Here is a 55,945-nt window from a genome sequence, read left to right as displayed (position 1 = left end):
CGAGGGCATGGAGAAGGTGATCAAGCCGATCCTCGGCTCCTGATCGCCCGGCTCAGCTTATCCGGGAGCTAGCCATGCTCGCGGACCCCGGAAAGCTCCAAAACATCAATCTTCGCAAAGGCTTGGTTGATGCTGGCTGCGCCTTGACACGCCATGGGGGCGAAACTATGGTGCGCCGCGCTTGAAGGGGGCAAGCCTAGTTTCCGGGTCCTCTCGACACTGTGAGGTCGCGCCGTGAGCGGCAACGACAGCGAGGGCGAGGGGCGGGGAGACCGGGCGCCAACGGATAGCGAACTCTCCGCGAGGCTCAGACGTCTCGAGACGCAGATCGACCGGAAGCGGCCCGCCGCCGCTCCCGATCATTCGCCGCGTCCAGGGTCGTCCGCGCACTCCTCCCTCGGGCAGGCGATGACGCTCTCTACGGAGTTCATCGCCGCCATCATCGCGGGCGGGATCCTCGGTTGGCTGTTCGACCATTTCCTCGGGACGAAACCCTGGGGGATGATCGTCTTCGTGCTGCTGGGCTTCGTGACGGGCGTCTACAACATCATGCGCCTGTCCGGCTTCTCGGGGACGAACGGCCCCGGGGGCCCAAAAGATCGCAAAGGCCCTTGAGGGTCGACACGGATTCGGGTTAGCCGCCCGGGGCGGGCCGCTCAAGGCCGCCCGGGTGCGCGAGGGAGCAGAAGCAAGAGCATGGCGGCCAGCATCGACCCGATCCACCAGTTCGAGCTGAAGCCGCTCGTCTCCCTGGGCCATATCGGCAACCAGGAAATCGCCTTCACGCAGTCGGCGCTCTACATGTTCGCCGCCGTGGGCGTCATCGCCTTCATCACCATCGTGGCCACCGCCGGCCGCTCGGTGGTGCCGGGCCGCATGCAGGCGCTGGCCGAAGTCTTCTACGAGTTCATCGCCGACACGCTGCACCAGGCGACCGGCGACAAGGAGCAGCGCTTCCTTCCGCTCGTCTTCTCGCTGTTCATGTTCGTGCTCGTCCTGAACCTGTTCGGGATGATCCCCTACGCCTTCGCGGTCACCAGCCACCTGATCATCACCTTCGGCCTCGCCTTCCTGGTGATCTCGACGGTCGTGATCTACGGCGTGATGAAGCACGGCAGCCACTTCCTCGGCCTGTTCATTCCGGCGGGCGTGCCCAAGCCGCTCCTGCTGATCATGGTGCCGATCGAGATCGTCTCCTTCATCTCGCGCCCGATCAGCCTCTCGGTCCGTCTCTTCGCCAACATCCTGGCGGGCCACATCGCGCTGAAGATCTTCGCCTTCTTCGTGGCGCAGCTCCTGCTCGCCGGCGCCTGGAGCATCCTCTCCCCGCTCCCGCTCTTCCTCACGATCGCGCTGACGGCCCTGGAATTCCTGGTGGCGGCCCTGCAGGCCTACGTCTTCGCGACGCTGACGGCGGTCTATCTCGCCGACGCCCTTCACCCCGGCCACTGAGACTCTCGGCCGGCCTCCCTCCGCGCAACGAAAATCGTTCGAAACCTCAGGAGTTACTCATGGATCCCGTCGCTGCGAAGTACATCGGCGCCGGTCTCGCCTGCCTCGGCATGGCGGGCGCGGGCATCGGCCTCGGCAACCTGTTCGGCCAGTTCTACGCCGGCGCGCTTCGCAACCCCTCGGCCGCCGACAGCCAGCGCACCAACCTGCTCCTCGGCTTCGCGCTGACCGAGGCGCTCGGCATCTTCTCGCTGCTCGTCGCGCTGCTGCTCCTGTTCGCCGTCTGAGGCGGTCCCGTTCCGTCGCCGCGGCCCCGCCGCGGCGACGGCTCCGGTGTTCTTCGCAAAGCTCCCGATCCCGACGGATCCTCCTCCGGCCGCGGCGACGCGGCGGGAGCTTCGCGAGAGACACCGGGCGCTCGGCCGAGACAAGCCGGCGCTCGTTTGCTTTGACATCGCTTTCAGGACGGGACCATGGCGCAGCCGAACCCCCTCACCACCCCGCCGCCCGGGACCGACACCTACGCGGGCAAGGGCGAGATCCTGCACCCGGCCAACCAGCACGCCTTCCCGCCCTTCGAGACGCACACCTTCCTGGCGCAGATCGTCTGGCTCGCGCTGTCCTTCGGCCTGCTCTACTACCTGATGTCGAAGGTCGCCCTGCCGCGCATCCAGGGCATCCTGCACGACCGCGCCACCCGCCTCTCCGCCGACCTCAACGAGGCCCAGCGCATGAAGGCCGAGGCCGACACCGCGGGCGCGGCCTACGAGAAGTCGCTCCGCGACGCGCAGGGCAAGGCCCGCGAGATCGCCCAGGAGACCCGCAACGCGCTCACGGCCGAGGCTGAGACCAAGCGCAAGTCCCTGGAAGGCGAGCTGAACCAGCGGCTGGCCGCCTCCGAGGCCACCATCCGCGGCCGCACCGAGCAGGCGATGGGCAACGTCCGCACCATCGCGGGCGAGACCGCGACCGCCATCGTCGAGCGCCTCACCGGCCAGGCCCCCGATCAGGCCAGCGTCGAGCGCGCCCTCAACGCCACCGCGCACTGAGTAGGATCATCACAACCATGCTGCTCACCGCGGAATTCTGGGTCCTCGTCGCCTTCGTGGTCTTCCTGGCGCTCGCCGCCAAGGCCGGAGCGTTCGGCGCGATGACCAAGGGGCTCGACAGCCGCGCCAAGCGCGTGCGCCACGAGCTCGACGAGGCCAAGCGCCTCCGCGAGGAGGCCGCCGCCGTGCTGGCCGACTACAAGCGCCGCCGCGCCGAGGCCGAGAAGGAGGCCGAGGCGATCGTGGCGAGCGCCCGCGCCGAGGCCGAGCGCGCCGCCGCCGAGGGCCATCAGCGCCTGAACGAGTTCGTGTCCCGCCGCACCAAGGCCGCCGAGTCGAAGATCGCCCAGGCGGAGGCCCAGGCCGAGGCCCAGGTCCGCGCAGCCGCGGCGGATGCCGCCGTGAAGGTCTCCGAGACCATCCTGCGCGAGCGCATGCAGGGCGACGCCGCCCAGAACCTGATCCGCTCCAGCCTCGGCGAGGTGCGGACCCGCCTGCGGGCCTGAAGGTCCAGATAGGAAATCGATGAAGGGCCGCCCGAACAGGCGGCCCTTTTCGTTTTCGGATGCGATGCAGCGTCCGGGTCAGGGCCTCGCCGCGAAATCTCAGCGCGTCGTCGCGCCGTGGGTCTGGCCCGGCACCGAGGCGGTGCCCGTCCGGCGGCCCGGCTCCTCGCGCGCCACGTCGGTCGTCTTCGGAAGGCCGCCGGTCGCGGGCGCGCTCGGATCACCGAGGCCCCCGGACGCCGCGCCCGCGGCGCTGGCCGTGCCCAGGGCGCTGGCGCTGCTGGACGCCGTCCCGTCCGTCGCGCCACCGCCGGTCCAACCCTCGGCGCGCCAGCCCTGGGCGCGCTCGTCGAGGTCGATCGAGCCGTGCTTGTCGAGGATCGTGAGCGCCCGGTCGGCCAGCCCGTCGTCCACGCGCGCAGTCACCAACGTGCCGCCGCGCCGCACGCCCTCCGCGTAGGTCTCGGCCTCGTGCTGGCTGAGCCCGGCGCCGGTGAGGCCGCCGATCAGGCCGCCGGCCGCTGCGCCGACGCCGGCTCCCGTCACGGTGGCGACGAGCCAGCCCGCCGCCACGACCGGGCCGACGCCCGGTATGGCCAGAAGGCCCAGACCTGCGAGCAGGCCGGCGCCGCCGCCCAGCACCGTGCCGAGCGTCGCGCCCGTGCCGGCCCCGTCCGCCGCGTCCGATTCCTCGGCGGCGGGACGGGCGGCGGGCGTCCGCCCGCCGATCCGGTTCTCGGGATCGCTCGCGACGATGCTGATGTCGCCGTGTGGGATGCCCTCGGCCTCCAGCTTGTCGACGGCGCGGGCCGCCGCCTCGTAATCGTCGAATAGGGCCGTGACGGCGCGTGTGGCCATGGGATGTCTCCGGTCTCTCTGGGGCAGGCCGCCGCTACTGGGCGGCGACGTTGCCGCGGTAATCCATGCCGATCCGAACCTGCTTGCCCGCGTGGGTCGCGATGCCCTGCCAGATGCCCTGATCGGTCTTCTTGAGGTCGGTTATCTCGCCGAAGCCCATCTTGGCGAAGCGCTCGCGCACCTGGGCCTCGGTGAAGCTGTTGGCGCCGGGCTGGAGCGGCTCGCCGACCGCGCCCTGTCCGTGCGGCGGCGCCTCGGGCGCTGCCGGGCTCGTCGTCTGCGCGGACGCGCCGGTGACCGCGAGGGCCAGGAGGGCGGCGGGAAGGAGCGGGCTGCGCATCGGGTGACGGTCCTCGTGGGGCCGGCGGACCCCTCGGTCCCGCGGCGGCGGCCTGTCCCGTCTCAAGCCCAGGGCGCGCATCGGGGTTCCGGTTAACGGCCCGCTAACTATGCGCCCGGCAAAACTTGCCGGGTCCGCCCGGTGCGGACGTGGGCGTGCGAGACGACCGGCATGAGCGAGACGGCGGCGGTGCCGGCGAAGGGTGGGATGGGCGGCCTCGGCGGCGCGCTCTCCGGCTTCACGATGCCCAATCGCGGGGACTTCCAGGCGCTGTCGAAGCGCTCGGACCTGTTCTTCGCCACTGCCGTGATGGGCATCCTGGCGGTGCTGATCTTCCCGCTGCCGGCGGTGTTGCTCGACCTCCTGCTCGCCGTCTCGATCATCATGTCGGTGCTGATCATGATGACGGGCCTGTTCATCGACAACCCGCTCGAATTCACCGTCTTCCCGACGCTGCTGCTCATCGCCACCATGCTGCGGCTGGCGCTGAACCTCGCCTCGACGCGCCTCATCCTCGGCCACGGCCACGAGGGCACGGCGGCGGCCGGCCACGTCATCGAGGCCTTCGGCAACTTCGTGATGGGGGGCAACTTCGTCATCGGGATCATCGTCTTCGCGATCCTGATCATCGTGAACTTCGTCGTCATCACAAAGGGCTCGGGCCGCATCGCCGAGGTCGCGGCGCGCTTCACCCTCGACGCGATGCCCGGCAAGCAGATGGCGATCGACGCCGACCTCTCGGCGGGACTGATCGACGAGAAGGCCGCGAAGGCTCGGCGCTCGGCGCTGGAGGAGGAATCCTCGTTCTTCGGCGCCATGGACGGCGCCTCGAAGTTCGTGCGCGGCGACGCGGTGGCGGCGCTGCTCATCACCTTCATCAACGTGATCGGCGGCATCATCATCGGCGTGGCGCAGCAGGGCATGCCCTTCGGTGCGGCCGCCAAGAGCTACACCCTGCTCACCATCGGCGACGGCCTCGCCTCCCAGGTGCCGGCGCTGATCGTCTCGACCGCGGCCGGCATCCTGGTCTCGAAGGCCGGCGTGAAGGGCTCGGCCGACAAGGCGCTCGGCAAGCAGCTCGCGCACTACCCGAAGGCGCTCGGCATGTCGGCGGGCGTGATGATCCTGATCGGCTTCCTGCCCGGCATGCCGATCCTGCCCTTCCTGCTGCTCTCGGGCGGCGCCGGCTACGCGGCGTGGCGCATCGCCAAGACCGCCAAGGAGGCCCCACCCCTCGACGCCGAGGGCAAGCCCGCCGACCCCGCCGCCGCGGCCGCCGCCAAGGAGGAGACGGTCACCGACCTCCTCAAACTCGACGACCTGAAACTGGAGATGGGCTACGCGCTGCTGGCGCTCGTCAATGGCGAGGCCGGCGACAGGCTCACCGACCAGATCAAGGCGCTGCGCCGCCAGCTCGCGGCCGAGCTCGGCTTCGTGATGCCCTCGGTGCGCATCCTCGACAACGTCCAGCTTGAGGCCAACGCCTACGTGGTGCGGGTCAAGGAGATCGAGGCCGGCACCGGCAAGATCTTCCCCGGCCAGTTCATGGCGATGGACCCGATGGGCGGGCAGGTGCAGCTGCCCGGCCAGCACATGCTGGAGCCGACCTTCGGCCTGCCCGCGACCTGGATCGACGCGGGCCTTCGCGACCAGGCCCAGCTCAAGGGCTACACGGTGGTGGATGCGGCGACCGTGGTCTCGACGCACCTCACCGAGATCATCAAGGCGCACGTCTCCGAGCTTCTCAACCACGTCGAGGTGCAGAAGCTGCTGCGCGAGCTGCCCAAGGAGCACGGCGAGCTCCTGAAGGAGGTGGTGCCGGCCCAGATCTCGACCACCGGCATCCAGCGCGTGCTGCAGTTCCTGCTCTCCGAGCGGGTCTCGATCCGCGATCTCGGCGCGATCGTGGAGGGCGTCGCCGAGGTGGCGGGCGCGGTGAAGAACCCGCGCGACATCGTGGAGCACGTGCGCGCCCGCCTCGGCCGCCAGATCTGCGCGCAGTACCAGGGCCCGGACGGCATGCTGCCGATCATCACCTTGTCGCCGGCCTGGGAGCAGGCCTTCCTCGATTCCATCGTGGGCGAGCGCGAGGAGCGCTACCTCGCGATGCAGCCGTCCAAGCTCTCGGAGTTCGTCAACACGGTGCGCGACCGCTTCGAGCAGGCGGCGCGCCAGGGCGAGATGCCGGTCCTCGTCACCTCGGCGCAGTCGCGGCCCTTCGTGCGCTCGATCATCGAGCGCTTCCGCCGCGAGACCCCGGTGATGAGCCAGGCCGAGATCCACCCGCGGGCGCGCCTGCGGACGGTGGGATCGATCTGAGGACGGACAACCCCTCTCCCCGCGCGGGGGGAGAGGGCCACGTCTCCCCCTTGTCGGGGAGCGTGGCGAGCCGGCAGGCGACGGTGAGGGGGCTTCGACCGTGGAGGCCCTTCCGGATCCGCCCCCTCACCGTCGCTGCGGCTTCGCCTCCGCTTCCTGTCCGCACGACAAGGTGCGGACAGGCCTCTCCCCGCGTGCGGGGAGGAGGGGGGAGCCGCTTCCTGGGGGCGTTCAGCCGGAAGCCACTCACTCCGCCAGATCCAGAAAATGCCGCCCGGCGCGGTCGTCGATCTCGATGATCCAGAGATCGGAGTCGAAGCGCAGCTCCTTCGCCAGGCGCTCCTCGACGTCGAGCGGCGTCGCGCCCTGCAGGAGCGGGCTGAAGCGGCGATCGCCCGAACTCTCGTCGTCGAACAGGGCCTGGGGGGCGGGGCCGTAGAGGTCGGCGCTGCCGTCGAGGCGGTCCACCTTCACGAAGATCGCGCCGGCCTCAGCGGCGCCGCGGCGGCGCAGCACGGCCGGGATGTTGGCCACGTCGAGGCGGCGCAGATGGGCGGAGACGAAGAAGTCGGAGCGCAGGCGCGGCATCGGGAACTCCTCGGGACGCGCCGGGATGCGCGCCGCCGCGCGGCGATGCAACCCTGCGAACCGGGCCTGCGACCCGGCTCCAACCTCAACCCTGTCCGGCCTTCTGCGACAGCTCGCGCAATGTCCGGCCCGCCGGCTCGCCCTTCACGGGCAGCTTGGCGGCCCGCTCGAACTTCTCGATCGCCGCCCGGGTCCCCGGACCCATCAGGCCGTCCGCCTTCAGCGGGCCGTAGCCGAGCTTGTTCAGGGCCCGCTGGGCCTGGAGCACGGAGGTGTCCTTCGGGGTCACCGAGGCCGTGGTCTCGTCGGAGCGGATCAGCGCGGCGATCGGGTCGGGCTTCGGTCCCTCCCGGCGCGGCTCCGGCCTCGCCTCGGCGCGGACGGGCTCGGGCGCGCGCGCGATCTCCGCGGGGCGCTCGGGTGCGGCCCTGGCCGCCTCCCGCGCAGGCTGCGCCTTCGCGGCGGCCTCCTGTCGGGCCTCCTGTCGGGCCTCCTGTCGGGCCTCCTGTCGGAGGGCGGGCTTCGGCAGGATCGGGGCCGGGTGGCGTCCTGCCTGGGAGCCCAGCGCGTTCACGCAGACCGCGGTGACGGCGCCCAGCACCGCCAGCGAGCCCAGCACGCTGCCGGGCTGGGCCCGGCACAGGCGTACGGTCCCGCCGAGGCCCGAGAGGGCGAGCGCCCGCCAGTCGGTCGAGGCCGGCCGGCGCCGGGGCGCGGGGCGGCGCGGGCTTGCATCCCGCCGGGGCGACCGCTCGTCGCCCGCCACGCTGATCTCGCGATAGTCGCGCATCCTCACTCCTCATGGCAAGGCCCCGATCCCAAGGCTCTAAACCTTCGGGATCGGGGCCTCTCGCGGTGGTTCACCCTCAGCCGGCACGTCGCAGGGGAAGGGGGGCGTCGGTTCCGGCCGGCGCCGCCTCGAACAGGCCGAGCGGCAGGCGCACCACCGGCCCGGCCGAGACGGCGCGCACGGGCGCGAGCCGGCGGACCGAGGTCGAGACCGGGGCGGGGGCGGCGGGCGCGCCGACTGGGCGGCAGAGCCGGGGCAGCGTCACGGTCACGCTCGTGCCGATCTCCGGCGCGCTCTCGATGGTGATCGAGCCGCCGTGCAGGCCGACGAGGCCCTGCACCACCGAGAGGCCGAGGCCCGTGCCCTCGTGCGTCCGCTTGTAGTCGCTGCCGCCGCCCTGGAAGAAGGGCGTCCCGAGACGGGGCAGGTCGGCCTCGCGGATGCCCGCACCCGTGTCCGAAACGGCGATGTCGAGTCCCGCCGCGCTGCCCCGGAGGGCGACCTCGACCCGTCCACCGCGCGCGGTGAACTTCACGGCGTTCGACAGCAGGTTGATCACGATCTGCCGGCAGGCGCGCGGGTCGGCGGTGATCTCGACCGGGCCGAGCGCCGGCGGCGGCACCAGGGTGATGCCGGCCGCCTCGGCGCGCAGCCGCATCAGGTCGCAGCAGCTGCGCACGAGCTCGGCGGCGTCGACCGGCTCGGGGGCGTAGTCGAAGTTGCCGCTCTGGATCCGGCTCATGTCGAGGAGCGAGTTCACCACGTCGAGCAGGTGGCGGCCGGAGGTGGCGATGATCCCCGCATAGTCCCGCGCCTGCTCGGGACCGAGCGTTCCGGCCCCCGCGCCGCCCAGCACCTCCGAGAAGCCGATGATGGCGTTGAGCGGCGTGCGCAGCTCGTGCGTGACGTTGGCCAGGAACCGGCTCTTGATCTCGTCCGCCCGCTCGGCCTCGGCGCGGGCGCGCTCCAGCTCCTCCGCGTGGCGACGGTGCTCGGTGACGTCGCGGGTGACGGCCACCACGCCCGCATGCGCCTCGCCGGGGCGCGCGATCGGGTGGGCGCGCATCTCGGCGTGGATCAGGCGGGCGCCGTCCGCCCGGCCCGCCGCAGGCTCCACGTGGAGGCGGAACGGCACGGTCGCGGGCCGGCCGGTCGCAGCGACGTCGCTGAGTGCCTGCAGGAAGGCCGGGCGATCGGCAACGTGCACGCGCTCCAGAAGACCGTGGGCCCGCAGCGCGCCGGCCTCGACGCCGAGGAAGCGGGTCGCCGAGGCGCCGGCCTCGATCACGCGGCCGTTGGCGTCGTGCCAGGTGACGAGGTCGTCGATCGCCGAGAGCAGCATGCGATCGCGCGCCTCGTTGTCCTGCAGGCGCTGCCGGACCCGGCGCTCCTGCCGCAGGTGATCGATGAGCAGGGCCGCGACGTGGCCGATCGCCGTGATCACGAAGACCGGCATGGCGATGGCGGAGGACACGTCGAGGACCGGGACGGCCGGCATCCAGCTCCCCGCACAGGCGACCACCAGCGCGCCGAGCGCCGCGATGGCCGCCGCCGAGATCGCCGAGCGCTTCGAGCCCGAGACCGCCGCCTCCAGGGGAACCGCCACCAGCCAGACCGCGGCGGCCGAGCCCGCGCCGCCCGTGAGGCCGGCGAGGCAGACGACGAGGCCGGTGAGCCCCGCGGAGGAGACCGCGTGCGCCACCCAGAGGTGGCCGGTGCGCGCGAGGATCACGGCGGCGAGCACCGGCAGGAGCAGGCTCGCGACCGCGAGCCCCTCGATCACCGAGGGCACGCCGCGCCAGACGAGGTAGGGCGGAAGCGCCGCCATCATCACGGCGCCGGTGGCCAGCCGGGAGATCAGGAAGCGCTCGTGGCGGAAGCGCACCGCCTCGTCCTGCACGGAATCGTGCACGAGGCCCGCGAGGCGCGCGTCGATCAGCGAGGGCAGAACATCTTTGATACGCAAGACTGACACGCAAAACGCTGGACCTCTCGGCCCCGGCGTCCCCGGCTCGACTTCGAACGACGGGCCGACCGTCGCAGGGTGCGCTTAAACGAATGTTGCCCGGCTTCGCCGATCGCCCGGGATGCTTTCCGGCAGGTAACCGGGGCCGTCCCGGACCAGCGGGGACGTATTCACCATGTCGAAGGATTCGGGCGCCGCGTTGAGGCCTGTTTCAGATCCGGGGCGCCAGGGTCGCGCGATCTTGCTCAGGACCTTCACGAGGACGAGCCCATGTCCTTCCTGCTGCGCGCCCTGCTGGTGATCGGCGTGCTCTCCTATCTTGCTCTGAAGCGCGGCGAGCCCGGCACCGCCGCCCCCGCGCTGCCTTCCGCTGACGCGGTGGCGGCGGCTCTCGCCGCGGCGGCGCCGGCCGCGATCCAGGCGGGTGCCGCCGCTCTGCCGCCCGAGACCCGCGAGCGCGTCGCCCGCGAGGCGCTGGCCGGGCTGATCCGGCGCGCCGCCCAGCCGGTCCCGGAGCTGCCCGAACCCGCCTCGCGCGACACCCTCTCGGCGACCGACCGCGCCCCGGCCTGGCGCGGGATCGAGGCGCGCTGAGTGCGGCGGTGCTATAGGGCCGGCGGAGTGTCGGGGGAGCGTTGCGGATGGTCGGGGGATGCGGGGTGCGCGGGGTTGTCGGCGCGCTGCTGATCGCGCTCGCCGGCCCGGCCAGCGCCGGGGGCCTGCTGCCGGCTGCGCCCCGCTACGCCCGCAGCCCCGGCTGCCCGGCTGTGCGGATCGCGATGCCGCCGGCCACGCACGCCCTGCCGGGCGGCGTGCAGATCTCGCCGCGGCCGGCCGACATCCCGGTGGGGCAGGGGGAGAGCGCGATCTGCTTCGCCTACGCCACCGCCGACATGATCTCGCAGCGGGTCGGGCAGGCAGTCTCGCCGCTCGATGTTGCCACCAAGTTCTACTTCGCGGATCCCGAGCGGCTGGCAGCGCTCGCCGATCCGCGCATCGCCGCGCATCTGCGCTCGCATCCGCGCTACCGCGAGGACATCGCCTGGAGCCGCAACGCGGTCGATATCGACCCCACCCGCAACCCGGGCCGCGAGCCCTATTTCGACAAGCTGGAGGGCGGCGAGGAGGACGCGGCGGCGCTGCTCTACAACCTCGACGGGCTCTGCGACGAGCGCGACCTGCCCTCGCACGAGGGCTACGCGCACCACACCCGCTTCCTGCATGCGCAGCGCTACGGTGCCTATGTGCGGGCGCCGAACCAGTGCTTCCGGGCGACCGGCGCGACGGTGGATCGGCTGCGCAGCCGCCGGGCCGATGCCTTCAACGCCGCCTGGATGCGGCGCGTCGCGGCGCTGTGCCGGCGCCGGCCCTCGCCCGTGCCGCTGCTGCCCGTCTCCTACCGCGTGGCCTCGAACCAGCTCGAGTTCATGGAGATGCTCGAGACCGGCACGGTGCCGTCGCGGGGCCGGATCGAGCGGATGCTCGCGATGGTTGACTACGCCCTCGACCGGGGCCGGGCGCCCACCATCGGCTACAGCTGGTACATCCTGGAGGCGCGCGACCCGAAGGACCCGGACGTCGCCGCCGACCATTCGAGCACCGTGGTGGCCCGCCGCCGGGTCGGCGGGCGCTGCCAGTACCGGGTGCAGGACAACACGGGCGCCTACTGCGCCCACATGCGGCCCGGCATCCGCGAGCGCTGCGAGGACGGCCGGATCTGGCTCTGGGAGGAGGAGCTGCGGCGCACGCTCTACAGCGTGATCTACCTGCGCTGAGACCGCCGGCCTATCTGTGATCGGGTGCCCTCCCTGCGCGGCAGAGGGGACCCGCGCCGTTTCAGATCGCCGCGCGGGCCATCTCGCGGCGGCGCGTGGCGCCCGCGGCCTCGCGCAGGGCGGCGACCGTCTCCTGCGCGCCCGTGTCGGGCGCCTCCGCGGCGGCGATCTGGGCCAGGCGCTCCGCGGTGGGTGCGGGCATGCGCACCAGCACGATCGTGCCCTGGTTGACCTCGGAGCGGATCCTCAGGGAACCGCCGTGCAACTCGGCCATCGAGCGCGCGATGGCGAGGCCGAGGCCCGAGCCCTTGTGGCTGCGGGTCATGTTGGCCTCGACCTGCACGAAGGGCTGGCCGAGCCGCGGCAGGATGGTGCGCGGGATGCCGATGCCCGTGTCCTCCACGAAGATGTGCGTGCAGTCGCCCGCCCGGCGGGCGCGCACCATCACGCTGCCCTCCGCGGCGGTGAACTTCACGGCGTTCTGCAGGAGGTTGGTCAGGATCTGGTGCAGGGCGCGCTCGTCGGCGAGCACCGTCAGGTCCGGCGCGATATCGAGGCCGACATGCAGCGACTTCGCCCGGGCCGCCTCGGCGACGAGCTTCAGGGCGGCTCCGACCGCCTGATCGGCCGGGATCTCGCGCGGGGCGAGGCGGACGCGGTGTCCCTCGATGCGGGACATGTTGAGGATGTCGTCGATGACCGAGAGCAGGTAGTGCCCGCTCTCGCCGATGTCGCGGCAGTAATCTGTGTAGCGCGGGGAGCCGAGGGGGCCGAACACCTCGCTGGCCATCACGTCCGCGAAGCCGATGATGGCGTTGAGCGGTGTGCGCAGCTCGTGGCTCATGTTGGCGAGGAAATCGGACTTGGCCTGGCTCGCGGTTTCGGCGGTGGCCTTCTGGTCGAGATAGCGCTCGGCGAGGTCGGCGAGCTGCTGGGTCTGGACCTCGAGGGTGCGGCGGGAGCGCTTGAGGTCCTTGACCGTCTCGATCAGCTCCCGCTCGGAAGCGACGAGCTGCTCCTGGTGGCGCTTCAGGCTGGTGATGTCGGTGCCGACCGAGACGTAGCCGCCATCCTTGGTGCGGCGCTCGCTGATCTGCAGCCAGCGTCCATCCGTCAGCTCGGCCTCGAAGGTGCGGGCGGTGGCCGCGCCGGATTCGGGCATCTCGCGCCGGATCTGCGGCAGCATGCCCCGGCTCATCACATCGGCGTAGCGGCGGCCCGGCTGCGCATCCTCCGGATTGAGGGCGTGCAGGTGGCGGAATTTCGAGTTGCACAGGACCAGCTTGTTGCCGGTGTCCCAGAGCACGAAGGCCTCGGAGATCGCCTCGATCGCGTCGCGCAGGCGCATGTCGGCGGTGGCGCTGGTCTCGGCGAGCTGGTGCTGCTCGCTCACGTCGATGGCGATGCCGACGAGGTGGCTGCCGCCGTCGGCCGAGTCCGGCACCACCTCGGCCCGGGTGCGCAGCCAGACATAGGCGCCGTCCGCGCCGCGCATCCGGAAGGCGTGGTCCACCGTGGTCTGGTTGGCCGCCAACCCCCGGGCGAGGCTGTAGAGGTCGCCGTCGTCGGGGTGGACCAGGGCGTTCACGGTGCCGAAGGAGAGGAACTCGTGCTCGCGCCGGTAGCCGAGGAGCGCGTACATCGAGTTCGACCAGTAGATCCGCCCGCGCGGGATGTCCCAGTCCCAGAGGCCGCAGCCACCACGGCCGAGGGCGATGTCGAGGCGCTGGCGGATCTGCTCGCAGACCCGGTCGGCCGACTGAGCCCGGCGGCTCTGCAGTCCGTAGGCCACTGCCACGCCGAGGATCACGAGGATCGCGGCACCCATCAGGACAGTCTGGTCGCGGCTGCGCTCGCGCCACCCCGCCAGCAACGGCTTGAGCTCCTGCACGATCGCGAGACGCCTCCCGTCGGGCAGCTGTTGGATCGCGGCGAGCGCCGCCTCGCCGTTCGGGAGCGTCAGATCGAAGACACCGGTGCCTTGACCGGGGGTCATCGGTGCCGTGGCCCTGCCGATCGCCTGCTCAAGGCGGTCCGTGCCGGCGGGCAGCGGCGGGTGGGCCGCGAGGATCCGCTCGTCGGCGGCGACCAGAAGCAGGCTCCGTCCAGCACGGGCCTGGGCCGCAGCGAGCGTCCCGAGGTCGGGCGCGCGGCCCGGGAGCACCGCGAGGCGGAGCGCGGCCTCGATCTCAGTCGTCGCGGCGGCCACGATCTCCGTGCGCTCGCCGCGGACGTGGACCACGCTGAGGCCGACGAGGCAGGCCAGGAAGCACGAGAGCAGGACCGGGATGGCGTAGCGCAGGCCGGCCTCGACCCGGGCGAGACGCCCGCTCCTGGCGCGGGCCGGCCAGCGAACGCCCAGGATCGTATCCGCGCGCGCGGAGAGGGAAGCGGAAGCCGCCTCCGGCATGACCGGACCTCGTCCAGGGGGAATCGGGGCTTCGGGAGGCGCGCGGCGCCGTCCCGAATCTGGATTCAATATGCCTCGCAGGCTCCGCGATTGTCCACGGATTTTTCAGACTCCGCCTTGACACGGAGAGCCTGTGGCCGATTCGCCCCGCCGCCAGTTTCGATATGGTTTACAATTGGTTAACCGGCATAAGGCTGCGCGCCGCGATGTCCCCTACGTCCCGCGACAGGCCCGGGATCGCCTTGATCCGGTTAAGGATTTCCTCGGCCTGACAGGCGCGCGATTTTCTCAGTTTGCGCCAGGATCCGAAGGCGGTGAGCAGCTTGGCGGCGACCTGCGGATTGGTCCGGTCGAGGGCCGCCACGGTGTCGGCTACGAGGGCGAAGCCGGCCCCGTCCGCCCGGGCGAACTGGGTCGGGTTGCCGAAGGCGAAGGAGCCGACGAGGGCCCGGACGCGGTTCGGGTTCGTCATCGCGAAGGCCGGGTGCTCCTTCAGGCGCGCGATGCGCGCGAGCGTGCCGTCCTCCGGGATCATCGCCTGGATGGCGAACCACTTGTCGAGGACGAGCGGCTCGTCCGCGTAGCGCTCCGCGAAGGCGGCGAGCGCGCCCTCGCGCGCCTCGCCGGGGATCAGGGCCAGTGTGCCCAAAGCGGCCAGCCGGTCGGTCATGTTGGTGGCCGCCTCGATCTGCGCCCCGGCGCGGGCGGCGCCCGTCTCAGGGTCGCCCGCCGCCACGAGGTCAAGGGCGGCGTTGCGCAGCGCGCGCCGCCCCGCCGCCGCCGCGTCCGGGCTGTAGAGCGCGCTGGGCGCTTCCGTGAGCGCCTCCCAGAGCGCATCGAGGCGCGGGCGCAGCGCCCGTCCGAGATCGCGCCGGAGCGCCGTCCGCGCGGCGTGGATCGCGTCGGGATCGACCTCCGCGCGCATCTCGTTGGCGACCTCGCCCTCGCCGGGGATCGCGAGCGCCAGTGCGGCGAAGGCCGAGTCGCGCGCGCCCTCGCGGTCGAGCAGGAGGCCCAAGGCCTCCGCGAAGGCGGCCGGGGAGCCGCCGTCGCGCATCAGCCCGTGCGCGACGCTCTGCGCGGCCTGCCAGCGGTTGAATGGGTCGGTGTCGTGGGCCAGCAGCCGCAGGTGGTCAGCCTGGGCCAGCTCGGCCCGGAGCCGCACCGGCGCCGAGAAGCCGCGCAGGAGCGAGGGCACCGGAGGCTCGGGCACATCCGCGAAGCGGAGCGTGGCCTCCCGGGCCGTCAGCACGTAGACCCCGTCCCGCACCTCCGGACAGACCGCGCCGTCGAGGGCGCCCCCCGCGCCGACGAGGCCGAGCGCCACCGGGATCACCAGGGGCTCGCCGTCGTCGAGGCTCTGCGCCAGGGTCAGGTCGTAGCTCTGCGCCGCCGCGTCGTAGCGCCCCGTCGCCGAGAGCGTCGGCGTGCCGGGCCGGCCATACCACTGTGCGAAGCCGGCGAGATCCCGCCCGCTCTCGGCCTCGAAGGCCTTGAGAAAATCCTCGACGGTGGCGGCGCGCCCGTCGTTGTCGGCGTAGTAGCGGTCCATGCCGGCCCGGAAGGCCTCCGGCCCCAGCAGGGTCTTGAGCATGCGGACGATCTCGGCGCCCTTCTCGTAGACGGTCGCCGTGTAGAAGTTGTTGATCTCCGCATACGCCGTCGGGCGCACGGGGTGGCGCAGCGGCCCGGCATCCTCGGGGAACTGTCGGGCGCGCAGGGCCCGCACCTCCGCGATGCGGTGCACCGCCCGCGAGCGCATGTCGGAGGAGAATTCCTGGTCGCGGAAGACCGTCAGGCCCTCCTTGAGGCAGAGCTGGAACCAGTCCCGGCAGGTGACGCGGTTGCCCGACCAGTTGTGGAAATACTCGTGCGCGATGATCGCCTCGATCGCCGCGTAGTCCGCGTCGGTCGCGGTCTCGGGCGAGGCGAGAACGTACTTGTCGTTGAAGATGTTGAGGCCCTTGTTCTCCATCGCCCCCATGTTGAAGTCCGAGACGGCAACCACGTTGAACACGTCGAGGTCGTAGGCGCGGCCGAACGCCTCCTCGTCCCACCGCATCGAGCGCACCACGGCGTCGAGTGCGTAGGCTGCGCGCTCCGCCTTGCCGGGCTCGACATGGACGGCGACCCGGACGTCGCGGCCCTCCATCGTGCGGAAGGTCGTCGCGACGTTGTCCAGCCGCCCGCCGACGAGCGCGAACAGGTAGGCGGGCTTCGGGTGCGGGTCATGCCAGACGGCGTAGTGCCGGCCGGTGCCCGCGACCGTGCCGCTCTCGACCGGGTTGCCGTTGCCGAGCAGCACCGGCGCCTCGGCGGCGTCGGCCTCGATCCGGGTGGTGTAGACCGAGAGCACGTCGGGCCGGTCGAGGAAGTAGGTGATGCGCCGGAATCCGTCCGCCTCGCACTGGGTGCAGTAGACGCCGCCCGAGCGGTAGAGCCCCATCAGCTTCGTGTTGGCGGTGGGATCGATTTCGGTGACCACCGTCAGGGTGAAGGGACGCTGCGGCGGCCCGGCGATCTCCAGCCCCTGCGGGCCCGCCGTGACGGTGCCCGGCGTGGGCGCCGCGCCGTCGAGGTCGAGCGCGATGAGGCTGAGGTCGTCGCCGTCGAGGCGCAGCGGCGCGCCCGGCTCACCGCCCGGGTTCGGGCGGACCGCGAGAACCGCCGTGACCCGGGTGCGGTGCGGATCGAGCCGCACGTCGAGATCGACCCGATCGATCAGGTGATCGCTCGGCCGGTAATCCGCGAGGTGGATCAGCGGGGGCGTCTCGGTGCGCATCGTCTCGGGTCTCCGCTCGGGCCGGGTTCCTCCGATCTTCTAGGCGGCCCCGGCGCGTCTGTCGCGCGGGCCGTCCGTTCCCCTATCCCGTCCCGTCCCGGCCCCCATGCACCGCTGCCTGGCGGGCGCTTGCTTGATTTCCCGGGCCGGATCGCGGAAAGGGTCTCACGGCAACGGGTTACCCGCGCACAAGCCGGCTTATCGTCCGCTGGCACAACTCACGGATCGAAGGCACGCATGGCGAACGTCGTCGTCGTAGGCGCCCAGTGGGGCGACGAGGGGAAGGGCAAGATCGTCGACTGGCTCTCGGAGCAGGCCGACATCGTGGTGCGCTTCCAGGGCGGGCACAATGCCGGCCACACCCTCGTCATCGACGGCGTCACCTACAAGCTGGCGCTGCTGCCCTCGGGCGTGGTGCGCGGCGGCAAGCTCTCGGTCATCGGCAACGGCGTCGTGGTCGATCCCTGGCATCTCGTGGACGAGATCGCGCGGATCCAGCAGCAGGGCGTGGCGATCTCGCCCGAGACCCTGCGCATCGCCGACAACGCCACCCTGATCCTGCCGCTGCACCGCGAGCTCGACCATTTCCGCGAGACCGCGAATGCCGGCCTCAAGATCGGCACGACCAAGCGCGGCATCGGCCCGGCCTACGAGGACAAGGTCGGCCGTCGCGCCATCCGGGTCGTCGACCTCGCCGACCCCGACACGCTGCCCGCCAAGATCGAGCGCCTGCTCGCCCACCACAACGCGCTCCGGCGCGGCCTGGGCATCGACGAGGTCGATGCCGGGGCGCTGCTCGGCGAGCTGAAGGCGATCGCGCCGACCATCCTCCCCTACGTGGCGCCGGTCTGGGCGCTGCTCGACGAGGAGCGCCGCCACGGCAAGCGCATCCTGTTCGAGGGCGCGCAGGGCGCGCTCCTCGACGTCGATCACGGCACCTACCCGTTCGTGACCTCCTCCAACATCGTGGCCGCCCAGGCCGCGACCGGCTCGGGGCTGGGTCCGAGCGCGATCGGCTACGTGCTGGGCATCGCCAAGGCCTACACCACCCGCGTCGGCGAGGGCCCGTTCCCGACCGAGCTGTTCGACGAGATCGGCGAGACGATCGGCGCGAAGGGCCGCGAGTTCGGCGTCAACACGGGGCGCAAGCGCCGCTGCGGCTGGTTCGACGCGGTGCTGGTGCGCCAGACCGTGCGGACCTCAGGGATCCACGGCATCGCGCTGACCAAGCTCGACATCCTCGACGGCTTCGAGACCATCCGGATCTGCACCGGCTACCGCCTCGACGGCCAGACCATCGACCACCTGCCGGCGAGCCAGGCCGCTCAAGGACGGGTCGAGCCGATCTACGAGGAGATCCCGGGCTGGAGCGAGACGACGGCGGGCGCCCGCTCCTGGGCCGAGCTGCCGGCCCAGGCGATCAAGTACGTGCGCCGGATCGAGGAACTGATCGGGGCGCCCGTCGCCCTGCTGTCGACCTCGCCGGAGCGCGACGACACCATCCTGATGCACAACCCCTTCGAGGATTAGGCAGCGCGGGCTCCGGGCGCGCCGCGCCCTGAGCTCAGCCCGTAGGGGACCGGACCGGGGACGATGGCCGATTACTACCCGCTGCTGGCGCGCGCCCTCGACGCGCTGCCCGACCGGACGCCCGCGATGCGCCGGGCCGTCTACGACCGGGCGCGCAACGCGCTGGTCGCCCAGCTCCGCTCGATCGACCCGCCCCTGAGCGAGGACGACATCGACACCGAGCGGCGGGCGCTCGACTCGGCGATCACACGCCTGGAGGCGACCTACGACGTACCGGCCGCGGCCAACGATCCGGCGCCGAAGGCGGCGGCCGAGCCGGGACCGTCCGTCAGCGCGCCGCGGCCGCCCGAGGCGTCCCCGGTTCCGCCGCCGCAGACCGTCGCCCCCGTGCCGACTCAGCCGGTGCCGGCCCCGCCGCCTCCGCCCCCCGTACCGGAGCCCGCCGCGCCCGCCTTCGCCGAGGCCGCGCCGCCCGAGCACCCGGCCGAGCCGTTCCTGCCGCCGGCCCCGCCGCCGCACTTCGTCCCGGCGCCGCCCGAGCCGCCGCGGGAGCCCGCGATCCCGATCGCCCCGCCGCGGCCGGCCAGCGAGGCGCCGCCCCCGCCGGATGCCGAGCCGGCGCCTGAGCCGGCCGCCGCCCCCGAGCCGGCGGTGCCGCCCGACGCCCAGAACGGGCGCCAGCGCCCGCGCATCGACGTGGTGGCGCCGCGCAACCGCTCGCGCCTCCTGCGCAACGCCTTCGTGGGGGTGGTGCTCGCCTGCGTGATCGGCGCCATCGCGGTCGCGGCCTATCTGCTGCGCGACCGGCCGACAGAGTTGCAGGCGACCGCGCCAGGCCCCGCGGAGACCCAGGCCGAGGGCGGCGACGCGAAATTCGCGGACCGGCTTGGCGGCGAGCCGGCGCCGGCCGAGCGGCCGGGCGCCTCTGAGACGCGCGCGCCCGCCCAAGGGGCGACCCAAGGGACGGCCCCGGCGCCGGCCCAGCCCGATCTCGCCGTCGCTCAGCGCGCGACGCTGCTGGAGGAGGGCAGCGGCGGGCCCGACGCGCAGCCGGTGACGAACCAGGGCCGCGTCCTGTGGCGGCTGGAATCCGTGAGCGGTGAGCAGGGCCAGCCCCTGCAGACCGCGGTGGTCGCCACGATCACGGTCCCGGACGCCCTGACCCTGACGCTGACGATCCAGCGCAACCTCGACGCGACCCTGCCGGCCTCGCACACCGTGAGCCTCGCCTTCAGCCCCTCGGGGCCGGATGCGGCCAAGCGCACGGTTCAGGACATCGGCCTGCTCCAGGCCAAGGACGAGGAGAGCGCGCGCGGCTCGCCGCTCTCCGGCCTGCCGGTGCGGGTGCGCGAGAACCTGTTCCTGATCGGTCTGTCGTCCCTGCGCAACGACGTCGACCGGAACACAGACCTCCTGCTCCACCGCAACTGGTTCGATCTTGGACTACGCTACGCCAACGGGCAGCGCGCGGTGGTGACCTTCGAGAAGGGCAATACCGGCGCGCAGGTGTTGCAGCGCGCCTTCGAGCAGTGGCGCTGAGCGCCTTCGCTCGCCCGAGCCGGGTTAGCGCCGTGCCGCCCCTCGAGCCGAGGGGCGGTGCCAACGCCTTCTCCGAACAGGCGCTCGCGACGCGGCGCTAGGCTCCGACCCGCGCCTCGCGCGCGGGCGAGGCCTCGCGGGTGGCGACGTTGCGCTTGACCGCCTCCTGAACCTTCTCGAAGGCGCGCACCTCGATCTGGCGCACGCGCTCGCGGGAGACGCCGAACTCGCCGGAGAGATCCTCCAGCGTGATCGGGTCGTCGGCCAGCCGACGCGCCTCGAAGATGCGCCGCTCGCGCGGATTGAGCACGCCGAGCGCGTCGCGCAGCGCCGAGAGGCGGTTCTGCCCCTCTTCCTCGCGCACCAGCACGGTCTCCTGGCTGGGGCTGTTGTCCACGAGCCAGTCCTGCCACTCGCCCTCGCCCTCCTCGCGCAGGGGCGCGTTGAGCGAGGTGTCGCCGGACAGGCGCCGGTTCATGTCGATCACGTCCTGCTCCGGCACGCCGAGGCGGGTCGCGATCTGCTTGACCTGATCGGGCTTGAGGTCGCCCTCGTCCAGCGCCGAGATCCGGCCCTTGGCCTTGCGCAGGTTGAAGAACAGCTTCTTCTGGTTGGCGGTGGTGCCCATCTTCACGAGCGACCACGAGCGCAGGATGTATTCCTGGATCGCGGCCTTAATCCACCACATGGCGTAGGTGGCCAGACGGAAGCCCTTGTCGGGATCGAAGCGCTTGACCGCCTGCATCAGGCCGACATTGCCCTCCGAGACCACCTCGCCGATCGGCAAGCCGTAGCCGCGGTAGCCCATCGCGATCTTGGCCACGAGGCGCAGGTGCGACGTCACGAGGCGGTGCGCCGCCTCGCGGTCCCCCTGGTCGCGCCAGTTCTTGGCGAGAGTGAACTCCTCCGACGGTTCCAGCATCGGGAACTTGCGGATCTCATCGAGGTAGCGCGACAGGCCACCTTCGTTGGCGAGCACGGGCAATGCGCCGGCCATGGGCATTCTCCTTGAGGGTCCCCCTCCCGGGCGGACAACGTTGCGGACGGTCGCTCTTGAGCCGGCCGTCCGACTCACCATCTGTACTGGGTCGGTCGCCGGGCCGGTAGCGGGTCCGCGACCCGAATGTCGTGATCAACGCGCCAGAGCCCGGACGGTTGACGATCTGTGGACAGTGGCACGATTGGTCGCGGATCTCCGTGCCCTTTCGCACCTGAGCCTCGATCGCGCTTGACCGTGGCCGGAGCGCAACCGGCCCCACCACTCTTTACGTTCGCCTGAGCCGCGCGGCGGTTACAGCCCGAGCGCCGCGATCAGCCGCGCGAGGTCGGGCGGCGCCGCGCTCTCGAAGCGCAGGTGCGCGCCCGTGCGCGGATGCGCGAAGCCGAGGAGCGCGGCGTGCAGCGCCTGCCGCCGCAGCGCCGCGAGCGCGGCCTGGGCCGCCTCCGGCAGCCGCGCCGCCTTGGTCTTGAAGGCCGCTCCGTAGACCGCATCGCCGAGCAGCGGGTGCCCGATATGGGCGAGGTGCACGCGGATCTGGTGCGTGCGCCCGGTCTCGAGGCGGCAGCGAACCCGTGCCGCCTCCGCGCCGTGGCGCGCCTCGACCGTGTAGTGCGTCACCGCGTGCCGGCCCTCGCCGGGGCGCACCACCGCGATCTTCTCGCGGTTGTGCCGGGAGCGGGCGAGGTCGGCCGTGACGGTGGCGCGGGCGGGCTCGGGCACGCCCCAGGCCAGGGCGAGATAGGCCCGCTCCAGCGGCCCGCTGCGGCCGTGGTCGGCGAACTGCGCGGCGAGGCCCCGATGGGCGGCGTCGTTCTTGGCCACCACCATCAGGCCGCTCGTGTCCTTGTCGAGCCGGTGCACGATGCCGGGCCGGCGCACGCCGCCGATTCCCGAGAGGCTGTCGCCGCAATGGTCGAGCAGGGCGTTGACCAGGGTGCCGGTCTCGTTGCCGGGGGCGGGGTGCACCACGAGGCCCGCCGGCTTGTCGATCACGATCAGGTCGTCGTCCTCGTAGGGAACGACGAGAGCGAGCGCCTCGGGGCGCGGCGCGGCGGGGGCGGCCTCCGGGACCGTGACGGCGAGGCTCGCGCCGGCCGCGACCTTCAGGGCCGGGTCGCGCACCGCGGCCCCGTCCCGCCGCACGTGACCGGCCTTCACCAGATCCTGGAGGCGCGAGCGCGAGAGGTCGGGGAACAGGAAGGCCAGCGCCCGGTCCAGCCGCACCGGCGCCTCCGCGGCGACCACCCCTTGCCGCTCCGTCCCGCCCGCGATCCCCACCGGTTCACCCGTCACGCCGTTTCTCCCGTCCGCCCCGAAAAAGGTATCCCGCAGGGGTTGCTCCCGCATTCAGGCGTCGCTATAGGATCGCCACGCCGCCGCGGAAAGCTCCCATCGTCTAGCGGTCTAGGACGTCGCCCTCTCACGGCGAAAACAGGGGTTCGAGTCCCCTTGGGAGCGCCACCACTCTCTAAGAGTTTGGAGCGGCGCAAGTTTCCGAAATCATCGACACTTTTGCCGGCTGCTCGCATGACTAATGCGTGCAAATGATTTCGCGTATACGGTGATGACCCGCCGCTGCTCGCTGCGGTCTCTTCTCGCGGATGAGCGGATGGTCGGAGCCTTCCTGTACACTGCGCTTCGATGACGTGGCGCTCTGACGGCGCTGCGGGCCAGAAGATCGGACCATGTGTGCGAGGCGTGTGATCGGGTCGGAGAAGGCCGGCTGCCGACGCTCGCTGTCCAAGGGGCATTTGCGATCTCGCGGGCTTCGCGGCCAGGCAGCCAACGAGAGCTGGCAGGCGGAACCGTGTCCGACGGGCCTTGCCCGGTCCGCTGTCGGGCTGGCGGCCTTCGCGCGACGCCTCGCGCCGTCATCCTGAGGCAGCGGGGACCGAGCACAGATGCCACGCTACTTCTTCCACACGCATATCGGCGATGACGTCGTGGTGGACCCCGAAGGCAGCGAGTTGGCCGACTTGGATGCCGTCCGGGGAACGGCCGAGGTGCTGGCTCTGCAACTCCTCCAGGGCGCCGACGGCGATCCTGATTTGCTCAAGGCGGTGCTTTTCGTGGCCGATGAGACCGAGGCGGTGGTGCTGGAATTTCCGCTGACCGACGCCCTGTCAGCCCGATCCTTGCCGGAGACCGAGGGTGGGAACGGGACGCTGCACTGACGTGGCCGCGGGTGCGTCACTGTCCACGGCTCGGAGCGCTCACCCATCGCCTGAGTGCCGGCGGCTCGGAGGGCCGCCGACCCAGGATTGAGAAGAGGACCGCGCCGCTCGCGTCCCGGTATGACCCGTCGCGTGTGCGGCCCCGCGGGTCGGCCAGGAGCTTTCGCCCCAAGCCCAGCCATGCCCAGGCATCCCGAACGGACAGGCTTCGCGCAGATGTGAATCCCCGACCCGACACCGGGCTCGACGATTGCGGAACGGAGCCGAGGGCAACTGGTTGGCCTGGTTCAGAGACAGGCCCAGAGAGCTCCGATGAAGTTCGCGCCATGTGTGACCGCCGCCGCACTGATGCTCGGTGCATCGTTCGGTGCTATGGCGGCGGAGCCGGCCGACGCTGAGCAGGTGTGCCAAGCCCGAGCGACCGCGTTGAGCATCACTGACGAGATGCGCGAGACATACATGCGCGAGTGCTTGGCCGGCGAGCGGTTGGACCGCAAGGGCACGTCCTCCAGGTAGCCTCCCACGAGCAGCTTCCCGGCGATCCGGCAATACTGCGGCGGCCATCATACCAGCCTCGTATCTGCGCGAAGGATACGGGCCGGGGCATAGGAGGGATCCGATCCTTCGCGCGCGTGGGCCTTGCGGGCGCTCGGGGCTCCCTCTCGGAACGGCCAGACCGATGGCCGGTTGGCTCAGACCAGCAGACCTCGGGAGCCGTCATGCGAACCACGATCCTCGCTATCGCCGCCACACTGACGCTCGGGACGGCAGCGTTTGCCGGCGAAGGGAACTCCGCGGCCGGCTCCGGGCAGACGCGCTCGGGCACGATGAACAGCACTGGGGCCAACGATGCGGGCTCTGGATCGTCCCCGGGCGCGAGCGGCAGCGGATCGAGCACGGGTGGTGCAAGCCGGTCCGGCACGTCCAACAGCACGGGTGCCAACGATGCGGGGTCGGGCTCCACGCCCGGCGCCAAGAGCATGGGCGGCGGAGGACGCTAAGCGGGCATCAAGTCGGGCTCGGTGGTGGCAGAGCCCGACCGCGCAGTCGACCGCGCGCTTGGATCGCGTCAAATCGGTCCGTGCACCTGCGTTGGCCGTCGGATGAGCGAGCTCGACGCCGTTCTTTCCTCGGGCACGCCGTCCCCCGTCCTAAGATTGCGCTGGCGCAGGCTGCCGACAGCGCTCCGATTCCCGCGAGTCGCCTCGATCGGCCTTGGACCTGAACGGCCTCAGGTCTTCCGGAGGGGGATCGACTGCCGCTGAACCGAATCCTGCCACCGAACCCGTCACCCACATTCGAGCAACGGCTCCGCAACGCGATTCGGAGGCCCGGCCGTCGCATCCCGCACGGAGGACACCGGTCTCGTCCTGGTTTTCCGCTGCAGATCTGAGACGACGTCCCGCCCTTGTGGTGATCTGGAGCGTAGCGGCGCTGTCGAGCCTGAACTGCCGTTCGCGGTCCTCTTTAACGAAAAGTAAGTCACTGTGGCTATTTCATACTGAGGATGGAAGATTTAGTTCCTGATTTCTAGGTAAAATGCCCGTGCGCTCCCTCTCGATTCGGTCCAAGCTGACGGCAGCGTTCTCGCTATTGGTGCTGTTCGTCGTCGCGTTGTCATTCGCCGGCTATCGGAGTGCCGCGGGGATGAACGACTTGCTGCTCGACGTGCAGACGAACTGGATGCCTAGCGTGCGCACCGCGAGCCAAGTCGATGCGCTCACGGGCCGCTACACGACGAGCCTGCTTCGGCACGTCCTGACAAGCGAGCCGACAATGCTTGCGAGCATCGACAAGGACCTGGTCGAGCGCGCCGCCAAGCTGGCGGCGGCGCGGAAGGCCTACGAGCCGCTGATCAGCTCGCCCGAGGAGCGTGCGCTCTACGAGAGCTTCTCCAAGAGCTGGGACGCGTTCATGGCCGCGGTCGAGCCCGTTCTCGCCCTCTCGCGCACGGGCCGGAAGGCCGAGGCGCTCGCGGTCTACGAGAGCCGCGGCGTGGCGCCCCGGCGCGCGGCCTCCCTCACGCTCGACAAGATCGTAGCGCTGAACCAGTCCGGCAGCGCCCGGGCGGAGGCGCTCAGCGCGGAGATCTATGCCCAGACCAGCACGATCCTGATCGCGGGCGGCCTTCTCGCCTCCGGTCTCGCGGTGGCGCTCGGGATGCTGATCGTCCGCTCGATCGGTCGCGACATCGCCTCGGTGGTGGAGCCCATGAAGGTGCTCGCCGCGGGCGACGCCTCCGTCACTGTCCCGCACCAGGGCGCGCGCACGGAGATCGGCGCCATCGCGGCGGCCGTGCAGGTGTTCAAGGAGAACCTGATCCGGACGCGCCAGCTCGAGGCGGAGACCGCGCAAGCCCGGGCAGGTGCCGAAGCGCAGCGCAGGGCCGCGATGCGCGAGATGGCCGACGGGTTCGAGGCTGCCGTCGGTGGCATCGTCGGCTCGGTCTCGGCGTCCGCAACCGAGCTGCAGGCCACCGCGCAGCAGATGAGCGGAACGGCGGGCCAGACTGCCGCCCAGTCGAGCAGCGTCGCGGCCGCGGCGAAGGCAGCTGCCGACAATGTCGGCACTGTTGCCGCGGCGGCGGAGGAGCTGAGCTCGTCCGTGCAGGAGATCGGCCGCCAGGTGGACGGTTCGGCCAGCCTGGCGCAGGCGGCTGTCTCCGAGGCTGCCCAGACGGCGACGCTCGTGCAGGAACTCAGCGGTGCCGTCGCGAAGATCGGCGACGTGGTCACGATGATCTCGACGATCGCCGGGCAGACGAACCTCCTGGCGCTCAACGCGACCATTGAGGCAGCTCGTGCGGGCGAGGCGGGGCGCGGCTTCGCGGTGGTGGCCGCCGAGGTGAAGGAACTCGCCAGCCAGACCGCCCGGGCGACCGAGGAGATCTCCGGCCAGATCACGCGGATCCAGGGCGCGACGGGTCAGGCCGTGCAGGCGATTGGTGGGATCGGCGCGCGCATCCAGGAGATCAGCGGCGTGGCCACGATGATCGCGGCCGCCGTCGAGGAACAGGGCGCGGCGACCCAGGAGATCGTGCGCAACGTGGCTCGGGCCGCGAGCGGAACGACTGCTGTAACGGGCAATATCGCGGGCGTGGCGGGTGCCGCCGAGGAAACCGGTGCGGCCGCGACGCAGGTCCTGGGCGCAGCCTCCGAACTGTCGCGCCAGTCCGAACACCTCGCCGCCGAGGTGAACCGCTTCCTCGGCACCGTCCGCGCCGCGTAGAGAGACCGAAGCCGTCGCGGCGCCGGATACGTGCGGGGCGGCCGGGTTCTGTCACCGATCTGGCATACTGGATGCTTAAGGCATCCAGGCCAACCACGGCATTTCCTTCCGAGAGATCGACTTCAGCCCGCCCGGCTCGCCGCGGCGGGCTTCTTTCTGTCCCCGGCCATCCAGGCGGGGAGCGCGCGCCGGGCCGCGTTGCGCGCTTGAACGGCCGTCCGGAGGAGGACGCGGCCCGACAGCGCCACGAGCGCCGCGCCTAGGGCTGCCGCACAGAGGATCAGAATCAGCGCAAGACCCAGGATGGTGACCGGCGCCAGCAAAGCAACTTTCAAAGGCGGATGCAGCATCGTGGGGCGACCGTGGATAGTAGACTTCGCGTCCTTTGCGGGCGTCGAAGATCTGCCGAGTCGTCCAGGCGCTGCAATCGGAATCCGCCTTGCTGCGTATTCCGCGTGGTGAGAATGGTTTACGATCCCCGATGACCTGCCCCTTCGCGATCGGGGTGCGCCCGGCCCGGCCGGACGAAAAAAAGACCCGCCGGGGAGGCGGGCCTGTCAGGTGCTCTTGGGGATCGCATGGAGTGCTGGGTGAATGCGCGGGCTGCCCGCGGGGTTCCGGGCCGGCCCCCCGATTCGAGCATAAGCTTGACCGCGTGTGCTCTAGCGCACCCCGACCCTGCGGGCCTGCATCCGCGCCTGGAGGCGGGCGCGCCGTGCCGCGATGACGGTGCCGTTGATCTCGCCGCCGAACAGGAACATCGCGGCGCACCAGTACAGGAACACGAGGAACACCATCGCGGTGGCGAGACCCCCGTAGGTCGAGGCGTAGGCGGTCGAGAAGCGGTCGAGATAGAAGCCGAAGCCGAGGCCCGCGAGGAACCAGAGCAGCAGCGTCACCACGACGCCCGGCAGCACCATCAGGATCGGCCGCCGCCCGGCCGCGACGAAGCGGTGGGCGATGACCAGCACCAGCCCCAGCAGGAAGGCCGTGATCCCGATCCGGCCGATCGCCACGGTGAGGCCGAGCGGTTCAAGCCCCGGCGCGACGGTGACGATGTTGCGCCAGATCAGCGGGCCCAGCACCACGAGGAGCGCGAAGGCCAGCATCGCGAAGGCGCCGCAGACCACGTAGCCGATCGATTCGAGCCGGGTCAGCCACCAGGGCCGCATCTCGCGGATGCCGTAGGCGCGGTTGAGCCCTACCCGCAGGGACTCGACCCCGGAGGACGAGAAGTAGAGTGCCAGCAGGGCGCCGATGGTGAGCACCCCGCCGCGCTGCTCGGTGAGCACCCGGTGCACCTCGCCGACGATGGGCTTGGCCACCTCCTTCGGCCAGGCGTCCAGGATCAGCACGCCGGCCTCGTCGGCGAGCGACTTCGATCCGAACAGGCCGGCCAGCGCCGCCAGCAGGATCAGGAACGGGAACATCGAGGTCAGCGTCGAGAGCGCGATGTGGCTCGCGATCGCCCAGCCGTCATGCGCGACGAAGCGCGCCGCGGCGAGGGCGGCGATCTCGGTGAGGCGGCGCAGGCGCGGGGCGGGACGCATGTCGGGACCGGTCTCTACACCGGATCCGGCCCGAGGCGAGAGCGCGGCCGCCCGTTCCGACAGGAAAGCCCGGCCGAAGGAGCCTGGCCGGGAAAGCCTGCTGGGGAAGCTTGGCGCGACCCCCGGGTTCGTGACACACGGTCCGGCCCCGCCGCGCGCCGTACCCGATGACCCGACCCATCTCCGCTCCGGTGAACCCCGCCCTCCGGCTCGTGCCGGGCCTCTTCGTCCTGATCTGGTCGACCGGCTTCGTCGTCGCTCGGCTCGTCGCGCCCCATGCCGAGCCCCTGACCTTCCTGATGCTGCGTTACGGGCTGACCGTCTGCGTCCTCGGCACGGTGGCGCTCGCCGCCGGCGCGCGCTGGCCGGTGGGCTGGCGGGGCTGGCGGGACGCGCTGCTGGCCGGGATCCTGCTCCAGGGCATCTATCTCGATGGCGTGTTCTGGGCGGTGAGCCGGGGTCTGCCGGCGGGGCTCGCCGCGCTCGTGACGAGCCTGCCGCCGGTGCTGACGGCCCTCGTTGCGGGCCCGCTGCTCGGCGAGCGGGTCTCGGGCCGGCGCTGGCTCGGCGTCGGGATCGGCGCCCTCGGCGCGGGGCTGGTACTCCTGCCGAAGATCGGCGCGTCGAGCGGCGCGATCCCGCTCGACGCCCTCGCGGTCTGCTTCGCGGCCACGCTCGCGCTGACCGGCGGCACCCTTTGGCAGAAGCGCTCTGCGGCCACCGTCGACCTGCGCACCAACGCCGCCGTGCAGTTCCTGGGCGCCGGCCTGATGACCCTGCCGCTCGCCCTGCTGCTGGAGGAGGGACGGTTCGACGCGAGCCTTCCGGCTCTGGCCGGTCTCGCCTGGTCGGTGCTCGGTCTCTCGGTCGGCGGTGTGCTCCTGCTGCTCTGGCTGATCCAGCAGCAGGCGGTCGCTGGCGTCTCCGCCCTGTTCTACCTCGTGCCGGCGGTCTCGGCCGTGATGGCCTACCTCCTCTTCGGCGAGACCCTCGTGCCCCTGCAGGTCGCCGGCATGCTCGTCGCCGTGGTCGGCGTGGCCCTGGCGAGCCGGGGCTGAAGCGCGCCCCAGCGTCGCATCTCTGCGCTGCATCCCACTGTATTGCACCATGGTGCAATGCGGGCGGTGTTCACTTCCCTTTGCGGGCGGTGCAAATAAAAAAATATCTCCGGTTTCGCGGGACGCCCTATAACGTCCCCATCCGTGATCCCTTTCAGATCCAGGTATTGAGCATGTCCGCCTCTCCCGCCTTCCAGACCGAACCGCAGGACGTCGTCGCCCTGTCCGCCGAGGCGGGCGCGGCTGCCAAGAAGCTCGTCGCTGAGGCGACCCGCCGGGTGCGCGCCCGCGTGCTGGGCCAGGACGGCAAGATCGACGCCGCCAAGCTTGAGGCCGAGCAGCACGCCGCCCACGGCCTCGCCTGGCTCGCCGTCTACGGCGAGGCCGTGCGGGAACTGGGCACCTACGCGGCCAACCTCCAGGCGGCGGGCAAGCTCGGCGAGACCGAGACGCTGCTCGTGAAGATCGGCGCGGGCGAGTATCTCGACCAGATGTTCGGCGGCATCCCGATGAGCCAGGGCGAGATGGTGCGCGCCACGGGCTCCCTCGGGCTCTCGGCCAGGGAGCTGGCCCAGTTCCGCACCGACGCGGTCGAGGCGATGATCGCCGACGGCAACACGCCTGAGAACCGCGCCGCGCTGGTGTCCAAGATCCGCGAGGGCGGCGGCTCGGCAACGATCGGCGAGTCCGGCCTCGACGAGGACATGGAGGCGATCCGCTCCGAGATGCGCCGCTTCGGCAAGGCCGAGGTGGTCGATCAGGCCCACGAATGGCATCTGCAGAACGCCTACATCCCGATGGAGATCATCCAGAAGATGGCCGAACTCGGCGTCTTCGGGCTGACGATCCCCGAGGAGTACGGCGGCATGGGCATGCCCAAGACCGCGATGTGCGTGGTCTCGGAGGAGCTGTCGCGCGCCTATATCGGCGTCGGCTCGCTCGGCACCCGCTCGGAGATCGCGGCCGAACTCATCCTCGGCGGCGGCACCGAGGAGCAGAAACAGCGCTTCCTGCCGAAGATCGCGAGCGGGGAGATCCTGCCCACCGCCGTGTTCACCGAGCCGAACACCGGCTCCGACCTCGCCTCGCTCCGCACCAAGGCGGTGAAGGACGGCGACACCTGGAAGATCTCGGGCAACAAGACCTGGATCACGCATCCGGTGCGCGCCGACATCATGACGGTGCTGGTGCGGACCAAGCCCGAGGAGAAGGGCCATCGCGGCCTCTCCATGCTGATCGCAGAGAAGCCGCGGGGCGACGACGCGAATCCGTTCCCGGTCGATGGCCTGTCGGGCGGCGAGATCGAGGTGCTCGGCTACCGCGGCATGAAGGAGTACGAGCTCGCCTTCGAGAACTTCTCGGTTCCCGGCCACAACCTGCTCGGCGGCGTCGAGGGCAAGGGCTTCGCCCAGCTGATGCAGACCTTCGAGTCGGCCCGCATCCAGACGGCGGCCCGCGCCATCGGCGTGGCCCAGTCGGCCCTCGACATCGGCCTGCGCTACGCCGAGGAGCGGGTACAGTTCGGCAAGGCGCTGATCAACTTCCCCCGCGTCGCCGACAAGCTCGCCATGATGGCGGTGGAGATCAACATCGCCCGCCAGCTCACCTACTTCTCGGCCCGCGAGAAGGACGAGGGCAAGCGCTGCGATCTCGAGGCCGGCATGGCCAAGCTCCTCGGCGCCCGCGTCGCCTGGGCGGCCGCCGACAACGCGCTTCAGATCCACGGCGGCAACGGCTTCGCGCTGGAGTACCAGATCAGCCGCGTGCTCTGCGACGCCCGCATCCTCTCGATCTTCGAGGGCGCGGCCGAGATCCAGGCCCAGGTCATCGCCCGCCGCCTGCTGGAAGCCGCCTGAGGTCCGGGGATCCCAAAGGGCCTTAGGCCCTTTGCCGGGGGGCGGGGCGCGCAGCCCCGGAATTGGAACCACCGACCCGGCAAAGCCGGGTCGGTGGTTCCAAATGCAGGGCTCTGCCCTGCACCCGCGAAAGGCCTCGGCCTTTCGAAACCGCTACTTGTTGGCCTTCACCAAGCTACTTGGTGATCTTCACCGAGACGGGGTCGCTCGACGGGAAGGTCTCCTCCAGCGCCTCGTCCAGGCGCTCGTTCAGGGGCTCCTGCCGGTTGTCCGGGTTCGCCTTGTCGCCGGGCTTCGCGCTGCCCTGCTGGAAGCCGGGCTTCTCCGCGTTTGCCTTGTTGTCCTGATCGGCCATGGTGCTCCTCGCTGTGCCTTCACGATGCACCCGCGGGTGCGTTCGGGCGTCAACGCCGGGACCGGACAGGCGTTGCAAGCCGTTTACCGGGCTCGGGTAGAGCTGATCCCGCCCTGAGAACCCCGGCGCGGCGCGCGGGCGGCAGCCTGGAGGCGCCCGATGCACCTCGTCGTCCTGGCCGAGTTCGCCGCCCCGAGCGGCGGCGCCGAGAAAGTCGCCCTCGAATCCGCGCGCGGCTTGGCTGATCTTGGTCTCACGGTCAGCTATCTCCAGGGCGTCTCCGGGCCGGTCGATCCGCTCCTCGACCATCCGCGCATCCGTCGCGTCGATCTCGGCCTGCCCGACATCTGGAGCCGCGGCGCGGTCGCCGGCGCGGTCGCCGGGATCTGGCACCGGGCCGCGGCCGAGCGGGTCGGGGCTGCCCTGGCCTCTCTGCCGCCGCCCGACATCGTCCACCTGCACCAGTGGACCCGCAGCCTCTCGCCGAGCGTGTTCCCGGTCCTGCGCGCATCCGGCGCGCCGGTGCTGGTGACGCTGCACGACTACTTCCTGGCATGCCCGAACGGCGTTTACTACCGCTTCGACCGGGCAGAGCCCTGCGCCCTGCGCCCGATGTCGCCGGCCTGCGTCAGTGCGCCCTGCGATCCCCGCAGCCGCCTCCACAAGCTCGTGCGCGTGGCCCGCTCTGGTGCCCTGCGCCGCGCGCTCGGGCCTCATCCGCTCCACCTCGTCCACGTCTGCGACGCGAGTCGTGCCCGCATGGAGGGCCTGTTCGAGGGGGCAGCAATCCATCACCGCCTCGACAACCCGGTGCGCGTCCAGCCCGAGGCGCCGGCCGCGCCGGAGCGGGGCGACGCGGTGGTCTATCTCGGCCGCCTCACCCGCGAGAAGGGCGCCGACCTCGTGGCCGCCGCGGCGCGCGCGGCGGGCCTGCCGGCCCTGTTTATCGGCACCGGACCTCTGGAGGCGGAGCTGCGCGCGGGTGGGGCCGAACTCGTCGGCTGGCAGGCGCCGGAGGCCGCGCGCGCGCTCCTGCGCCGCCGGGCGCGGGCGCTCGCCGCACCCTCGCGCTGGTTCGAGACCGGGCCGCTCACCGTCTACGAGGCGCTCGCGGCCGGCATCCCGGTCGTGGCCTCCGAGCGCTCCGGGGCCGCCGAGAAGGTCCGCGACGGCGAGACCGGCTTCGTGGTCGTGCCCGAGACGGACAGCTTGGCGCGGACCTTCTCGGTCCTGCGGGACGATGTACGGGTGGCCCGCCTCGGGCGGGCCGCGCATGCCCGCTTCTGGGCCGCGCCGATGACGATCGCGGCCCATGCCCGCGCGGCCGCGGATCTCTACGCGCACATCCTCGCGAGCGACCCGGCTCTGTCGTCCTGTGCGCTGCAACAAAGGACGGGCGTGTGAGCGTAGGATCGGCCCTCGCCCGGCGTACGGACCCGGCGTGGAGGGCAGTGTCTCGATCGGACCAATGTAGGCTTGACCAGTCACCGCTCGATGGTCCAAGATCCCGTGAGTTCAGAGGGAATAGCCATTAGAAGATCACTCAAGTGTACGATCTGCTACGCTTGCGGTGTTCGGCCTCGCGGCTCTCCTGCGTGGAGCCGAACCTTCGCTTTGTATCATCGTGCGTGTGCGTTGTCGGCGAACATTTTGATCCATCGGGTCTGACAAGAGTTCGGCCATGAAAGGTTATGGGCCCCGCAGGCGCTTGACCTTTTTGCTGCAATGCAACATATCTCTCTCGCCAGTCGTGGCCGATCCGGCCGGGCTGCCCCGGCTTCACGAGCGGAGAGAATCATGCAGACCCAGAACTTCGAGATCCCGACCGAGCTGCGCGACTTCGCCGAGAAGAGCGTCGATCAGGCCCGCAACGCTGTCGGCGCCATGATGACGAATGCCCACAAGGCGGCCGATCAGCTCCAGAAGGGCGGCCAGACCTTCCAGGACACGGTTCAGGCGGCGGTCGCCAAGGGCTTCGACCACGCCCAGGCCAACGCCAACGCGGCCTTCGACCACGTGCAGAAGCTCGTCCGCAGCAAGGACCTGCGCGAGGCTTACGAGATTCAGACCGAGTACGTTCGCAACCAGTTCTCCGCCCTGCAGGCGCAGGCCAAGGAGTTCGGCAGCCTCGCGCAGAGCGCCGCCGCGCGCTGAAGCCGGCCGGCCCGCTGGTAGGCCGATGGTCGGGAGCCTGCGCCATCCCTGGCGCAGGCTCCCGCATCCTGGCGTACGGGGCCGCGCCGAGAGTCGGGAAGGGACCGGGCAGCTCGCCGTGCACGAGACCGAGACGGCAACACGCGCGCCGGCCCGATGAAGGATCGAGGGAGTCGACCGATGGGTAAGCAGCGCACGCCCCAGGGGCAGCGACCCGGCCGCAGGACGCCCGCGCGCCGCGGCCCCGCCGGGCTCGGCGGTCTCGCCACGGTGGCGGAGGCGCGGCCGACGACGGTGGCGGAGCCCGTGTCCGCGCCCGAGGTTCCGGAGCAGGACGCCGCGCCGGCCGACGCGTTCGCGAACGGAGGCCCGGAGGCGGTAGCGCCGGAGGTTTCCGAAAGAGCCTCTGATGAGATCGCCCAAGAGGAGGTCGTCGAGGCTGGCCCCGTCTCATCCGATGCGACCGAGACCGCCTACGATGAGCCGGCACAGGAGCCCGCAGCCGGATCCGAGCCCGAGGCCGTCGCTGCCGCCGAGGTGCCCGCCGACGAAGCGTCCGCGGATATCGTCTCGGAGGAGCCCGCTGCGGTAGCCGCGTCGGAGGAGGTGCCGGCCGCGATGCCCGTGCTGCCCGATCCGCTTCTGCCGGCTACCACGCTCGCGGCCGTTGCCGACGAGATCTTCGGTGGGCCACGTACGGAACGTCCCGCCCCGCCGCGCGCCGTATTGCATTTCGCCTTCGCGCCGGTTCGGATCGACGTCGAGGGCATCAGCGCGGTGGTGGCGAACTACCTGCACAACGAGAGCGTAGCGGCCTTCAGCTACATGCGGGCGCTCAGCGCGGCGCGCTCCCCTGCCGACATGATCCGCCTCAACGTCACCGAGATGCAGCGCGCCGCGGACGCCTCGCTGACCTGCTGGAGCAGCATCGCCCGCCACGCGGCGCGGGGTGTCCCGCTCCACTGAACCAGAGTCCGTCGTACGTTTCGAAGACCCGCGCGGAACCCCGCGCGGGTCTCCTGCGCTTCGGGAGTTGGCCTGTCGCTGCGGCGCCACAGGCCCCGCCGCATCGCGCTCCGCGACGCAAGGATCGGTTAACCCTGTCGGCCCTATGCCCTAACGGAGGCGGGGAGACAGCCCTTCAGACCGATGCCGATTCGCGCGCGCCTGATCCGTTCCGTCATCCTCGCCCTGGCTCTCGCCGGCCCGCTTCGCGCCGCCGCGCAGGACGGCGAGCGCACCGTCGCGATCGCCGCGGAACTCGCCGGCGGCCCCGGCGCCACCAAGCTCACTCTCACACTGTCACGGCCGGTCGCGGCGCGCGCCTTCGTGATGGAGCGGCCGGATCGCGCCGTGATCGACCTCCCCGAGGTGAATTTCCAGCTCGGTCCCGAGGCCGGTCGCCGCCGCGAGGGTGTGGTGCAATCCTTCCGCTACGGCCTGTTCGCGCCGGGGCGTTCGCGCATCGTGGTCGATTTGGCGGGCCCCGCCACGGTCGGCCGGATCGAAACCGCGACGCGCTCCCGCGACGGCGCCGTGTTGCTGACGATCCCGTTCCAGCGCACCGACCGCGAAGGCTTCCGCAAGGCGGCGGGCGCGGGCGATCCGAACCCCGCGGCCGCCAAGGCCATTCCGGCGGAGCCCGCCGACCAGCGCCCGCTGGTTATGATCGATGCCGGCCACGGCGGCACCGACCCCGGCGCCATCGCGGCGGGCGGGGTCTACGAGAAGGACATCGTCTTCGGCTTCGCCCAGGCGCTCGTGGCCCGGCTGGAGAGTGGCGGGCGCTACCGCGTGCGCATGACCCGCGACCGCGACGTCTTCGTGCCGCTGGCCGAGCGCGTGCGCCTCGCCCGCGAGTCCCGGGCCGATCTCTTCGTCTCGATCCACGCCGACTCGATCTCGGCCGCGCCCCAGGTGCGCGGCGCCACGATCTACACGGGTTCCGAGAAGGCGACCGACGCCGAATCGGCCAAGCTCGCCGAGCGCGAGAACCGGGCCGACGCCGCGGCCGGCGTCGAGTCGGGGGAGGGGCCCCCAGAGATCGCCGACATTCTGCAGGAGCTGACGCTGCGCGAGACGCGCGGCTTCTCCTCGGGCTTCGCCCGGACCCTGATGGGCCAGCTCAGCCCCGTGATGGAGATGAGCACCAAGCCCCACCGCGAGGCGGGCTTCCGGGTGCTGCGCTCGCCTGACGTGCCGAGCGTGCTCGTCGAACTCGGCTACCTGTCGAGCGAGCGCGACCTGAAGATGCTGCAATCGCCCGAGTGGCGCGAGGGCGTCACCGGCTCGATGGCCAAGGCCGTGGACCTGTTCTTCACCAACCGCGCCACTCTGGGGCGGCCGGTCGCGACGGCGCGGCGTGCGGCGGCAATCGCCCCAGTTTCACCATAGATCCGGTGTCGATACGGGGCACTGAATTGCCCTGCCGCACAGGACCCCGTTAAAGGTTTCGGCCAGGGCGCGAGCGACCGTCCCGGATGCCCGCGATGCGGCGTCGGCGGCCTCGATTCCCATGCCGAGATCGGTCCGTGCGCGGCCGAGCCACCGACGGGCGGAACACCGGATGCGCTTGATCCTACGCTTCTTCGGCTTCCTGTTCAGCGCCTGCGCGGTGCTGTTCGTGGTTGCCGCGGCCGTCGGCGCCTACTTCTACTGGACCTACAGCCAGGACCTGCCGGACCACGCCGCGCTCGCCAACTACGAGCCGCCGGTGATGACCCGCGTCCACGCCGCGGACGGCTCGCTCTTGGCCGAGTATGCCCGCGAGCGCCGGCTCTATCTGCCGATCCAGGCCATGCCGAAGATCGTGGTCGCGGCCTTCCTCTCGGCCGAGGACAAGAACTTCTACAAGCACGGCGGCATCGACCCCGAGGGCATCGTGCGCGCGGTGCTCACCAACGCCAAGAGCGGTAAGAAGCAGGGCGCCTCGACCATCACCCAGCAGGTGGCCAAGAACTTCCTCCTCACCAACGAGCAGACCTTCGACCGCAAGATCAAGGAGGCGCTGATCGCGCTCCGGATCGAGGCGACCTACTCGAAGGACAAGATCCTCGAACTCTACCTCAACGAGATCTTCCTCGGCACGATCGTGCCGGGCCGCAACCTGCACGGTGTGGCGGCCGCCGCGCTCGACTATTTCGGCAAGTCCGTCCACGAGTTGACCATCAACGAGGCGGCCTATCTGGCGGCGCTCCCGAAGGGCCCGAACAACTACCACCCCTACCGCAAGACCCAGGCGGCGCTCGACCGGCGCAACGAGATCATCCGCCTGATGCGGGAGAACAACTACATCACCCGCGAGGAGGAGGAAGCGGCCAAGAAGCAGGGCCTCGGCGTGAACCCGCGCGTCGCCTTCCCGAACGCGGCCAACGCCAACTACTTCACGGAAGAGGTCCGCCGCGAGATCTCCGAGCGCTACGGCGAGAAGAAGCTCTACGAGGGCGGCCTTTCGGTGCGCGCCACCCTCGATCCGAAGATGCAGGCCTGGGCCCGCAAGGCGCTCACCGACGGTCTCGTGCGCTACGACCAGTCCCACGGCTGGCGCGGCCCGGTCGCCCGGGTCGACCTGACCGGGCGCGACTGGGGCATGGCGGCGGCCGAGGTGCCGGCGCTCGGCGACGTGGCGCCCTGGCGGCTCGCCGTGGTGCTGGGCAACGGCGCGGGCGGCCTCCAGATCGGCCTGCAGCCCCGGCGCGAGGCGTCCGGCCAGGTCTCGAAGGACCGGGAGACCGGCGTGCTCGCCTCCGAGGGCATGCGCTGGGCCGGCCGTGCCAATCTCCAGGCCGGCGACATGGTCTATGTCGAGCCGATGGATGCCGGGCGCGGCACCTACCGCCTGCGCCAGAAGCCCGAGGTCTCGGGCGCGATCGTCGCGATGGACCCCTATACGGGCCGCGTGCACGCGATGGTCGGCGGCTTCTCGTACGACGAGTCCGAGTTCAACCGCGCCACCCAGGCGATGCGCCAGCCGGGCTCCTCGTTCAAGCCGATCGTCTACGCGGCGGCGCTCGACAATGGCTACACCCCGTCCTCGATCGTGCAGGATTCGCCGATCACCATCGAGGCCGGGCCCGGCCAGGAGGCCTGGACACCCTCGAACTACGACGGCAAGTCCGGCGGCCCGCACACGCTCCGCTACGGCATCGAGCACTCGAAGAACCTGATGACGGTGCGGCTCGCCAAGGATGTCGGCATGCCGCTGATCGCCGAGTATGCCCGCCGCTTCGGCGTCTACGACGACATGCTGCCCGTGCTGCCGATGTCGCTGGGCGCCGGCGAGACCACGGTGATGCGCATGGTCACCGCCTACTCGATGCTCGCCAACGGTGGGCGCCGCATCCGCCCGACGCTGATCGACCGCATCCAAGACCGCATCGGCGAGACCATCTACCGCCACGACACCCGCAAATGCGTCGGCTGCGACGCCGAGAAGTGGTCCGGCCAGGACGAGCCGAAGCTGGTGGACGATTCCGAGCAGGTGCTCGACCCGCTGACCGCCTACCAGATCACCTCGATCATGGAGGGCGTGGTCCAGCGCGGCACCGCCACCATCCTGAAGCAGGTCGGCAAGCCGCTCGCCGGCAAGACCGGCACCACGAACGACGCCAAGGACGCGTGGTTCGTGGGCTTCTCGCCGGACCTCGCGGTCGGCATCTATGTCGGCTTCGACAAGCCGCGCTCGCTCGGCGACCGGGCGACCGGCGGCGGGCTCGCGGCGCCGATCGCCCTCGATTTCCTCAAGCAGGCGCTGAAGGACAAGCCGCCGACGCCCTTCCGGGTGCCGCCGGGCATCAAGCTGATCCGCGTCGCGGCCTCCTCCGGCATGCGCGCCGGCTCGGGGGAAGGCGCCGGCACGATCCTGGAGGCGTTCAAGCCCGGCACCGCGCCGCCCGATGCCTACGTGGCCCGGCCGGACGCCCCGGCCGCCGTGCCGCCCGATGCCGACCGCGCCGCGCAGGCTGGCGGTTTGTACTGAGCCTATCCCGTCGGAGCCGCGCTTCCGAAGCCCTTCCCGCCTCCAGCGGGAGGGGCTTTTTCGTGGGCGCGTCGCTCTCCCCACCCGCAGAGAGGAGTGGGCAGGCTGCGTGGAGGGAGGCCTCAAGAAAAAAGCCGCCCCGTGAGAGGCGGCTTGGATGAGTCGTCAGGGAGGCATCAAACAGAGTGGACGGAAAATCCACTCGACATCCAGACCGTCTGGATCGCCCCAGTGATGACTCCGAAACCCTAATGCACGGTTAAGGATACGCGCGAAAAGTCAGGCCGCGAGGCTCTGGAACAACCCGCGCCCGTCGGTGCCGCCCACGAGCCCCTCCACGAAGTTCTCCGGGTGGGGCATCAGGCCGAGCACGTTGCGCTGCTCCGAGTAGATGCCGGCGATGGAGTTGATCGAGCCGTTGCGGTTGGCGTCCACGGTCAGCGCGCCGGTCGCGTCGCAGTAGCGGAAGGCGACCCGGCCGTCGCCCTCCAGGCGGGCGAGCGTCTCGGGATCGGCGAAGTAGTTGCCCTCGCCGTGCGCCACGCAGACATCGATGACCTGACCGGCCTCGTAGGCGCTGGTGAAGCGGGTATCCGCCCGCTCGACCCGCAGGGTCTGCCGGTGGCAGATGAAGCGGCGGTCGACGTTGCGCATCAGCACGCCGGGCAGGAGGCCCGATTCGCACAGGATCTGGAAGCCGTTGCAGATGCCGAGCACGAGGCCGCCGCGGGCCGCGAGCGCCCGCACCGCGTCCATGGCCGGCGCGCGGCCCGCAATGGCGCCGCAGCGCAGGTAGTCGCCGTACGAGAAGCCGCCGGGCAGCACCGCGAGGTCGGTGCCCGCGGGCAGCGCCGTGTCGGCGTGCCAGACATGCTCGACCTCGGCCCCCGCGAGGCGCAGCGCCCGCGCGACGTCGCCGTCGCGGTTGGAGCCCGGGAACGTGACGATCGCCGCGCGCATCAGGCGATCTCGATGGCGTAGTTCTCGACGACCGTGTTGGCGAGCAGCTTCTCGCAGGCCGTCTTGAGAGCGGCCTCCGCGCTCGCGCGATCGGAGGCGTTCACCTCGAGGTCGAAAACCTTGCCCTGGCGGACGCCCTCGACCGAATCGATGCCGAAAGATTTCAGAGCGGATTCGATCGCCTTACCCTGAGGATCCAGCACGCCTGTCTTCAGGGTGACGATGATGCGGGCTTTCATGATGGGGTGCTCATCCGCGGGCTGTGTCGAACGGCGGCTCAGCGTCGTCGTGGCTATGGCTGCGACGTTTTAACCGAACCGGTACGGGGCTGTCGATCGCTCGGCCAAGCATGCCCGGAATACCAGACTTCGATACCCGGAAGCGACAGGTTTAGCGATAGGTTTCCCGGCCGGAAACCTCACCGGGCCGGCCCGCGCAGGGGCTCGATGCTCGTGGCCCGGCGCCAGAGCTGCACCATCACCCAGACCGCCACGAGGCTGAACAGGCCCATCAGCACGTGCCCGACGCGGTCGCCGAGGTCGAGCAGGCCAGCCAGCGCCCAGCCCGCCGCAATGGCCACGGCGAAGACCTCCGTCCCGACCAGCACCATCATGCTGACGATCGTGATCAGGTTGCGGGTGTTCACGGGGCAGGCCCTTCTGGCGGTCTCCGGTTCCAGACAACCGGCTTCGTGCCGCGGCAGGTAGCGTGTTTCGAGGAGGCTGCGCAACCGCCTCCCGCTCACGCGGACAGGCCCGGCACCGAGGAACCGGTGCCGGGCCTGTCCGGTAGGCCGTCGCGCGGCCCTGTTCCGCCTGGCGTCAGCGCGGCGCGCGCTTGGCCAGGATCCGCTGGAGCGTGCGGCGGTGCATGTTGAGGCGCCGCGCCGTCTCGCTCACATTGCGCCCGCAGAGCTCGTAGACGCGCTGGATATGCTCCCAGCGCACCCGGTCGGCGGACATCGGGTTCTCCGGCGGGTCGGCGCGCTCGCCGGGCTGGGCCATCAGCGTGCCGTGGATCTCGTCCGCGTCCGCCGGTTTTGCGAGGTAGTCGAAGGCGCCGAGCTTCACGGCGTTCACCGCGGTCGCGATGTTGCCGTAGCCGGTGAGGATCACGCCGCGGGCCTCCGGGCGCTGCTCCTTCAAGCGGGCGATCACGTCGAGCCCGTTGCCGTCGCCGAGGCGCATGTCGATCACCGCGAAGGCCGGCGCGCGGCTCTCCACGGCCGAGACGCCCTCGGCCACGCTCTCGGCCACCTGCACCTCGTAGCCCCGGCTCTCCATCGCGCGGGCGAGGCGCGTCGAGAAGGGCTTGTCGTCGTCCACGATCAGGAGGCTACGGTCGGTGAAGGCGGCCAGTGGATCGGTCTCGGATCCTGGCGTAGCGGTTCCGCTCTGCGTCAGCATGGGACGCGTCCTTTCGAATTCGCTGTTCTGTTAGAGCTTTATATAGGTGCGGCGTCACCGGTCGGGAGGGGTGCGGGGCGCGGAAGTTCGGGCGAGTGCCGGGGCGCGGCGCCGCGCTCGAAGATGTGGCGCGCCCAGGAGATCCGCACCACCGCGCCGTGGTTGCCGGGCCCGGCGGCGTTCGACAGGGTGATCTGCGCGCCCGAGCGCTCGATCAGTGTCTTGGCGATGAACAGGCCGAGGCCGAGCCCGCCGCGGTTCCAGGCGTCGTCGTCGTCGCGCCGCTCCGGGCTGCGGGTGGTGATGTAGGGCTCGCCCGCCCGCAGCAGCACCTCGGAGGGGAAGCCCGGCCCGTCGTCGCGGATCTCCAGCGAGACCCGGTCGAGCGTCCAGCGCGCCTCCAGCGTCACGCGCGCCTCCGAGAAGTCGATCGCGTTGTCGAGGATGTTGGCGAGCCCGTACATCACGCCGGGATTGCGCCGGCAGGCGGGCTCGGGCCCCTCGCCACGGCCGCTGACGTCGAGCACGACGCCGAGCGCGCGCTGCGGGGCGGCGAGTTCCTCGACGATCTGGCCCAGCGTCACAGTCTCCAGGAAGCCGCCGCCGTCGCCGTCCGATCCCAGCGAGGTGAGCTTGCCCAGGATGCCGCGGCAGCGGTCGACCTGTTCGCGCAGGAGATCGAGATCCTCGCGCACAGCCGGCGTCGCCGCCGGTCCGAGCTGGCGCACCAGTTCCTTCGTCACCACCAGGATGGTGCCGAGCGGCGTGCCCAGCTCGTGCGCGGCGGCTGCCGCCAGACCGTCGAGCTGCGAGAGATGCTGCTCGCGGGCGAGCACCAGCTCGGTGGCCGCCAGCGCCTGGGCGAGCTGACGCGTCTCCTCCGAGACCCGCCAGGCGTAGACGCCCGTGAAGGCGGTGCCGAGCAGGATCGCGGTCCAGACCCCCGAGACGTAGAGGAACGGCAGCTCGATCCGCCCGTCAGCGAACCAGGGCAGCGGCCGGTGCACTAGGGCCAGCAGCGTGGCGAGCCCGACCGCGAGGAGCCCCAGCGCCAGCGTCCGCTCCGGCGGCAGCGCGGTCGCCGAGATCAGCACGGGGGCCAGGAACAGGAGCGAGAACGGGTTCTGCAGCCCGCCGGTGAGGAAGAGCAGCGCCGCGAGCTGGACGATGTCGAAGGCCAGCAGCAGCGCGGCGGCGTCGTCGTTGAGTCGGTAGCTCGCCGGGAAGCGGATGCGTAGGCCGAGATTCAGCCAGGACGAGGCGGCGATCGCCAGGAAGCACCAGCCGAAGGGCAGGGACAGGCCCAGCCCGAACTGCGCGCCCACCACCGCCGCGCTCTGGCCCGCGATGGCGAGCCAGCGCAGCCGCACGAAGGTGTCCAGGCGCAGGTGGCGCGCATCGCGCAGGAGGCGGGACGGATCGCTGTCGGGCATCTCAAGTCGTCGCGGCGCGAAGGGATGAGGCTGAAGGTAACGTCGGACGGCCCGTCTACCACCTCTTGGCGGGCAACCCCCGGCAGGGGAACGGGCCCGGACCGCCCGGGGTTTCGGGAGGCCGGCACAAGTCCTAAAGTCTCCGCCTGGGACCATCGTCGCGATCGGGGGGAACCGATGGATCTGGCCTATTTCTGGTACGAGGGGGCGCGAGCGCTGATGGCGCCGGCCCGGGTCGCCGCCGACCTCACCCGCTACGCCGTGCAGAACCCGGCGAACCCGGCGTCCTACTCGCCCTATGCCCGCTCGATCGCGGCCGGGTGCGAGATGTTCGAGCGCGTCACCCGCCGCTACGGCAAGCCGCGCTTCGGCCTCGACAGCACGCAGGTCGACGGCGTCGCCGTTCCGGTGACGGAGCGCGTCGTCTGGGAGCGTCCGTTCTGCCGGGTGCTCAGCTTCGACCGGGGCTTCCTGAGCCCGCCGGCCCGGCCCCAGCCGAAGCTCCTCGTGGTCGCGCCGATGTCGGGCCACTACGCGACGCTCCTGCGCGGCACCGTCGAGGCGATGCTGCCCGACCATCAGGTCTTCATCACCGACTGGGCGGATGCCCGCATGGTGCCGCTCACGGAAGGCCGCTTCGACCTCGGCACCTACATCGACTATCTGCAGGCGATCTTCCGCGACCTCGGGCCGGACCTGCACGTGATGGCGGTCTGCCAGCCCGCCGTTCCGGTGATCGCGGCGGTCGCCGTGATGGAGGGGCGCGGCGACCCGGCGGTGCCGGTCTCGATGACGCTGATGGGCGGCCCGATCGACACCCGCCGCTCGCCGACGGCCGTGAACTGCCTCGCGCAGGAGCGGGGCCAGTCCTGGTTCGAGCGCAACACCATCGCGTACGTGCCGCCGATCTTCCCCGGCGCCTGGCGGCGGGTCTATCCGGGCTTCCTGCAGCTCTCCGGCTTCATGGCGATGAACCTCGACCGGCACGTCACCGCCCACGCCGATATGTTCGACCATTTGGTGAAGGGCGACGGCGATTCCGCCGAGAAGCACCGGGAGTTCTACGACGAGTACTTGGCGGTGATGGACCTCACGGCCGAGTTCTACCTCCAGACCGTCGAGACCGTGTTCGTGGAGCACGCCCTGCCGCGGGGCACGATGCGGCACCGGGGCGCGGTCGTCGATCTCGCGGCGATCCGGACCTGCGCCATCCTCGCGGTCGAGGGGGAGAAGGACGACATCTCCGGCGTCGGCCAGACGCTCGCCGCCCTCGACCTCACGCCGAACCTCGCCCCCGAGCGCAAGGCCTATCACCTGCAGGCGGGCGTCGGCCATTACGGGGTGTTCAACGGCTCGCGCTACCGCTCCGTGATCGCGCCCCGCATCGCCGCCTTCATCCGCGAGATGGCGGCGCTGCGAGGCACGCAGACACCGCACCTGCGCCGCGTAGTGTGAGGGTCTGGCGGCGCTACTGGGTCAGACGTGCCGCCTTGATCGCGTCCTCGAACATTGCGTTGAGCGCCGTGGTGATCTGGGTGGCGTCATTCGCGGTGCGAAAGAAGCCCGTCGACGCGCAGGACTGAAGGGCCGTCGGCACGTTCGGGATGAGGCTGTTCACCCGGACGTTCTCGTAGCCGACATTGTCGTTGAACGGCTGCGCCATCGGCAGATAGGGGATGTAGAGGATCGAGATCGTGATGCCGCGATTCTTCATCTGCGTGCAGAGGCTGGGGTCGATCAGGTTGGAGTACGAGCCGGTCCATTTCGTCCAATCGTAGGCGTTGGCTTTGCCATAGTAGTACTGCGTGTTGGCCATGCCGTCCGTCACCAGGAACACGAACGGCTTGGCCTTGGCGGAGGTGGAGCCGTCGCCGACGCTCGCGATCTTGCTGTTCATGGCCGGCATCACGCGCTCGAAATGCGTGCCGCCGCTGCCGCGCGGCCGGGTCGAGTCGCCGACATCCATGTAGGCTTCGAGATTGTTGGCGTAGGGCTTGAGGTTGTCGAGCGACTGGGTCAGGTCGGCCGCCGTCTCCATGTCGTTGATGAACGGGAAGAGACCGATCCGGTACTGCTTATCGAGCGTCGCCTTGGACTTGGCGGTATCGATCAGCTGCGCGACCGCCTTGCCGACCGTCGCGATGCGCAGCTCGATATTGTAGGTCTTCGACAGGTCGTAGCCCTTGAAGCTCGGGAAGTGGCAGGCGAAGGCGCAGTTGTTCCCCTTCGAGTCCGCCATGTCGGGATTCTGCTTGGCGAAGGAGACCTGCTGCGCCGCGCTCGTCGGCAGACCCATCGAGCCGGACGTGTCGAGCAGCAGGTAGAAATCCACGTAGGTCGGCAGCGACAGGTTCGCGGTGGACGTTCCGACCACGTTGAGGCTCGAGGCGGCGACGTTGCCGAGCAGGCGCCCGAAGGGCGAGGGGAAGGTGGTCGAATACCCGGCCGACGCGGTCAGGTCCTGCCCGTTGCGCGCGAGGGTGATGGTCGGCGTCACGCTGAGGGCGCCCAGCGTCGAGGCGGCGTTGGCCCGGAACACCGCCTCCGCGCGCGCCTTGCCCCGGGCGATCGCGTCGGCCGTCGGGTCGGCCTGGTTGCTCGGGTTCGACGAGATGTAGTCGCGCGCCGTGGTGATTGCCGCCATGGCCGCCGCGTCGGCGGCGTCGTCGAGGCGGGCGCGGTAGTTCACCTTGCGCAGGTACTCGACGCCCGCCCCGACGCTGCCGATCAGCGGCAGCGCGCTGAGCGCGAAGATGACGATCACATTGCCGTGCCGGTCGCCGGCGAGGCGGCGGGCGGGCGCGGCCGCGATTCGCTCCCGAAGGCGGCCGAGGGCCCGCGTGAGGCGGCCCGGGCGGGTGCGCGGAGACAGCATCGGAACCTCAGGCAGGAACGGTGCAGACCCAGGCGTTGCCGGCACCGGCATTCGGGTCGTAGACGATGGAGGAGACGTAGCGGGGGATCGCGTAGAAGGAGCGCCGTATCGTCACGGTGCCGACCACCGAGCGCAGGAACATCGGCCGGTACTCGAACAGCAGGTCGGCCACCACGAGGAAGCCCGGGCCGAAGATGTCCGCGGGCAGCGTCGAGGGGCTGGGCTGCGCGGTCGTCGCGGCTCCGGTGAGCGGCGTGGCGCAGGGGCGGCCCTGGCCCCCGGTCCAGGCCACGTAGGGCGTATAGGTGCAGTTGCTCTGGCAGCCGGCCTGGGTCTTGAAGGTGATTCCGGACAAGGATGACTTCACGGTGTTCCAGACCCACTCGTTGCGGATCTGCGCCTCTTCCATGAGCTCCGGGAAGACGACGAGCTGGGTCCGGAACACCGAGTCGAGGTTGGCCCAGGTGATCCGGCCGGCATTGTTGCTGAGGCTCGGATCGGGATCGACGCGGGCCAGCAGGTCGGCCATCGTGGCGGCGGCCAGATGCGCCTTGCGCACGTAGATCGTGTACCGGGCGAGGTCGAAGCCCACGAGCGCCAGCACGAGCAGGATCGGCAGGATGAAGGCGATCTCCAGCCCGGCCACGCCGCGCCTGTCGCCGATCCAGGCGCGCAGGCCCGGCCGCTTTGGGCGCGTGCGGCGTGTCGAGAGGAGAGGGCGGGAGATCATGGTCAGCAACTCGTGGTGAAGCTGCTGCCGGTGTAGGGTTCGTTGCGGAACGCCGCGGCTGAGCGCACGAACACGACGGTCTGGCCGTTGACGCTCCAGCGCTGGCCGACAGTGCTGCGCCAGAGCGGGCTGAACAGCGGCATCGCGTAGAAGACCTGAAGGTACTGGTAGACCTTCGGCGCGCTCGGGCAGTAGCTCGTCTGGTTGTTGTCCATCGTGACGGCGACGAGCGCGCTCAGGTCCGGCTTGACGAAGGCGCCGTAGCCTGCCCCGGTCATGTTGGCAGTCTGGAGGTTGGTGACGACGTTGCCGCACGTCATGCCCGGCATCAGGGCCGGGCACAGGACCTTCTCGCGGAAGTTCGCGGCCGTGCCGGCCTTAGTCGAGTCGAGGCTCCCGACCTGGATGGCCCGGGCCGCCGCGACGGTCGCCCGCTCGACAGCGGCCGAGCTGTACAGGAACACCCCGCCCTGCAGGATCTCCAGCATCGCGATGAACAGGACCGGGCCGGCGACCGCAAACTCGATCGCCGTGACCCCGGACCGGCAGCGCCCGAAGGTCGCGAGCATGCTCCCGAAATGCGGGCGCCCGCGCCCGTGTGCCCGAAACCTGAGCAATAGGATCTCATGCACTCGATGTTACCCGCCGGCCGGTCGCAGATTTTTCGCCCAAACCTCCCGGGACTGACGGGAGTCTTGGCGCGGTTCAGTCATTACTGAGACCTCTTAAGATCTCCTCTCTTCGATCGTGGATGCCGGGGCGCCGAGGCGTGCCGGAACGTTATCCATACAGGACGGCGGCCGGGCTTCGGCGCACCGCGTGCCAAGCGGGCGAAGGCGGATTACAGTACGGCCATGCTTCTCGCCCTGCTGCGGCGGTCCGGGCCGGTGCCCGACCCCGACCACATCGCGATCGATCACGAAGGTGCGACCTTCCGGATCGTCCTGCGCCGCCGCGACACCGCCCGGCGGCTGACGCTGCGCGTCTCGGCGGCGACCGGCGAGGTGGTGATGACCCTGCCGCCCCGCACGAGCCTCGCCACCGCCCAGCGCTTCGCCGCGGGCCACGGCGGCTGGATCGCGGCGCGCCTCGCCCGGCTGCCCGAGCGGGTGAGCTTCGCGGAGGGGGCCGCCTTCCCGCTGCGCGGCGTCATGCACGCGATCGTCCGGCGCGGCGACCGCAGCGGCGCCACCCGCATCGAGGCCGGGCCGGACGGACCGGTCGTCTCGGTTTCCTGCGGCGAGGCGCACGTGGCCCGGCGCGTGCGCGCCTTCCTCCAGGCGGAGGCGCTGAGCGACCTCAAGGCCGCGATCGCGCACCACACCGCGCAGCTCGGCCAGGGGCCGGCCCGGATCACGCTGCGCGACACCCGCAGCCGCTGGGGCTCGTGCACGGCGCGGGGCGAGCTGAACTTCTCCTGGCGCCTGATCCTCGCGCCGCCGCTCGTGCTCGACTACCTCGTGGCGCACGAGATGGCGCATCTGCGCGAGATGAACCATTCCGACCGGTTCTGGAGGCTCGTCGGCGAGCTCTGCCCGAACGTCGAGGCGGCCGAGGCCTGGCTGAAGCGCCACGGGGCCGGCCTGCACCGCTACGGCTGAGGACCGGGCCGGCGCCCGGCCCAGCCTCAGCCGGAACTCAACCCTTGGCGCGCAGCACCGCGGCGGGGCGCTCGGCCGGCCAGGTCGGCCGCGGATCGACCTGGCCCGGCATCAGGGTGCGGGGCGCGACGCTGTCGCAGACCTCGCGCTGGCGCACGATGGTCGGGTTGCCGAACTGGTCGCGGCGGCGGACGAAGCCGCCGTCCCGGCAGAAGCCCGCAAGGGCCGCGTCACCGCCGCGCCGGCCATAGGGATTGCGCTCGACCGGCGGATGCTCGACGGTCAGCGGGCCGTCGCGGTTGAGCGAGCGCTCGATATAGGTGGTCTCCCCGACCGGCAGGCCCTGGGCCCACGCCCCGCCGGCCGGCAGGGCACCGAGCGCCAGGAGGGTGAGGAGGAGACGCGCGCGCAGCGGACGCATGGGATCGATCCCGGACGGTTTCGCGGAAGCGTTGATCTGTAGGCGTGACGGCCGGCCCGCGATAGCGCTTTGCGGCAACAATAGGACGGCGCGCGTCGCTTGACAGGGGCGGTCCCGCATGGTCCCAACGCGCGGCTTTCGCCGTTGTCCGCGTCCCCCGGGGCGCTTCCGGGTAGAGGTTGGCTGGTGCCACGACGCGTGCGGCTCGGTCCTGTCAGGCGCCTTCTCGGCGCGCTCGCTGTCGCCGCGCTGGCGGGTCTCGCCTCATCCGCCCCGGCGCGGGCGCAGGGCATGGTGCGCAAGACCTTCGACGACTGGCAACTGCGCTGCGAGACGCCCGCCGGCGCCAAGGCGGAGCAATGCGCGCTGGTGCAGTACCTCGCCGCCGAGGACCGGCCGAACCTCACCCTCGTGGTCATCGTGCTCAAGACCGCCGACAACCGCGGCTACCTGCTGCGCGTGGTGGCCCCGCTCGGCGTGCTTCTGCCCTCGGGCCTCGGCCTCAAGATTGATCAGACCGATATCGGCCGCGCCGGCTTCGTGCGCTGCCTCACCACGGGCTGCGTCGCCGAGGTGGTGATGGACGAGGGCCTGATCCGCCAGTTCAGGAACGGCGGCCAGGCGACCTTCATCGTGTTCCAGACGCCCGAGGAGGGCGTGGGCATTCCCCTGTCGATGAAGGGGTTCGGCACCGGCTTCGACAGCCTCAAATAGGCCTCAGGTAGGAACGCGGGACGGGCGGGATGAACGGAATGTCGGCGCGGCTCGGCGGGGTGCTCGCGATCCTCGTGCTCGGGATGCCCGGCGCCGGGGTGCGGACGGCCCAGGCCCAGACGGCACCCCAGGCAGCACCCCAGGGCGCGCCGCCGGCCGAGGAGGGCAACATCTTCTCGAACCTCCTGAAATACGGCGGCACCACGGTGCCCCCTTCGCGGGCTCCGGAACCCGAGGCCGCCTATTGCCCGACCGTGGACGTGCCGGAGGGGGGCGCCGCCATGCAGACGCTCGGCGGGCGCGGCGAGGGCGCGGCCGGCAGCATCCGCTCGCAGGCGACGCTCGGGCGTCTCGCCCGGGAGTGCCTGCCGCAGCCAGACGGCACGGTGCGGGTCAAGGTCGGCGCCGAGGTGCGGGTCCTGCTCGGGCCCGGCGGCGCGCCCGGGCGCTTCGACGTGCCGATCACCTTCCAGATCCGCCACGACGACAAGACCGTGATGACCCGCCAGCAGCGCCTGACCGTCACGGTCGCGCCCGGCGAGGCGCAGGGCTTCGGCTCGACGGTGGAGGACGGCCTCGTGGTGCCGGCCGCGATGGTGCGCGACTACGAGATCATGGCCGGGATCGGCAAGGCCGGCGCCCCGAAGGCCGCCACCAAGCCGAAGCCCCGCCGCAAGGCCCCCGCGGCGGCCGCCCAGGAGGGCGGCGAGAGCGGTGGCGCCCAATGAGGCGGCGGACGCCGTCGCCGGTCTGAGCGACGCCGGTCGCGCGGTTCCCTTTCGGCTCGAGACGACGGACGACGCCCTATTCGGCCGGCGCCTCGTCCTGCCCGGCGGCCTCGCCGGCTGGATCGTCCTGAGCTACCGCACCGATCCGGCGGCCGTGCCCCAGCGCCCGCTCCTGCGCGCCCTCGCAAGCGACGGCTCGGCGCAGGATTTCGTGCTGCCCGGCGGGGCGCGGGCGCACTGGCTCGGGCTGATCCCGCCGGCCACCGCCGAGATCCGGCTCGCCGCCCCGCCGGGCTTCCACCTCGACCGGGTCGGCCGGCGCGGGGACGCGAGCCTGCTGCTTCAGGCCCTTGGCCGACGCCCCTTCCGGGCGGTCGCCGCCCTCTACGAGCGCGCGCGGGGCGATGCCCGGCGCTACCGCGACACCCTGCGGGGCGCATGCGCCGTCACGCCGCTCGCCGGCTACGCGGCCTGGGCGCGGGCCCGCGCCGAGATCGCGCCGACCTCCGAGGTCTCGGCCTCCGGGGCGCCGGCCGCCATCCGCGTGCTGATCGCCGCCCGGGCCGGGCAGGAGGCGGCGCTCGCCCGCACGCTGGCGAGCCTCGCGGCCCAGACCAGCGCCGCCTGGACGGCACAGGTCCTCACCGTCGGGGCGGCCGTGATGCCGGCCCGCGCCGATCCCCGCATCGCCGCGGCGCCCTGGCGCGCCGACCGGCCGCTCCCCGACCTCCTCGGGGTGGACGCGGCCCTCTGCCTTCTCGAACCGGGCGACGTCCTCGCGCCGGACGCGCTAGCGAGCCTCGGGGCGCATCTGGGACCCGCGAGCCTCGTCTACGCGGACGAGGTCGGCGCGGACGGGCTACCCCGTCTGAAGCCCGACTGGAGTCCCGACTTCGCGCTCGCCGCCGGCTACCTCGGCCGGCCCTGGCTCGCCGCGCGCGAGCGGCTCGGTCGCGCCCTCGACGCGCCGCTCGGCAATCCCGCCGACCTCGCGCTGCGCCTCGACATCGCGGTCGCGGGCGGTGTGGGGGCCGTCCGGCACCTTCAGCGCGTCCTCGCCCGCACCGAGGCGCGACTGCCCGAGGGGACGCCGCGCCGGACGGCTCTCGTCCGCCACCTCGCGGAGGCCGGCTCGTCCGCGACGGTCGCGGCCCGCGACGGGGTGCCGGACCTGCTCTGGCCGCTGCCGGAGCCGGCGCCGCTCGCCAGCATCGTGATCCCCTCCCGCGACCGGCTCGACCTGATCGCACAGGTCTGCCGCGGCGTGCTCCACGAGACCGCCTATCCGGCGATCGAGCTGATCATCGTGGACAACGGCTCGACCGATCCGGCGGTGCTCGCCCATTACGACACTCTGCGAGCCGACCCGCGCGTGACGATCCTGAGCGATCCGGAGCCGTTCAACTTCTCCCGGCTGGTCAACCGGGGCGTCGCCGCCGCGTCCGGCCCGGTCGTGGTGCTCCTCAACAACGACATCGCGGTGCTGGAACCCGGCTGGCTCGATGCCCTGGTCCGTCAGGCGTGCCGGCCCGATGTCGGCGCGGTCGGCGCCAAGCTCGTCTACGGCGACGGACGGCTCCAGCACGCGGGCGTGGTGGTCGGGCTCGGGGGCCGGGCGGGCCACATCCTGCGCCGCCGCCCGGGCGACACGCCCGGACATCTCGGCCAGATGCGGGTTGCCCACGAGGTCTCGGCGGTGACCGCTGCCTGTCTCGCGGTCCGGCGCGACCTCTACGCGCAGGTCGGCGGCTTCGACGCGGAGACCTTCCCCGTCGATTTCAACGATGTGGATTTCTGCCTGCGCCTGCGCCGCGAGGGCCTGCGCGTCCTCTGGACCCCGGCCGCGCGGCTCGCACACCTGGAATCGGTGAGCCGCGGCCCCTCGGTCGGCGCGGCCCGCACCCGCTTCGAGGCCGAGGCTGCCCGCTTCGCCGAGCGCTGGCACGCGGTGATCCGGCACGATCCGTACTACCATCCCTGCCTGTCGCTCACGACCTTCGGGGAGGATCTGGAGTGAGGGCGCCCCCCTCCGCCGAGCCAGCCGACGTCTTCCTCCGCTTCGCCGAGCCCCGTCCCGCGCGCCGCCTGCCTGCCCTTGCGGCCCTCGCACAGCATCCGGGCCGCACGCTCGCGCTGCTCTGGGCCCGGCTCACCGGGCGGCGGCTACGCGCCCGGCAGGGGCTCGCCGCCCTCGTCGGCATCGATCATCGCCTCACCCTGCCGCCCGCGACCCTGACCGCCTTCCCCGCCGCGCCGGAGCCGTTCGCCGACCCCGACATCCTGCTGCTGAGCGCGCCCGGCCACGTCCTCAAGGCCGGCGCTGCCGGGGCGATCCGCGTAGCCTTCGCGGATCCCGGCCTGCACGCGCTCTACGGCGACACCCTCGCGCAGAGCCGCCCCGGCGGCCCGGTCGTCCCGCTGCTGCGGCCGGCCTTCGATCCCGATTTCCTGGCGGCCATCGACTACATCGGCCCGGTCGTCGCGCTCCGCCGCGCGGCGCTCGGTCCGGCCGGGATCAATCCGCGGGCGGGCGCTGCCGACGCGCTGTTCCGGGTCGCGGAGCATTTCGGTCCCTCCGCGATCGGCCACCTGCCCGGCATCCTCGCGCTCCGGCAGCCGAGGGCGGCCGCGGGGGAGGGGAGGGGGCACGCGGCGGCCGTCCGGGACCACCTCGACCAGACCGGCCGCGCCGGGGCCCGCATCGAGCCGGCCGGGGAGGGCGTGATCCGGATCGTCTATCCGCTGCCCGAGCCGCGCCCCGCCGCCAGCCTGATCGTGCCGACCCGCGACCGGCTCGATCTGCTCCGCCCCTGCATCGAGAGCCTGCTAGCGACCGACTGGCCCGATCTCGACCTCGTCGTCCTCGACAACGACAGCCGCGAGCCCGAGACGCGCGCCTATCTCGACGCTCTCGCAGCCGCCGGCCGCGCCCGCGTGCTGCCCTGGCCTGGTGCGTTCAACTTCGCCGCCATGAACAACGCCGCCGCAGGGATCGCCCGCGGGCGGCTCCTCGTCTTCGTCAACAACGACGTCGTGGCCGGCGACCCGGCCTGGCTCGCCGCCATGGCCCGCCATGCGCTGCGCCCGGAGATCGGCGCGGTCGGCGCCAAGCTCATCGACGGGGCGGGCCGGATCCAGCACGGCGGCATCGTGCTCGGCACCGGGGGCGGCCTCGTCACCCACGCCCACCGGCACTTTCCGGGCGAGGCGCCGGGCTATCTCGGGACGTTGCGGGTGCCGCACCGGGTCTCGGCGGTCACCGCCGCCTGCCTGATGGTGGAGGCGGAGGCGTTCGCCGCCGTCGGCGGCTTCGATGCGGACACCTTCGCGGTCGATTTCAACGACGTCGACCTCTGCCTGCGCCTGAACGCGGCCGGCCGCCACACTCTGATGGTGCCGGAGGCGGTACTCCACCACTACGAGGGCCTGAGCCGCCGCCGCACGCCGGAGGCCGCCGCCCGCCACGCCCGCGAGATCGCCGCGTTCAAAAAGCGATGGGGGCCGCTGCTGGCGCAGGACCCCCATTACCACCCGGGATTCGACCCGGACCTCTCGACCCATGCCCGCCTGCGACCAGGCGCCCTCCAGGGCGAGCCCGGCCCGGCGCGCCGCCCGCTCTACTGAACGAGGCGGGGGCCGCCCATCTGCACCTTCTCGTTCTCGGCCATGATGCCGAGGCGCTTGGCGACCTCGGTATAGGCCTCGATCAGGCCGCCGAGATCCTTGCGGAAGCGGTCCTTGTCGAGCTTGTCCGAGGACTTGATGTCCCAGAGCCGGCAGGAATCCGGGGAGATCTCGTCAGCCACCACGATGCGCATCATGTCGCCTTCCCAGAGGCGACCGGTCTCCATCTTGAAGTCGACGAGGCGGATGCCGACGCCGAGGAAGAGGCCCGACAGGAAGTCGTTGACGCGGATCGCCAGCGCCATGATGTCGTCGATCTCCTGCGGCGTCGCCCAGCCGAAGGCCGTGATGTGCTCCTCCGACACCATTGGGTCGTTGAGCTGGTCGTTCTTGTAGTAGAACTCGATGATCGAGCGCGGCAGCTGGGTGCCTTCCTCCAGGCCGAGGCGCGTCGCCAGCGAGCCCGCCGCGACGTTGCGCACCACCACCTCGAGCGGGATGATCTCGACCTCGCGGATCAGCTGCTCGCGCATGTTGAGCCGGCGGATGAAGTGCGTCGGCACGCCGATGTCGTTGAGGTGCTGGAAGACGAATTCCGAGATCCGGTTGTTCAGCACGCCCTTGCCGTCGATGATCTCGTGCTTCTTCGCGTTGAAGGCGGTCGCGTCGTCCTTGAAGTGCTGGATGAGCGTGCCGGGCTCCGGACCCTCGTAGAGGACCTTCGCCTTGCCCTCGTAGATGCGACGGCGGCGGTTCATAGGCGTGTACCGTGGTTTGAGGAAGTCCATGGGCCGTGACTCCTTGGGGCGATGACGGGCGGAATCCGCGGCGCGGCGACCGGACGAAGGGTCGGGCTGCGGGGGTTAATCGATGCCGATTTCCCCCCGCTACCGGGCGCCAAACTACCCGAACCGGGCTTCCGGCACAACGCGTTAGCCCGCGGGTGAGGATTGCGCGGACGCCCCTGGAGGGATCATCCCGGGCCGATCGCCGCGGCCAAGAACCGGGATCCCCACGGGCCCCTGGCCCTTGGGCGGGGTCCAGGGCGAAGGGAGCCGACAGCAGGGCTCTGCCCTGCACCCGCCAAAGGTCTCGACCTTTGGTATCCGGAACCTTTCCTCTCGCTCTCAGAGCGTCTTCGCCGGGTAGCGGCAGAGGTCGTTGATCGGGCAGACCGGGCAATCGGGCTTGCGCGCCTTGCAGATGTAGCGGCCGAACAGGATCAGCCAGTGATGGGCGTTGAGCCGGTAGGGTTCCGGCACGATCGCCTCCAGGCCGGCCTGCACCCTGTCGGTCGTCGGCGCGACCACCAGCGGGATCCGGTTGGAGACCCGGAAGATATGGGTATCGACCGCGATCCGCGGAACCCCGAAGGCGACGTTGAGCACCACGCTGGCCGTCTTGGCGCCGACGCCCGGCAGCACTTGCAGCTCTTCCTGCGATTGCGGCACCGCGCCGCCATGCACCTCGACCAGGATGCGCGAGAGCGCGATCACGTTCCTGGCCTTGGTGTTGAACAGGCCGATGGTGCGGATGAAGTCGCGCACCCGCTCCTCGCCGAGCGCCAGCATCGCCGCAGGCGTGTCGGCGATGGCGAAGAGCGGCCGGGTCGCAAGATTGACGCTGCGGTCGGTCGCCTGGGCCGAGAGCACGACCGCGACCAGAAGCGTGAAGGGGTTCAGGTATTCGAGCTCGGCCCGAGGCTGTGGCGTGCGCGCGCTGAGGCGCCGGAAGATCTCGGCCAGGGTCACGGCATCGACCGGTTCCGGGGCAGCCTCGACATGCGCGGTCAGCGGCTTCGTCAGCGTTCCCCCGGCGGCCTTCGCCCGCCCGGGACGTGCTAGGACCTTGGGCGGCGGCGTAAGCTTGGCTTTGACCTTCCGCGCGCCCGGCACGCGCGACGTTGTGTTGGCTTCGGGCGTCTTTCTGGGCGGCATCGCCGCGTTATATTGGCCGCATGGCGCGCGGCAACCTCTCAGTCCATCCCGACGGGCTCGACCCGGACAGCGTCGACCGCCCGGTCTTCAGCGCGACGATCCGGCCGCACCAGTCGCTGAGCCGCTTAGGGTTTCGGATCGTGATGACGGGCTGCTGCCTCGTCTCGCTGACCGTATCGATCTGGTGCTGGCGCATGGGCTTCTGGCCGGTCGCCGGGTTCTTCGGCCTCGACATGCTGGCGATCTATGCGGCGCTGAAGGTCAGCTTCCGTCGCGGCCGCTCCTTCGAGGAGGTGATGATCTCGCAGATCGAGGTCTTCCTTGCCCGGGTCAGCCACCGCGGCGAGCGGCGCGAGTGGCGCTTCAACCCGCTCTGGACCAAGCTCACCCAGGTCGAGGACGAGGAGTACGGCCTGCAGCGCCTCACCCTGGTCTCGCGCCGGGAGCACGTCGCGGTCGCCCGCGACGCCTCGCCGGAGGAGCGTGCCCGGGTCGCGCAGGGCCTCAAGGCGGCCTTGGCCCAGGTGAAGAAGGGCTATTGAGGGTCGGTGCCGCCTCCGGCAGGGCACGCAGACCCCGACGTCTGGCGCTTCGGTTCACGACCGTCACGGTCCCGTCGCGGATTTTTTGCGGTCCCGTCATTTGGGGAGTTGACGGGGGCGGGGGCGGGGCGTAGACACCGCTCATCGGCGCCGGCCGCAGCAGCGGCCCGGTCGCTGAGCCGTCTCTTGAGGCGGCTCGCTCTCTGGAACATCGTGAGCTGACCAGACCGTGTGGTTGATCCGGGCGGGCGCTCTCGTCTCTTCCCTAGAGTGTGGGGCGGTTCGGCACGGGCCGAGCTGTCGGGCTCTTTGACAAGTTGATCTGAGAAAGAGAAGCGTGGGCGGCGTCGTCCTTGCGGTCTTGGGGTTCTCGCGGCGCTGGCTTTGGCTGGTGCGTGGGGGTTCTGGGACGTGAGATGAGACGCTGGTTCCAAAGCTTCTTTAGGAGCTCCGGATTGCTGGAAACGGTGATCTGATGTGCTTCTGTCGATGATTTGTGATTGGTGTCATGATCAGCTCTTCAACTTGAGAGTTTGATCCTGGCTCAGAGCGAACGCTGGCGGCAGGCTTAACACATGCAAGTCGAACGCATCCTTCGGGGTGAGTGGCAGACGGGTGAGTAACACGTGGGAACGTGCCCTCCGGTTCGGGATAACTCAGGGAAACGTGAGCTAATACCGGATACGTGCTTAGGCAGAAAGGTTTACTGCCGGAGGA

Annotated in this window: 50 protein-coding genes, 1 tRNA gene and 1 rRNA gene (2 of these 52 running past the window's edge); 29 read left to right on the top strand and 23 right to left on the bottom strand. The window is 71.1% G+C overall.

The window, feature by feature from the left end; genetic code table 11:
- From DK427_RS01885 to DK427_RS01860, 6 genes are all read left to right on the top strand, one after another.
- A protein-coding gene (locus DK427_RS01885) for a thioredoxin domain-containing protein (RefSeq protein ID WP_109949778.1) crosses the window boundary here: on the top strand, positions 1 to 43 show its end. It extends 602 nt beyond the left edge of the window; 43 of the gene's 645 nt are visible here — the last part of the coding sequence; its start codon lies off the left edge, out of view; its stop codon occupies positions 41 to 43.
- Between the two features lie 191 nt (positions 44 to 234).
- Entirely contained in the window at positions 235 to 615 is a 381-nt protein-coding gene (locus DK427_RS01880; protein WP_109949777.1) for an AtpZ/AtpI family protein, read from the top strand.
- An 81-nt stretch (positions 616 to 696) separates the two neighbouring features.
- Positions 697 to 1,452 (top strand): F0F1 ATP synthase subunit A, encoded by a 756-nt coding sequence (locus DK427_RS01875; protein ID WP_109949776.1) that lies wholly within the window; start codon positions 697 to 699, stop codon positions 1,450 to 1,452.
- Between the two features lie 59 nt (positions 1,453 to 1,511).
- Positions 1,512 to 1,739: a F0F1 ATP synthase subunit C gene (locus DK427_RS01870; protein ID WP_066922442.1), complete on the top strand. Its 228-nt coding sequence runs from the start codon at positions 1,512 to 1,514 to the stop codon at positions 1,737 to 1,739.
- 186 nt (positions 1,740 to 1,925) lie between these two features.
- Positions 1,926 to 2,501, top strand: coding sequence for a F0F1 ATP synthase subunit B family protein (locus DK427_RS01865; RefSeq protein WP_109949775.1), 576 nt, complete (start codon positions 1,926 to 1,928; stop codon positions 2,499 to 2,501).
- Positions 2,502 to 2,521: 20 nt separating this feature from the next.
- Positions 2,522 to 3,007, top strand: coding sequence for a F0F1 ATP synthase subunit B family protein (locus DK427_RS01860; RefSeq protein ID WP_204165312.1), 486 nt, complete (start codon positions 2,522 to 2,524; stop codon positions 3,005 to 3,007).
- 99 nt (positions 3,008 to 3,106) lie between these two features.
- On the opposite strand, the gene DK427_RS01855 is transcribed toward DK427_RS01860, so the two are convergent.
- Positions 3,107 to 3,865, bottom strand: a complete 759-nt coding sequence (locus tag DK427_RS01855; protein ID WP_245930760.1) for a general stress protein — start codon at positions 3,863 to 3,865, stop codon at positions 3,107 to 3,109.
- Positions 3,866 to 3,899: 34 nt separating this feature from the next.
- Positions 3,900 to 4,205, bottom strand: coding sequence for a hypothetical protein (locus tag DK427_RS01850; RefSeq protein ID WP_109949773.1), 306 nt, complete (start codon positions 4,203 to 4,205; stop codon positions 3,900 to 3,902).
- Positions 4,206 to 4,376: 171 nt separating this feature from the next.
- Between DK427_RS01850 and flhA the strand changes: the two genes are divergently transcribed.
- Positions 4,377 to 6,524: a flagellar biosynthesis protein FlhA gene (flhA, locus tag DK427_RS01845; RefSeq protein ID WP_109949772.1), complete on the top strand. Its 2,148-nt coding sequence runs from the start codon at positions 4,377 to 4,379 to the stop codon at positions 6,522 to 6,524.
- 246 nt (positions 6,525 to 6,770) lie between these two features.
- Here the strand turns inward: flhA and DK427_RS01840 are convergent, their stop codons facing one another.
- The 3 genes from DK427_RS01840 to DK427_RS01830 form a co-directional block, all read right to left on the bottom strand.
- Entirely contained in the window at positions 6,771 to 7,112 is a 342-nt protein-coding gene (locus tag DK427_RS01840; RefSeq protein WP_109953937.1) for a DUF1491 family protein, read from the bottom strand.
- Positions 7,113 to 7,197: 85 nt separating this feature from the next.
- On the bottom strand, positions 7,198 to 7,902 hold the full coding sequence (locus DK427_RS01835) for a peptidoglycan-binding domain-containing protein (protein WP_109949771.1): 705 nt from the start codon (positions 7,900 to 7,902) through the stop codon (positions 7,198 to 7,200).
- 76 nt (positions 7,903 to 7,978) lie between these two features.
- Positions 7,979 to 9,877: a PAS domain-containing sensor histidine kinase gene (locus tag DK427_RS01830; protein ID WP_245930759.1), complete on the bottom strand. Its 1,899-nt coding sequence runs from the start codon at positions 9,875 to 9,877 to the stop codon at positions 7,979 to 7,981.
- Positions 9,878 to 10,138: 261 nt separating this feature from the next.
- Here DK427_RS01830 and DK427_RS01825 point away from each other — a divergent pair, with 261 nt between their 5' ends.
- Together DK427_RS01825 and DK427_RS01820 are read left to right on the top strand one after the other, a co-directional pair.
- Positions 10,139 to 10,462, top strand: coding sequence for a hypothetical protein (locus tag DK427_RS01825; RefSeq protein ID WP_109949769.1), 324 nt, complete (start codon positions 10,139 to 10,141; stop codon positions 10,460 to 10,462).
- 65 nt (positions 10,463 to 10,527) lie between these two features.
- On the top strand, positions 10,528 to 11,643 hold the full coding sequence (locus DK427_RS01820) for a hypothetical protein (protein WP_245930758.1): 1,116 nt from the start codon (positions 10,528 to 10,530) through the stop codon (positions 11,641 to 11,643).
- Between the two features lie 61 nt (positions 11,644 to 11,704).
- Here DK427_RS01820 and DK427_RS01815 read toward each other — a convergent pair whose 3' ends face one another.
- Together DK427_RS01815 and pepN are read right to left on the bottom strand one after the other, a co-directional pair.
- Entirely contained in the window at positions 11,705 to 14,053 is a 2,349-nt protein-coding gene (locus DK427_RS01815; protein WP_109949767.1) for a PAS domain-containing sensor histidine kinase, read from the bottom strand.
- Between the two features lie 169 nt (positions 14,054 to 14,222).
- Complete coding sequence (pepN, locus tag DK427_RS01810) at positions 14,223 to 16,835, bottom strand: aminopeptidase N (protein WP_109949766.1); 2,613 nt, start codon at positions 16,833 to 16,835, stop codon at positions 14,223 to 14,225.
- A 237-nt stretch (positions 16,836 to 17,072) separates the two neighbouring features.
- On the opposite strand from pepN, the gene DK427_RS01805 reads away from it, so the two are divergent.
- Complete coding sequence (locus DK427_RS01805; RefSeq protein WP_109949765.1) at positions 17,073 to 18,365, top strand: adenylosuccinate synthase; 1,293 nt, start codon at positions 17,073 to 17,075, stop codon at positions 18,363 to 18,365.
- Positions 18,366 to 18,428: 63 nt separating this feature from the next.
- A complete protein-coding gene (locus tag DK427_RS01800; RefSeq protein WP_109949764.1) occupies positions 18,429 to 19,904 on the top strand; it encodes a histidine kinase in 1,476 nt (491 codons plus the stop codon).
- A gap of 97 nt (positions 19,905 to 20,001) precedes the next feature.
- Here DK427_RS01800 and rpoH read toward each other — a convergent pair whose 3' ends face one another.
- Both rpoH and DK427_RS01790 read right to left on the bottom strand, forming a co-directional pair.
- On the bottom strand, positions 20,002 to 20,901 hold the full coding sequence (rpoH, locus tag DK427_RS01795; protein ID WP_109949763.1) for an RNA polymerase sigma factor RpoH: 900 nt from the start codon (positions 20,899 to 20,901) through the stop codon (positions 20,002 to 20,004).
- 294 nt (positions 20,902 to 21,195) lie between these two features.
- Positions 21,196 to 22,176 (bottom strand): RluA family pseudouridine synthase, encoded by a 981-nt coding sequence (locus DK427_RS01790; RefSeq protein ID WP_245930924.1) that lies wholly within the window; start codon positions 22,174 to 22,176, stop codon positions 21,196 to 21,198.
- 113 nt (positions 22,177 to 22,289) lie between these two features.
- Between DK427_RS01790 and DK427_RS01785 the strand changes: the two genes are divergently transcribed.
- From DK427_RS01785 to DK427_RS01765, 3 genes are all read left to right on the top strand, one after another.
- Positions 22,290 to 22,365: transfer RNA gene (locus tag DK427_RS01785), tRNA-Glu, on the top strand.
- Between the two features lie 440 nt (positions 22,366 to 22,805).
- On the top strand, positions 22,806 to 23,078 hold the full coding sequence (locus tag DK427_RS01780) for a DUF6894 family protein (protein ID WP_109949761.1): 273 nt from the start codon (positions 22,806 to 22,808) through the stop codon (positions 23,076 to 23,078).
- Between the two features lie 1,539 nt (positions 23,079 to 24,617).
- Positions 24,618 to 26,306 (top strand): methyl-accepting chemotaxis protein, encoded by a 1,689-nt coding sequence (locus tag DK427_RS01765; protein ID WP_109949758.1) that lies wholly within the window; start codon positions 24,618 to 24,620, stop codon positions 26,304 to 26,306.
- A 122-nt stretch (positions 26,307 to 26,428) separates the two neighbouring features.
- Here the strand turns inward: DK427_RS01765 and DK427_RS01760 are convergent, their stop codons facing one another.
- Positions 26,429 to 26,656 (bottom strand): hypothetical protein, encoded by a 228-nt coding sequence (locus DK427_RS01760; protein WP_162559639.1) that lies wholly within the window; start codon positions 26,654 to 26,656, stop codon positions 26,429 to 26,431.
- 312 nt (positions 26,657 to 26,968) lie between these two features.
- Positions 26,969 to 27,856 (bottom strand): YihY/virulence factor BrkB family protein, encoded by an 888-nt coding sequence (locus DK427_RS01755; protein ID WP_109949756.1) that lies wholly within the window; start codon positions 27,854 to 27,856, stop codon positions 26,969 to 26,971.
- Between the two features lie 167 nt (positions 27,857 to 28,023).
- Here DK427_RS01755 and DK427_RS01750 point away from each other — a divergent pair, with 167 nt between their 5' ends.
- Together DK427_RS01750 and DK427_RS01745 are read left to right on the top strand one after the other, a co-directional pair.
- Positions 28,024 to 28,914, top strand: coding sequence for a DMT family transporter (locus DK427_RS01750; protein ID WP_109949755.1), 891 nt, complete (start codon positions 28,024 to 28,026; stop codon positions 28,912 to 28,914).
- Positions 28,915 to 29,087: 173 nt separating this feature from the next.
- Positions 29,088 to 30,770 carry an acyl-CoA dehydrogenase family protein gene (locus tag DK427_RS01745; RefSeq protein ID WP_109949754.1) on the top strand — a complete coding sequence of 561 codons (1,683 nt, stop codon included), beginning with the start codon at positions 29,088 to 29,090 and terminating at the stop codon, positions 30,768 to 30,770.
- 175 nt (positions 30,771 to 30,945) lie between these two features.
- Here DK427_RS01745 and DK427_RS01740 read toward each other — a convergent pair whose 3' ends face one another.
- Positions 30,946 to 31,125, bottom strand: coding sequence for a hypothetical protein (locus tag DK427_RS01740; RefSeq protein ID WP_109949753.1), 180 nt, complete (start codon positions 31,123 to 31,125; stop codon positions 30,946 to 30,948).
- 159 nt (positions 31,126 to 31,284) lie between these two features.
- Between DK427_RS01740 and DK427_RS01735 the strand changes: the two genes are divergently transcribed.
- From DK427_RS01735 to DK427_RS01715, 5 genes are all read left to right on the top strand, one after another.
- Positions 31,285 to 32,529, top strand: coding sequence for a glycosyltransferase (locus DK427_RS01735; RefSeq protein WP_109949752.1), 1,245 nt, complete (start codon positions 31,285 to 31,287; stop codon positions 32,527 to 32,529).
- A gap of 393 nt (positions 32,530 to 32,922) precedes the next feature.
- A complete protein-coding gene (locus DK427_RS01730; RefSeq protein WP_109949751.1) occupies positions 32,923 to 33,279 on the top strand; it encodes a phasin in 357 nt (118 codons plus the stop codon).
- A 180-nt stretch (positions 33,280 to 33,459) separates the two neighbouring features.
- Positions 33,460 to 34,245 (top strand): hypothetical protein, encoded by a 786-nt coding sequence (locus tag DK427_RS01725; protein WP_109949750.1) that lies wholly within the window; start codon positions 33,460 to 33,462, stop codon positions 34,243 to 34,245.
- Between the two features lie 183 nt (positions 34,246 to 34,428).
- On the top strand, positions 34,429 to 35,673 hold the full coding sequence (locus DK427_RS01720; protein WP_109949749.1) for an N-acetylmuramoyl-L-alanine amidase: 1,245 nt from the start codon (positions 34,429 to 34,431) through the stop codon (positions 35,671 to 35,673).
- Positions 35,674 to 35,845: 172 nt separating this feature from the next.
- On the top strand, positions 35,846 to 38,257 hold the full coding sequence (locus DK427_RS01715) for a penicillin-binding protein 1A (protein ID WP_109949748.1): 2,412 nt from the start codon (positions 35,846 to 35,848) through the stop codon (positions 38,255 to 38,257).
- A gap of 279 nt (positions 38,258 to 38,536) precedes the next feature.
- Here DK427_RS01715 and purQ read toward each other — a convergent pair whose 3' ends face one another.
- The 5 genes from purQ to DK427_RS01690 form a co-directional block, all read right to left on the bottom strand.
- Positions 38,537 to 39,217: a phosphoribosylformylglycinamidine synthase subunit PurQ gene (gene purQ / locus DK427_RS01710; protein ID WP_109949747.1), complete on the bottom strand. Its 681-nt coding sequence runs from the start codon at positions 39,215 to 39,217 to the stop codon at positions 38,537 to 38,539.
- Positions 39,217 to 39,456, bottom strand: coding sequence for a phosphoribosylformylglycinamidine synthase subunit PurS (gene purS / locus DK427_RS01705; RefSeq protein ID WP_109949746.1), 240 nt, complete (start codon positions 39,454 to 39,456; stop codon positions 39,217 to 39,219). Before purS ends, purQ begins: the two co-directional genes overlap by 1 nt.
- 179 nt (positions 39,457 to 39,635) lie before the next feature.
- Positions 39,636 to 39,863 (bottom strand): hypothetical protein, encoded by a 228-nt coding sequence (locus tag DK427_RS01700; protein WP_109949745.1) that lies wholly within the window; start codon positions 39,861 to 39,863, stop codon positions 39,636 to 39,638.
- 175 nt (positions 39,864 to 40,038) lie between these two features.
- Entirely contained in the window at positions 40,039 to 40,623 is a 585-nt protein-coding gene (locus DK427_RS01695; RefSeq protein ID WP_109949744.1) for an ActR/PrrA/RegA family redox response regulator transcription factor, read from the bottom strand.
- A gap of 38 nt (positions 40,624 to 40,661) precedes the next feature.
- Complete coding sequence (locus DK427_RS01690; protein ID WP_109949743.1) at positions 40,662 to 42,056, bottom strand: ActS/PrrB/RegB family redox-sensitive histidine kinase; 1,395 nt, start codon at positions 42,054 to 42,056, stop codon at positions 40,662 to 40,664.
- A 177-nt stretch (positions 42,057 to 42,233) separates the two neighbouring features.
- Between DK427_RS01690 and DK427_RS01685 the strand changes: the two genes are divergently transcribed.
- On the top strand, positions 42,234 to 43,511 hold the full coding sequence (locus DK427_RS01685) for a polyhydroxyalkanoate depolymerase (RefSeq protein ID WP_109949742.1): 1,278 nt from the start codon (positions 42,234 to 42,236) through the stop codon (positions 43,509 to 43,511).
- A gap of 13 nt (positions 43,512 to 43,524) precedes the next feature.
- On the opposite strand, the gene DK427_RS01680 is transcribed toward DK427_RS01685, so the two are convergent.
- The 3 genes from DK427_RS01680 to DK427_RS01670 are packed head-to-tail and all read right to left on the bottom strand — an operon-like array spanning position 43,525 to position 46,230.
- The gene (locus DK427_RS01680; protein WP_162559638.1) at positions 43,525 to 44,931 is read right to left on the bottom strand and encodes a pilus assembly protein TadG-related protein; all 1,407 of its coding nucleotides are present in this window, start codon (positions 44,929 to 44,931) and stop codon (positions 43,525 to 43,527) included.
- Positions 44,932 to 44,938: 7 nt separating this feature from the next.
- A complete protein-coding gene (locus DK427_RS01675) occupies positions 44,939 to 45,661 on the bottom strand; it encodes a TadE/TadG family type IV pilus assembly protein (RefSeq protein ID WP_109949740.1) in 723 nt (240 codons plus the stop codon).
- 2 nt (positions 45,662 to 45,663) lie between these two features.
- Positions 45,664 to 46,230 carry a TadE/TadG family type IV pilus assembly protein gene (locus DK427_RS01670; RefSeq protein WP_109949739.1) on the bottom strand — a complete coding sequence of 189 codons (567 nt, stop codon included), beginning with the start codon at positions 46,228 to 46,230 and terminating at the stop codon, positions 45,664 to 45,666.
- A gap of 285 nt (positions 46,231 to 46,515) precedes the next feature.
- Here DK427_RS01670 and DK427_RS01665 point away from each other — a divergent pair, with 285 nt between their 5' ends.
- On the top strand, positions 46,516 to 47,262 hold the full coding sequence (locus tag DK427_RS01665) for a M48 family metallopeptidase (protein ID WP_109949738.1): 747 nt from the start codon (positions 46,516 to 46,518) through the stop codon (positions 47,260 to 47,262).
- A 37-nt stretch (positions 47,263 to 47,299) separates the two neighbouring features.
- On the opposite strand, the gene DK427_RS01660 is transcribed toward DK427_RS01665, so the two are convergent.
- Positions 47,300 to 47,683, bottom strand: a complete 384-nt coding sequence (locus tag DK427_RS01660; protein WP_109949737.1) for a hypothetical protein — start codon at positions 47,681 to 47,683, stop codon at positions 47,300 to 47,302.
- Between the two features lie 183 nt (positions 47,684 to 47,866).
- Here DK427_RS01660 and DK427_RS01655 point away from each other — a divergent pair, with 183 nt between their 5' ends.
- The 4 genes from DK427_RS01655 to DK427_RS01640 are packed head-to-tail and all read left to right on the top strand — an operon-like array spanning position 47,867 to position 52,749.
- Positions 47,867 to 48,397 (top strand): invasion associated locus B family protein, encoded by a 531-nt coding sequence (locus DK427_RS01655; RefSeq protein WP_425452589.1) that lies wholly within the window; start codon positions 47,867 to 47,869, stop codon positions 48,395 to 48,397.
- A 29-nt stretch (positions 48,398 to 48,426) separates the two neighbouring features.
- Complete coding sequence (locus DK427_RS01650; protein ID WP_162559637.1) at positions 48,427 to 49,125, top strand: hypothetical protein; 699 nt, start codon at positions 48,427 to 48,429, stop codon at positions 49,123 to 49,125.
- Entirely contained in the window at positions 49,112 to 51,142 is a 2,031-nt protein-coding gene (locus tag DK427_RS01645) for a glycosyltransferase (protein ID WP_245930757.1), read from the top strand. Before DK427_RS01650 ends, DK427_RS01645 begins: the two co-directional genes overlap by 14 nt.
- Positions 51,139 to 52,749: a glycosyltransferase gene (locus DK427_RS01640; RefSeq protein WP_109949735.1), complete on the top strand. Its 1,611-nt coding sequence runs from the start codon at positions 51,139 to 51,141 to the stop codon at positions 52,747 to 52,749. Before DK427_RS01645 ends, DK427_RS01640 begins: the two co-directional genes overlap by 4 nt.
- On the opposite strand, the gene purC is transcribed toward DK427_RS01640, so the two are convergent.
- Together purC and nth are read right to left on the bottom strand one after the other, a co-directional pair.
- A complete protein-coding gene (gene purC / locus DK427_RS01635) occupies positions 52,743 to 53,537 on the bottom strand; it encodes a phosphoribosylaminoimidazolesuccinocarboxamide synthase (RefSeq protein WP_082773195.1) in 795 nt (264 codons plus the stop codon). The two genes, DK427_RS01640 and purC, sit on opposite strands and share 7 nt — an antisense overlap.
- A 339-nt stretch (positions 53,538 to 53,876) precedes the next feature.
- On the bottom strand, positions 53,877 to 54,686 hold the full coding sequence (gene nth, locus DK427_RS01630) for an endonuclease III (protein ID WP_109949734.1): 810 nt from the start codon (positions 54,684 to 54,686) through the stop codon (positions 53,877 to 53,879).
- 20 nt (positions 54,687 to 54,706) lie between these two features.
- Between nth and DK427_RS01625 the strand changes: the two genes are divergently transcribed.
- Both DK427_RS01625 and DK427_RS01620 read left to right on the top strand, forming a co-directional pair.
- Positions 54,707 to 55,228, top strand: coding sequence for a DUF2244 domain-containing protein (locus tag DK427_RS01625; RefSeq protein ID WP_109949733.1), 522 nt, complete (start codon positions 54,707 to 54,709; stop codon positions 55,226 to 55,228).
- Between the two features lie 521 nt (positions 55,229 to 55,749).
- Positions 55,750 to 55,945, top strand: a 16S ribosomal RNA gene (locus DK427_RS01620) (it continues 1,287 nt past the right edge of the window).

Source organism: Methylobacterium radiodurans (genome assembly GCF_003173735.1).
Lineage (GTDB): Bacteria > Pseudomonadota > Alphaproteobacteria > Rhizobiales > Beijerinckiaceae > Methylobacterium > Methylobacterium radiodurans.
Note: the sequence above shows the minus strand (reverse complement) of the source record. Positions and strands in the feature narration are given on the sequence as shown.

What these genes read in the sequence shown, in the direction of transcription:
- purS (WP_109949746.1), bottom strand. Translation starts at nt 39,456, where the DNA reads ATGAAAGCCCGCATCATCGTCACCCTGAAGACAGGCGTGCTGGATCCT.
- DK427_RS01685 (WP_109949742.1), top strand. Translation starts at nt 42,234, where the DNA reads ATGGATCTGGCCTATTTCTGGTACGAGGGGGCGCGAGCGCTGATGGCG.
- DK427_RS01870 (WP_066922442.1), top strand. Translation starts at nt 1,512, where the DNA reads ATGGATCCCGTCGCTGCGAAGTACATCGGCGCCGGTCTCGCCTGCCTC.
- DK427_RS01855 (WP_245930760.1), bottom strand. Translation starts at nt 3,865, where the DNA reads ATGGCCACACGCGCCGTCACGGCCCTATTCGACGATTACGAGGCGGCG.
- DK427_RS01755 (WP_109949756.1), bottom strand. Translation starts at nt 27,856, where the DNA reads ATGCGTCCCGCCCCGCGCCTGCGCCGCCTCACCGAGATCGCCGCCCTC.
- DK427_RS01750 (WP_109949755.1), top strand. Translation starts at nt 28,024, where the DNA reads ATGACCCGACCCATCTCCGCTCCGGTGAACCCCGCCCTCCGGCTCGTG.
- DK427_RS01675 (WP_109949740.1), bottom strand. Translation starts at nt 45,661, where the DNA reads ATGATCTCCCGCCCTCTCCTCTCGACACGCCGCACGCGCCCAAAGCGG.
- DK427_RS01660 (WP_109949737.1), bottom strand. Translation starts at nt 47,683, where the DNA reads ATGCGTCCGCTGCGCGCGCGTCTCCTCCTCACCCTCCTGGCGCTCGGT.
- DK427_RS01730 (WP_109949751.1), top strand. Translation starts at nt 32,923, where the DNA reads ATGCAGACCCAGAACTTCGAGATCCCGACCGAGCTGCGCGACTTCGCC.
- DK427_RS01780 (WP_109949761.1), top strand. Translation starts at nt 22,806, where the DNA reads ATGCCACGCTACTTCTTCCACACGCATATCGGCGATGACGTCGTGGTG.
- DK427_RS01670 (WP_109949739.1), bottom strand. Translation starts at nt 46,230, where the DNA reads ATGCTCGCGACCTTCGGGCGCTGCCGGTCCGGGGTCACGGCGATCGAG.
- DK427_RS01765 (WP_109949758.1), top strand. Translation starts at nt 24,618, where the DNA reads ATGCCCGTGCGCTCCCTCTCGATTCGGTCCAAGCTGACGGCAGCGTTC.
- rpoH (WP_109949763.1), bottom strand. Translation starts at nt 20,901, where the DNA reads ATGGCCGGCGCATTGCCCGTGCTCGCCAACGAAGGTGGCCTGTCGCGC.
- DK427_RS01815 (WP_109949767.1), bottom strand. Translation starts at nt 14,053, where the DNA reads ATGCCGGAGGCGGCTTCCGCTTCCCTCTCCGCGCGCGCGGATACGATC.
- DK427_RS01650 (WP_162559637.1), top strand. Translation starts at nt 48,427, where the DNA reads ATGAACGGAATGTCGGCGCGGCTCGGCGGGGTGCTCGCGATCCTCGTG.
- DK427_RS01740 (WP_109949753.1), bottom strand. Translation starts at nt 31,125, where the DNA reads ATGGCCGATCAGGACAACAAGGCAAACGCGGAGAAGCCCGGCTTCCAG.
- DK427_RS01865 (WP_109949775.1), top strand. Translation starts at nt 1,926, where the DNA reads ATGGCGCAGCCGAACCCCCTCACCACCCCGCCGCCCGGGACCGACACC.
- DK427_RS01720 (WP_109949749.1), top strand. Translation starts at nt 34,429, where the DNA reads ATGCCGATTCGCGCGCGCCTGATCCGTTCCGTCATCCTCGCCCTGGCT.
- purQ (WP_109949747.1), bottom strand. Translation starts at nt 39,217, where the DNA reads ATGCGCGCGGCGATCGTCACGTTCCCGGGCTCCAACCGCGACGGCGAC.
- DK427_RS01695 (WP_109949744.1), bottom strand. Translation starts at nt 40,623, where the DNA reads ATGCTGACGCAGAGCGGAACCGCTACGCCAGGATCCGAGACCGATCCA.
- purC (WP_082773195.1), bottom strand. Translation starts at nt 53,537, where the DNA reads ATGGACTTCCTCAAACCACGGTACACGCCTATGAACCGCCGCCGTCGC.
- DK427_RS01835 (WP_109949771.1), bottom strand. Translation starts at nt 7,902, where the DNA reads ATGCGCGACTATCGCGAGATCAGCGTGGCGGGCGACGAGCGGTCGCCC.
- DK427_RS01690 (WP_109949743.1), bottom strand. Translation starts at nt 42,056, where the DNA reads ATGCCCGACAGCGATCCGTCCCGCCTCCTGCGCGATGCGCGCCACCTG.
- DK427_RS01825 (WP_109949769.1), top strand. Translation starts at nt 10,139, where the DNA reads ATGTCCTTCCTGCTGCGCGCCCTGCTGGTGATCGGCGTGCTCTCCTAT.
- DK427_RS01850 (WP_109949773.1), bottom strand. Translation starts at nt 4,205, where the DNA reads ATGCGCAGCCCGCTCCTTCCCGCCGCCCTCCTGGCCCTCGCGGTCACC.
- nth (WP_109949734.1), bottom strand. Translation starts at nt 54,686, where the DNA reads ATGCCGCCCAGAAAGACGCCCGAAGCCAACACAACGTCGCGCGTGCCG.
- pepN (WP_109949766.1), bottom strand. Translation starts at nt 16,835, where the DNA reads ATGCGCACCGAGACGCCCCCGCTGATCCACCTCGCGGATTACCGGCCG.
- DK427_RS01800 (WP_109949764.1), top strand. Translation starts at nt 18,429, where the DNA reads ATGGCCGATTACTACCCGCTGCTGGCGCGCGCCCTCGACGCGCTGCCC.
- DK427_RS01745 (WP_109949754.1), top strand. Translation starts at nt 29,088, where the DNA reads ATGTCCGCCTCTCCCGCCTTCCAGACCGAACCGCAGGACGTCGTCGCC.
- DK427_RS01735 (WP_109949752.1), top strand. Translation starts at nt 31,285, where the DNA reads ATGCACCTCGTCGTCCTGGCCGAGTTCGCCGCCCCGAGCGGCGGCGCC.
- DK427_RS01680 (WP_162559638.1), bottom strand. Translation starts at nt 44,931, where the DNA reads ATGCTGTCTCCGCGCACCCGCCCGGGCCGCCTCACGCGGGCCCTCGGC.
- DK427_RS01665 (WP_109949738.1), top strand. Translation starts at nt 46,516, where the DNA reads ATGCTTCTCGCCCTGCTGCGGCGGTCCGGGCCGGTGCCCGACCCCGAC.
- DK427_RS01875 (WP_109949776.1), top strand. Translation starts at nt 697, where the DNA reads ATGGCGGCCAGCATCGACCCGATCCACCAGTTCGAGCTGAAGCCGCTC.
- flhA (WP_109949772.1), top strand. Translation starts at nt 4,377, where the DNA reads ATGAGCGAGACGGCGGCGGTGCCGGCGAAGGGTGGGATGGGCGGCCTC.
- DK427_RS01725 (WP_109949750.1), top strand. Translation starts at nt 33,460, where the DNA reads ATGGGTAAGCAGCGCACGCCCCAGGGGCAGCGACCCGGCCGCAGGACG.
- DK427_RS01840 (WP_109953937.1), bottom strand. Translation starts at nt 7,112, where the DNA reads ATGCCGCGCCTGCGCTCCGACTTCTTCGTCTCCGCCCATCTGCGCCGC.
- DK427_RS01715 (WP_109949748.1), top strand. Translation starts at nt 35,846, where the DNA reads ATGCGCTTGATCCTACGCTTCTTCGGCTTCCTGTTCAGCGCCTGCGCG.
- DK427_RS01760 (WP_162559639.1), bottom strand. Translation starts at nt 26,656, where the DNA reads ATGCTGCATCCGCCTTTGAAAGTTGCTTTGCTGGCGCCGGTCACCATC.
- DK427_RS01625 (WP_109949733.1), top strand. Translation starts at nt 54,707, where the DNA reads ATGGCGCGCGGCAACCTCTCAGTCCATCCCGACGGGCTCGACCCGGAC.
- DK427_RS01805 (WP_109949765.1), top strand. Translation starts at nt 17,073, where the DNA reads ATGGCGAACGTCGTCGTCGTAGGCGCCCAGTGGGGCGACGAGGGGAAG.